Origin of the sequence: Dyadobacter koreensis (assembly GCF_900108855.1) — a bacterium.
Classification (GTDB): Bacteria; Bacteroidota; Bacteroidia; order Cytophagales; family Spirosomataceae; genus Dyadobacter; species Dyadobacter koreensis.
The window spans coordinates 461,373-519,043 of the sequence record NZ_FNXY01000001.1 but is presented as its reverse complement, the minus strand read 5'-3'; the positions used below and the strand labels follow the sequence as shown (position 1 = coordinate 519,043).

Genomic DNA, 57,671 nt, shown 5'->3' with positions numbered 1-57,671 from the left:
TTGTTGATGAAGCCTATGCAGGGGCGCCAAAGAGTGCGTTGAAAGCAATGATTTTTGCGATAGCGCTATTTCTAGGCTTAGCTTTTCCGGCAGGCCTGATCTATGCAAGAGGCGTTATCAGTCCGAAGGTAAACGATCTATCAGAATTAAAGGAATCAGGTGAAATTCCCATCATTGGCGAATTGCCTTTCGAACCTACAAAGAATACCATAGCGATCAATGGAAAAAGTACCACAGCGATAAGCGAACAGTTCAGAGCGCTTAGAATTAAAATGTATTACCTTTTCGGCCAGAAGGAAACTGGACGCGTTACGCTTGTAACCTCCAGCGTAGCAGGAGAGGGTAAAACCTATGTAAGCAGTAATCTGGGCGTCGCTATGGCCTTTTCGGGCCGAAAAACTGTGCTGGTCGAACTGGATTTGAGAAAGCCCAAGCTTGCTGAGGTCTTCGAGATCAACACAGATCACCCAGGAATAAGTGATTTTTTGAACGGAAAAGCCTCGGTGGATGAAATTATTCAGAATTCAAAATTAGAGCCGACGCTTGATGTTATCGGGAGTGGTGCGCTTGTCCATAATCCTTCCGAGCTTTTGGAAAGACAACAGCTTGCAGATCTGATATTGAGCCTACGGGATCTTTATGATGATGTAATCATTGACAGCCCGCCCGTACATCTTGTTCCTGACGCGATGATCCTATCCAGGGTAGCCGATATGACCTTATACATGATCAGACAAGGGTTTACCAAGGTTGATGAGCTGGAGTTTCTTCGGGAACTAAATAAGCAAAACCAGCTGGTAAACATTAACGTCATCTTTAACAGCATCCAGCGTATCCGTTATGGCTACGGTTACAATTATGACAATAACTACTACAATAGTAAAAAGCCAAGCTTATTGAGATCGATTTTTGGAGATTTTACCAGCAGATTCTAGTATGATCACAAGCCAAAATCCGACTCGAAGCATTGTGAAATCTTTCGAGCATGTAAACCTGTACTTGACCTAAATTGTAATGAAAAAGAAAATCATTGTTGTTCCTCAAGCCGGTCTCGGCAATAGAATGCGTGTATTGGCTTCGGCCGTACAGCTTGCGAAAAGAGATAACCGCGAGCTTTGGATTGCCTGGCCGGTTAATGCAGCGCTAGGCTGTGAGATGACCGATATTTTTCAAAGCATCGGCATGGAGTATTCTGTTCCGCCCAAATGGATTAATTTCCTTTTGACAAACATTTACAGACCTGGCTCCAATTCCCGGTTTTTCGGATTATTAAAATTTGTTTCGAAGCTTTTTGCCGGGCAAACGCTGTTTGATGACGACATTCGTGACGATCGTACCAACCGGGTCAAGCAGCTTAAGATAAGTAGTGAAGAGTCCACAGTGCTTATTGCAACCTGCTTTCCTTTTGGCGATCAACAGGTCGAAGAAACCTACAACGACTACATGAAAAACGAGGAGTTGGCCGAACAGTTTGCCAACTTTAAATTTAGCGAAATTTTAAAGGAAAGGGTTAAGCAGGAGTACCAAAAAATAGGTGAACCTTATATCGGCATCCATATCAGAAGGACTGATCACGTGCATACGATAAAAGACAGTCCCGATGAGAACTACATTATTCAGATTGACCGGTATCTGGCTGAAAATCCTGCACAGAGGTTTTTACTCGCAACTGATGATGAGCCGACCAAAATCTTATTTAAAAAGAAATATGGTAATCAAATGCACATATTCAACCATAAAATAGGCCGGGACGATCTGGAAGGAATTTATGGAGGTGTCGTTGAGCTTTTGATGCTTGCAAATTCGAGCAAAATCATCTGTTCCTGTAAAAGTTCATACAGCAACACAGCGATTGTTCTGGGTGCTATTAAAGATATTGTTTATATCGATACCCATGTTTTTGATATAGCAAAACCGATGCAGGCTTAATAAAGGCATTGCCGTTTTCATTATTCTCTCAGGCAGATAAACCCAGCTTTAATGACGAATGTTCTGCACTTTATATGCAATAATTTTACCAAAGGCCATGAGCGAAGCATTAAGGCTAAGAAAAATATTGGATTGTCCTTTATCATCAAGGGTGCCAGCATAGCCATCAGCCTTATCCTGGTTCCATTGACGATCAACTATATCAATCCGTATAGATATGGGATCTGGCTGACGCTGAGCTCTGTGGTTAGCTGGTTTAGTTTTTTTGATATTGGGTTGACTAACGGGTTAAGAAACAAACTCGTACAGGCAAAATCGGAAGGTGATCTCAAACTTGCTAAAATCTATATCAGTACAACATACAGTATCCTGGCCTTAATTTTTGCCGGCGTCTGGCTTATTCTGATGATTACCAACCATTTTTTAAATTGGTCGCAGATCCTAAAGATTTCTCCGGCGATGGAGTCGGAAATTTCATTTTTGGCGGTCATCATTTTTTCCTACTTCTGTCTGCAGTTTGTGCTCAGAGTTATTACCACGCTGCTTATTGCGGATCAGCAACCGGCAAAAACTTCTCTTTTGGACCTATTAGGGCAAATTCTGTCGCTGGTTCTGATTTTTATTCTGGTAAAAACCTCAGAGGGCTCTTTGATCAAATTGGGTATCGCGCTCTGTGTATCTCCGTTACTGGTTCTGATTGGCGCCAATATTTACTATTTCAACGGAATTTTTAAAAAATACCGTCCCAGTTTTTCGGATGTCAAATTTGCGTATTCAAATGATCTGCTAAAATTGGGGCTAAGTTTTTTTGTCATTCAAATAGCGTCCATTATTCAATATGAATCGGCCAATATTATCATCTCACGAAATTTTGGAGCCGCAGAGGTCACCTCTTATAATGTTGTTTATAAGTATTTTGGCGTGTTGCATATGGTCTTTATGATTTTTATCACACCGTTTTGGTCAGCATCCACGGAGGCTTTCTATAAAAATGATATTGCCTGGATCAGAAACGGTATCCGTAAATACAATATGCTCAATGTAGCGATGTTTCTTGGCGGTATTCTGATGCTGCTGCTTTCTGACAGGGTGTACAGTATCTGGCTGGGCAAGGGAAAGGTTGATATTGATTTTTCACTGTCATTTTTCGGATTTGTTTTTTTTAGCGTCGGGATGTTTGGCAGCAAGTATGTGAATTTTCTTAACGGAATAAATGCGCTCAGACTCCAGTTCTGGTCAAGTATTGTAAGTCCGTTTCTTTACGTGGGCACGGTGCTTGTGCTGATCAAATATTTCCATATCGGTGTTTATGCTGTGTTTGTCGGAGCCATTATAGCCAATATCAACGCTTATTTGATAGCGCCCTTGCAGTATTACATGATTATTATTAAAGGTAAGAAAGGGATCTGGATCAGATAGGTTATTTATATGAGCTGGTTTAATTGAGTGTAACTATCAAAGCAACGTCATGAACAAAGTTTTACTTTACGGAGGCCTTGGAAATCAGATGTTTCAATATGCGTTGAATCTGGCTTTGAATGAGAAAGGGATAAAATCTCGTGTTTCGATTTCAGAGTACTTCGGGCATGTGCATCACAACGGATTTGCGATGTCTCATGCGTTCAATTTACAGTTACCTTTTCCTGTTAATGTTCAAAATTTTCTGCTCAAAAACGGTGGTTTGGTTTTCGAAAACAGGCTATCCTACTTTTTCCTTCGGCAGTTGCTGAAAGTCCGGCGGAAAAGTGCTGCTCTTTACCGGGAAAAAAAAGAGTTTATAAGAGATGAAAATGTTTTCTCGCAGCGCCAGGCGACGCTGATGGGGACGTGGCAGGCAGAATCCTACTTCGACGATATCGAAAATGTGGTTAGAGATAACTTTGTCTTTAAAAAGCCAGCAGACAGAAAGAATATCGCTTTGAGCGTTGAAATTTCTGAGCGTAATGCCGTGAGTATCCATATCCGGCGTGGTGACTATTTAAACCCGATCTGGGCCGGGAGCCACATGGTCATCAAGGACAAGGTCTATTTTGAAAACGCGATCGAGCTGATCGAAAACAGTACCGATTCGCCTCATTTTTATATTTTTTCGGATGACATGATCTGGGTTAAAGATAATATAAGAATCACAAACTGTACCTATGTAGATCATAACAGCGGCAGGAACTCGTATTTGGATATGTATCTGATGAGTCTTTGCAAGCACAATATTATTTCCAACAGCACTTTTAGCTGGTGGGGAGCGTGGCTTAACCGGAATCCGTCAAAAATTGTTGTTATGCCCGACCGGTGGCTCCAAAATGACGCTGCGCAGGGAATATTTCCTTCCGAATGGGTAAGGCTTGAGGTTTAACAGCACACTTGCTACTGTATATATGTTTGATTTAAAAAAGTTGACGCCTTTTGACTGGGTAATGGTAGGTTTCATCCTGCATGCGCTGGGAGGAATGTTCTTTGATAGCTCCAAAGCACTCTGCTATCTGTTATGCGGTGTGGGGCTGATTATTATATTTTATAATGCCGTGTTTCAGATTCAGTTTCAAAAGCCGTTTGGCGGCATGATGCTGGTGATTTTTATTTTATTCCTTCTTTGGACTGCGATCATTTTGATTCGCCCGTTTGTGAGCAGGGAAACGTTTTCCTCGGATGGTTACTCGTTGATCAACCGGTATACCTGGCTGTCATTTATTACCCCGTTAATCGTGTTTTTGGGCTTTGGGCAGGTAACTCTTAGCAGTGTTTTTAAATTCACCTTCGTTCAGGGTATTATCGGGATTGTGCTTTTGGTGCTCAATTACAAACAGATTTTCCAGGCCAATGAAGATATCGATGTCGAGGACTATCAGACATACATCGGCATTATTTATATTCCGCTTCAGTATCTTTTTGCGTCATCGTTTATGATCCTTTGCTCTGAGTTTATTTCCGTGAAATACCGGGTCATGGCTTATTTTACGATGTTTACCTGCGTTTTTCTTGCGCTTTATTCGGCACGGCGAGGTAATCTGTTTATGTATTTGCTGATCGTTCTGTTTGCTTTTATACTCAATATTGCCGCGTCCAAAGGAGCGTCAAAACTGCTCAAATTAGGCATTGTGACCGTAGTCATAACGTTTGCTGTGCTGTTGTTTAATGTGTATGCCGGCTCGACTTTCGCCCTTTTTCTGGCCCGGCTTGAAGAAGATACAAGAACCGGTGTTGAGGAATATTTCTATTACAGTTTCCAGGGCGAATCGCTTGACTGGATCATAGGGCGTGGACTGAACGGAACTTATTATTGCCCGATTTTTGATATGTCAAATGTAAACAGGGGAATGATTGAAACTGGGTATCTGCATTTGATACTCAAGGGCGGGATTCTTTACCTGGGACTTTTTTGCTTTTTGGTTTTGCAGTCGGCTTATCTTGGCTTTTTCCGCTCGAATAACATTTTGACAAAAGGCATGGCTTTCTATCTTGTTGCCCACATTATTTTTTTGCTGCCTTTTGGTTTGCCCGCTTTTAATTTTGAATACATCGTGCTTTGGATTTGTGTTTTTTACTGTCAGTCCAAAGAGTTTCGCATGTGCTCTGACACGGAAATAAAATTGCACTTAGCCTATAACTAATCATCCAACGTGAGAATACTTTGGTTTGCCATCACACCCTGCGGAGCTGCAGAGAAGTTGACACCCGGTTCGTTTACAGCGGGTTGGTTAGCTGCTCTGGAGCAACAGGTCAAGCATGATCCCTTTATTGATCTGTCTGTCAGTTTTTATTACAACGGTAAAATGGACCCTTTTGAGTATAAATCGGTTCAGTATTATCCGGTTTCCCGCGGCCGGGGCCAGACTAAGCTAGCTAAACTGCTCGACCGGCTAGAAGCCTATCAGTCAAACAGGGATGAGCGCTATATTGAGAAACTTGTAAAGGTGATAGAAACTGTGCGTCCGGATGTGATCCATATTCATGGTACTGAGGATAATTTTGGTCTGATTCAAAAGTACGTACAGCTTCCGGTTGTCTTTTCCATACAGAGCCTTCTGACGCCTTACAGGGAGAAATTTTTCTCCGGTATTCCTTACAATGTGGCATCTTCAAAGGAGAATTTAAGCTCGAAATTGTTGGTAGACTCTGTCCGGAATAACTTCTTTTTGTTTTCAAAATGGGCAAAAAGAGAAGTTGAAATGCTTAAACCAGCCCGCTTTGTGATCGGACGTACCAGCTGGGATAAAAGAGCAACACGAATACTGGCGCCAAAGAGCCTGTATTTTGTTGGAAACGAAATTATGCGAAACAGCTTTTACCGCCATGAGTGGAAAAAGCAGGCGTTCAGTCCGACGATAAAAATCGTTACTACAATGAGCGGCGGGCTATACAAAGGCCTGGAATCAGTTCTTAAAACGGCTGCGATACTTACTTGCCATAACTTTGATTTTCAGTGGCTGGTGGTTGGCCAGACCGAATCGGGCAAATATCCCCAGATGGTGCAGCGCTGGTTAAAAAAGGATTATTCAGCAAACGGTATCACTTTTCTAGGGAGTAAAACAGAATCAGAACTGGTTGACATATTATGTGATGCGGATCTGTATTGCCAGGTAAGTCATATCGAAAACAGTCCTAACAGCCTTTGTGAAGCGATGCTTCTGGGAATGCCGGTGGTTGCAACTTTTGCCGGCGGAACCGATTCAATGCTGGAAAATGGCCTGCAGGGAATGCTGGTGCAGGATGGTGATTCCTATTCTCTTGCCGGAGCGATCAAAGAGCTTGCAGAAGATTTTGAAAAGAGTCGTTGGTACGGGCAAAATGCCAGGCAAACAGCGCTTGAAAGGCATGATCCCAAGAAGGTTGCAAACGAAATTATTGATGTATATAAGGAGATTTATTCATTGGTAAATAAAATAGAAATATGAATAACTTAAAAGTATCCATTGTAACGCCCTCTTACAATCAGGGTCAATTTATCGAGGAGACCATCCAGTCTGTCCTTGATCAGGAATATGACAATCTTGAATATGTTATCATCGACGGAGGTTCGACTGACAACACGGTTGAGGTGATCAAAAGGTATGAAGACAGACTGAAATACTGGGTAAGTGAGAAGGACAACGGACAAACGCATGCGATCAACAAGGGGTTTGCAATGGCTAGCGGTGACATTATAGCCTGGATCAATAGCGATGATGTCTACTGCAAGGGAGCAATCCAGGCCGTGACAGAATTCTTTGAAAAAAATCCGCAGGCGAACGTAGTGGTAGGTAACGGCCTGTTTATGGATTATAAAGGGGAGGTATATGAGAGGAAATATCCTAACATCTCCAGGTTTCAGGAAAAACATTGTATGATGTCCATTTTTCAACCCAGTACTTTTTTAAGAAGAAGTATCTTGACTGATATCGGTTTTTTGAACGAAGAGTACCAGATGATTATGGATGCTGAGTGGTTTTACCGGATCGCTGCGCAGTACCCGTTCTATGTCATTGAGAAGGACCTTTCAATTTTCAGATGGCACAAAGACAGCAAGTCCTCGGGAGATCACAATTCCAAGCTTTTCAAGCGCTATATGCACGAGCATTTAACGGTTGTTAAAAGGGCTCATCCGGCAATGTCAGGGTTTATCAGCAGGTTTCCGAAGGCTTCGTTTAAAGCGCACATTTATGCTGGTTTTGCAGTAAGGTTTCTAAGGCGGCTCTATAAAAGAGAGTTATATAAAATGAAAGATACCAATGTCTGAACCAGCCACCTTTGCATCGAGATTTCCAATTGATACGGATCGGGACCCGCAGCACCATGACAAGCATATTTATTTTGTAGATCTCTCAGATAATGGCAGCAAAATGAAGCTCTGCTATCATCTTTTGATTTTAGCGATTCGCTTTATTACCGTTATTCCGCACCTTATCGTATTTGCGTTTCATTCCAATAAAAAACTGATTCTATCAGATACAGCAACGGTTAAGAATTTGATTTTATCCCTGGTTTTTGCAAGGCAGTATAGAAACCTTTTTTATCACAGGATCGGTAATATCAAATACTTTTTTAAATGGATTTTACCGGAGGACCGGACGCTTGACATTCCGGGCAGTATGCCGCTTGGCAAGACAGCACTTTTTATTCATAACACATCCAGCTTTCTGAATGCAGAAAGCATTGGTGATTATTTTGTCTGCTATCATCACGTTACCCTGGGCACGAACAGGCTGGGAGGAGAGCAGCGGCCGGTCATAGGGAACAATGTCATGGTGTGCACAGGCGCTGTGGTGGTAGGCGGAATAACCATTGGTGATAATGTTATTATTGGAGCAAACGCAGTGGTAGTCAAGGATGTGCCTTCGAATTGTACAGTGATTGGTTCGCCTGCCCGCATAGTGAAACAAAATGGAGTACGCGTTGATATTCCGCTTTGATTATATAAAGCCACTGATGATCACATATTAACCAGATTTTGAGCATTGATTTTCCCTGAACCGATATGAGCAAGCTTAAAGTTTTAATGTTCCATCCTGCACTGGCTCCCTACCGGATTGATCAGTTTAATGAGATGGGGGAGCTTTTTGACCTGGAAGTTGTCTTTATTTTTGACAATGTGCGAGACCATAAATTTGACCAGCAAAAACTTCGTTCACAGCTGCATTTCAAACATTCCTATTTGTTAAACGGGCCCGCAGGATCAAAGGACAGAGCTATTCGGTACGGAATGCTGAAAACAATCCGGCGGGCGAATCCGGATATCATTTTTGGATACGAATACTCTTTTACCACGCAGTATTTACTGCTTTTGAAGGGGCTGGGTGTAATCAAGCAAAAGATAGGCTCCACAATCGATGACAGCATTGATATTTGCCTTCACGTGCAGACCAAACTGCGTTATTATGCACGCAAATACAGTGTCAAACGCCTGGATTATTTGGTTGTATTGTCAAAAGAAGTTGCCCGGTTTTATCAGACTTCCTTCAGCTTAAAGGATGACCAGGTGATTGTTTCTCCAATACTCCAGGCGCCCGAAAGGCTCAGGGCAGATAGTTCCAGACTTGAAGCGATCGCCGCTGATTATGTCAGACAATATGATCTGACCGGGAAAAAAGTCTTGTTATTTGTTGGCCGCTTTATTGCCGAAAAAGGACTGGCCGGATTTATAGAACACACGTATCCTGTTCTTTTGGCTCATCCGGATCTGGTGCTTGTGCTGGTGGGCGAGGGGCAGCAAAAGGAAAATATCAGACAACATATTCAAAACCATGGTTTGCAAAATAAAGTTATTTTGCCCGGAAGATTCGAAGGGGAAGCGCTGAATGCCTGGTATCTGTGCGCATCAGGGTTTGTGCTGCCCAGCACGTTTGAACCTTTCGGTGCGGTGGTCAACGAAGCGCTTATTTTCGGACTGAACGTTTTCTGCTCTAAATATGCAGGAGCATCTTATCTGATTAGCGAGCAAAGCGGACAACTTTTTGATCCGCTGTCAGAAGAAAGCACCCTTAAAGGGTTACGCAGCTTTATAGATCTGCTTCCCAGGGTCAAAGATACTGATCTGCAGGAAAAACCATCATTAATGACCAGCTTCAAAGAAGATCTGGTTAGCGAATGGAGCAAACTCTCATACAGCTGATGTTGTGAAGATTAAATGATCATACCGCAATATTGTTCAATGGCAGAAAATTCAGCACTTTAATTTTTGTGTATGAAAAGTAGATATTTATGAAAAAGAAGTTGGAGTTACTGCAAATTTTCAGAGGATTTGCGGCAATGCTGGTAGTACTTTGTCATATAAGCGGCTCGACCCGTCCTTATTTTCATACTTCTTTTTTGGGTGATATTTTTTTTCAGGGTTATATCGGTGTGGATTTCTTTTTTGTATTGAGTGGATTTATCATCACGTATGTTCATTTCAAAGATCTTATACATTGTTCCAATCAAACTACATTTCTTAAAAAGCGTTTTATAAGAATCTACCCGTTCTACTGGATTATTGCCACAGTTTATCTTTTATTAATTTTTCTATTAGACGGCAAGACCAACCATCTGGACCACAACATGGATTTTAGATCCGCTCAGGAATGGTGTTTTATAGTGTATTCTTATCTGCTGCTGCCGGTTCAGCCTAACTTTTTCCTACCCGTAGCTTGGTCATTAGCCTATGAAGTGATCTTTTACATAACGTTTTTCATCTGTATCATGACTGGCCTGAAAACGGCCAAGTATATCTTTTTCGTATGGCTTGCAGCGGTTCTGCTCAAGATGTTTTTGTCAGAGCTTATTTGTATACCCAATATTATACTGCTAAATGAAAGAATTGTCGCATTCCTGTGCGGCTGTTTTGTAGCGTATTTAATTCTAAAATCGTATCACCTTAATGTATGGATATGGGCAGTAGCATTGGTCTTGTCCCTGTTATGCTTGGTTCCGGACTATCCGCATATTCTACTCAGGCCGCATGGTATTATGGTGCTGGCGATTGTGATGTCACTGATCATTTACAGAGTGGTTATTATAGACATTACCCGGCAATTCCGTTACCCGGCGATACTTCTTTTGGTCGGAGAGGCATCGTACTCTATTTATCTATCGCATTTGATATTTCTTAGTACTTTGTTTAGACTTTTCAGGATTATAGTCGAGAAATTGCATATTTACAATTCGTTGATACTTCAGTCTCTGATTTTCATTCTATTTTTGTTTACTATTGCCGGAGGGGTGCTCATTTTTCGATTCGTGGAGTCTCCGGTACTGCGTTTTTTTAACAGAAAGTTGCTGTAGGACAGTCTGTTAAGTAACCGGTTGTTACCCTTTGATCACCAGCTGATCTTTCAAGTTCAGTATTTGTTTTTTCATTTATTTGTCCCTGCTGCCAGGTAGTATTGAAAGTTTTGAGGGAGGATTCGAGGGGTAGCAAAGTAAAAAATAATAAGAACACAAATATCAACGTACATCGTTATGAAAAACCTGAAAATGAAATCAGTTTTGCTTTTTTTTGCTGTCCTGTGCTTTCATGCTGCGCAGTCGGCTACCTATTATGTCAAGGCTTCGGGGGGCAACGGTTCAGGGTTGAGCGATCAGGATGCTTGGAGCTTTGAGAAACTCAAGGCTTCCTTTACGACCGGAAGTACGGTTCTTTTCAAAAGAGGAGATGTGTTTTACGGAACGCTTTCCGCAGAAAATTCGAATTTTACTTTTGACGCCTATGGAGAGGGCGCAAATCCGGTTATTAGTGGGTTTAAGCAGCTAGGAGTTTGGTCAAAAGCCACTGGCAATATCTATTATACCACGCTGGATGTTGAATCGCTGAATATGGTGACCGTTGATGGCGTGGTCCGGTCAATGGGTAGATATCCAGATGCAGGTTATCTTAAATATACTTCGCATGAGGGGAATTCTGCTCTCTCCGGTGAGACTGTAAGCGGTATACCCTTTGATCCGGCCGGCGCTGAGATCGTAATTCGAAAGGATCGATGGATCATTGATCGTCATGTGATTTCCTCCCGCTCGTCCAATCAACTCAGCTACAGTGCTAACAATCATTACGGCAACAATATGACTTATAGTCCCGTTGACGGCAATGGTTTTTTTATACAAGCTCACCTTGGTACGCTCAGTAAAGAGGGGGAATGGTTTTACGATAAAAACGCCAAACGTCTTTACCTTTATTCAGCATCAGGATCGCCTGAGGGAAAAACGGTTCAGGTGAGCACGCTGGCGAGAAATTTTGTGATTAATTCTCAAAATAATATTACGATCAACAATATAGATTTTGAAGGCAGCAATACCGATGGCGTCTATTTGGTAGGGGCCCGCAATGTTACCTTTAATAATTGTAACTTTAAAAATCACGGCGGTAACGGTGTGTATGGGATCGATGTTTCTGCCATTACCATCAATGGAGGATCTGTAAGCGAAGTACTCAATAACGGGATATGGATTGAGAACAACGGTTCAGCGGTCACAATCGATGGGGTCCGGACCACCAACATTGGGATAATTGCCGGCGCGGGACGCTCAGGCGATACAGCTCAGGAAGCTATCTCCGTCTATGGAACAGGAACAACAATCCGAAACTGTTCTGTAATCAGCACAGGATTTAACGGTATTAATTTCTCTGGCTCGGGCGACGATGTGCTGGTCGAAAACAATTTTGTCGACCATTTTTGCAAAATCAAAGATGATGGTGGAGGTATTTATACATTCAATTCAAGGGGAACAAACAGAAAGATCAAAAATAACATTGTATTAAACGCAGTTGGAGCTTATCAGGGAGCAGAGTCAAGTTACTGGGAGGCATATGGTAAGGCCGCAGGTATCTACCTTGACGGGGGCAGTAAGGATACTCAAATTGACAATAACGTGATCGCTCATGGCCCCTGGGCGGGAATTTTCGTCAATGGCACAAGTGATCACCATATCACTAACAACCTGGTGTATGATTTTGCAAGAGTACTGCTTATTCATAGTTTCAAAGATCTTTTTGTAAGAAATCTGACCGTTAAAAATAATGTGTTTCTAGCCAAATTGGCCTCGCAGTCGGCTATGTACGTGCATATGTATTTCAATGATGATCCCTCACAATATGGCTCTTTTGACAAGAATACCTATGCCCGGCCTATCAATGATGCAAATACTATTACAATTCAGCGCGAGTATGCTGGCGGCGGCCAGGCCAATATCTCGCTGTCTGACTGGATTCAGCAATACCGTCAGGATGCGGGCTCATCCAAGTCGTTGGTTACGACCGATCAGGAAAGTAATTTCCGGTTTGATTACAACAACTCCATCAACGAATCTTCCGTAGCGCTGGATGGGAATTATGCCGATGTGACCAACAAGAAATATTCATCAAGGTTTCAGCTAGCTCCGTATGCAGGGCTGGTACTGATCAAGAATCCTGTAACCGGGCTTATTGAAAGCATTGCATCGGGTCATTGGAGTGATCCGAGTATTTGGTCTGGCGGCCAGACGCCCAAGTCAAATGAAACCGTACTGATCAACAAAGGGCATGTTGTCACATCAGATACCTATCCCACTGAATTCAGACTTAGTACCGAAGGAGAACTTAAAATCAATAAATAAACCCCCTTGATGTCTATCCCGGCCAGGGACACAGCTTATGAAACCTCGTATTTTGTTTATTATGCACGTGCCCCCGCCAGTTCATGGCGCTGCCATGGTGGGAAAATTTATCAAAGAGAGCGCCAAGATCAATGCTGCATTCGAAGCGGATTATATAAATCTTTCTACATCGACAAGCCTAAATGAAATTGGCGGGGCAGGAGCGGGCAAAATAATAAAGTTGTTAAAGATACAAGCAGATGTTGTAAACGCTCTTTCCAGGAAAAACTATGACCTTTGTTATGTTACGCTGACTGCAAGCGGTCCTGGTTTCTACAAAGACCTGATGGTTGTTGGCATCCTGAAAATGTTCGAGAAAAAAATCATTTATCATTTTCATAATAAGGGCGTGGGTTTGAGTGGTAAATCGGTTTTGACAGATGCTCTTTACCGTTTTGTTTTCAACAAATCCTACAGTATACTTTTATCAAAGAGTCTTTACTACGATGTGAAGAACTATGCGCCGGCTGAAAATGTATTTTTCTGCGCCAATGGAATACCTAAAAATCAATTGACATCCACAGCGGAAAGGTCTGATAAAGACATCTGCCGTCTGCTTTTTTTAGGAAATCTGATGCAGTCCAAAGGGATGCTGGTGTTGCTGGAAGCATGCCGGATTGTTAAACAGCAGGGGTATTTGTTCGAGTGTAATTTTGTGGGAGGCTGGACTGATATTACGCCAGAACAATTTTCCCAAAAAGTTTCCGATTTCGATCTGGATGGCACGGCGTTCGCTCATGGACCGAAATATGACCAGGATAAAAGGGATTTTCTATCAAACTCGGATGTACTGGTCTTCCCTACCTTTTATCATTTCGAAGCATTTCCGCTGGTTATTCTGGAAGCGATGCAAAGTGGTTTGGCAGTAATATCATGTCCAGAAGGCGGAATACCAGATATTGTTGTGAATGGAGAAACAGGTTATTTGGTGCCGCAGAAGGATGCCGCTGCGTTAGCTGAGAAAATAGGCTATTTAATTCAGAATCCGCATGTTCGCCAAAATATGGGAAAAGCTGGGCAGGAAAGATTTTCGCAGCTCTTTACAATCGATTCGTTCGAAGATAATATTTGCGATATTTTAAGGACGGCCGCCGCAGGGAAACCTGTATAATTTTTTTTGAAGTACGATACCAGCTAAGCTCGATGCTTTGCCAGGCATATGCTGGATCGTGAAGTAGAAAGCAGCGTTCTAACGCTTATGTGTAAACGTAAAAGAGTCATTATTTTTTGCTTTGATATCTTTCAAACACTTAAAAGTGCGGGCATAACTCGTCATTCTAAACTTTCATAAAGTCTACATAAAAAATAATTACTTTAATATTTAAGCAAGTCAGCCAAGGCTGACCTGCTTAAATATTTTCGAACATTAAACACACCAGGCAATTCTGCTACGAAAGATTTGGAAAGGTAGGCTGCCTTTTTAGCCTTAAGAGAATTAGCGTGAGGTCTCGGAAAAATACAATTGTGTTTCCCATGTTCCGCTTAAAAATCTCTGGTCTGTAAATCATTCTGAGCAGCCAGCCGAGTCTAAGTTTAAACCAGATGGGATTGATCTCCTTTTCAGTTCCTGCATACCAGTCAAACACTGCCCCAATACTAACGATGAGATTAGTATTTAGTAAGTCACGATGTTTTACAGACCATTTTTCCTGCTTTGGCGCGGTCATACCAACGAATAAGACGTTAGGCTGGAAAGCGTTAATGGCGTCGATCATGTCTTGGTTATCCTGATCGGAAAACTCCTTTTTGAATGGAGGAGAATACGTTCCTACGGTGATATTAGGATATTCTCGGTTCATACGGTCTTTGATTAATCTAAGTACCTTTTCAGAGGATCCCAGAAAGAAAACCCGTCCTGAGGTTTCATTCATGCGCTGCACGAAATGTTTGTAGACATCAGGACCCTGATTTCGCTTGATGTTTTTGCCGAGTAAAAAAATAGAGGCCAGCGCAAAGTAAACCCCGTCTAACACGAGAAAATCTGTATTCTGGAGCGTACTTTTGAATTCAGCATCTTTAACCGTTAAACCATAATTGTTAGGGCTTATGCTGCAGTTGATTACTCTACTCTTTTCGCCCTGTACCGGAATATTTTTTAGGTCATCATTGAAAACCTTAAATCCTAAAACTGTAACAGTGTTGAATGCATTATCCATATGTATATAGTTTATTAAGCTGCTGTGCTGGCCATCAATAAATTAGGCTTCAACAAGCTGATGTTGAGAGATAACTTCACTAATCCATTCATAGGTTTTTGTCATTCCTTCAATGAGAGGGGCTGACACTTCCCAACCAAGTTCTTTTTTAAACAAGGCATTATCGGAGTTTCTTCCACGTACGCCTAGAGGGCACTTGAAGCCATATTTGTCAATGAACTCCTGGCCATAGATATTTTTGATTGTAATATCTTTGCCGGAAATGTCAATTGCCATTTGTGCCAACTGATTGATAGTCACCTTCTCTTCTGACCCGATGTTTACAGGCCCTTCGAATTCTGACTCCATCAGGCTTAACACAGCAGTCACGCATTCCTCAACATAAAGGAAAGATCTTGTCTGCTGCCCGTCTCCCCAAACTTCAAAAGAACCTCCGTCCGGTGTTTCTGCTGCTTTACGAAGCATGGCCGCCGGTGCTTTTTCTTTCCCGCCTTTCCAGGTTCCCTGTGGGCCGAAGATGTTATGAAAACGTGCAATTCTTACATTCAAATTGTAGTTTCTTTTGTAGGCTTTGAAGAGTCTTTCGCTGAAAAGTTTTTCCCATCCATACTCAGAATCTGGATTTGCAGGATATGCTGAGCTTTCTTCGCAGTTAGGATTATTCGGATCTAACTGGTTGTTTTCCGGATAGATACATGCAGATGAAGAGTAGAATAGCTTCTTGATATTTTTAACAGTCGCTTCTTTCGCTACGTTCAGGTTGATCAGCGCCGAGTTTTGCATAACATTTGCATCATTCTGGCCTGTGAAGATATAACCTGCTCCGCCCATGTCTGCTGCAAGCTGATACACTTCGTCCCAGCCTTCTGCGATCACAAGCTCAACTGTCTTTGGATCTGTGAGATCACCCAGAATAAACTCGTTACAAATTTCCCGATGGTCGAAATATTCATGATTTTTAATGTCGCAGATTCTGACATAATTTCCGTTCTCTTTCAACCTTTTAGCGAGATGTCCGCCAATAAAACCACCGCCTCCTAGTACAATTACTTTTTTCATTTTTGCTTGGTTTGAGTGTTAAAAATAGTTACTAATATGAGTTGGGTAAATAATGATAATACGGTTTGGGCACAGCGATTTCGTACCGATTTTCAGCCATTTTGCTGGCCGTCGGTTTTTCGTAAATTGTATAGGCAATACTTTTCAATCCAGGCAAAATTCAGCCTGCTACTTAATTATCGTTGAGTGCGGTGTTATACACCTTGAAGTATGATTAATTCCTGACTTTTCATCGCGATGCAGAGGATATAACAAAACTGACATCTACCACATCGAAGTGAGGAATTATAGAAAATATTTTATGAATCTTTCGGAACTGCGTTTCTATTACAAAACTAAGGTAGAGACAAAAAGAATTAAAAAAAAATCAAAATGATTTAACGGCAAAATATATTATCGAAAAGTAGCTATTTTTCATTTGAAAATACTGTAAAAATTACAATTATATATGTTTTATACTGTGAATTACTTACTTAAAGTTCGTAGAATGTATTCGTAAACATCCATGTAAACGGTTGTCGTTTGGTATTTTTCTTTTAAAAATCAAAATTATATATAGAACTTTCTCTATATGAAAATAAATTTTTCTAAATAGAATTACTTCACATGCCAGATTAGCCAGATTTTGGAGAAATAGGAGTCTCGGTTATTAACGTTTGGCAAACAATTTTTGAAAAGATAAGCACGTTTACAATTCAGGGTTGTAAAAGAAATAATACTATTATAAGGAGCATTTGGGCATGTTTTAGCTAAACTACAAATGCCTAATTTATCATTTTTGAGTGATGGCTTCTTAGATAGCAATAAACTTAAAATTGAAAGACGGAAATTATAAGCTCTGCAAAACAGAAAATTTTATGTCTTTCCCCTGCGTGAGATAGTTCTACGTGAAAAAAATGCAGTTTGGCAAGTTTGGATGTTATTAATTCTGGATTAAATCAGGATTAATATAAAACGACCGGGCCATTTTTAAATCAAATAGGAGGTAGTTTTCCGTTAACAGGGAAGGTGAAAAGGATTTTGAGGCCCAGTTTTTCGTTAATTATCTTGATAATGTTACCTCACGATTAAAATATTCGATGGTCATTTGCAGTGAGCTGACTATTATGACAGTGTCTTTGTGATTTTTTTGAGATTAAATATGGCATGTAACTGATAATTCGATTAAGTTAACAATTAAATAAAACTTCGGTTATTACTTTCCGTTTTTCATCTCTAACTTTATAATAATCAAACATTTACTCAACGGAAAAATAAGCTGACATGTTTCGATTTATTATTCTTTTCTCTGGAATACTTTTGACTTCTGCTCAGTCATATTCTCAGCCAGGAAAGCGTGCAAACATATGGTATTTTGGGTATAATGCCGGGTTAGATTTTAATTCAGGTAAACCGGTTGGGCTAAGGGACGGAGCGTTATATCAAAGAGAAGGTTGTTCCTCAATAGCTGATGAAAAGGGAAACCTGATTTTATATACTGACGGAATTAGAATTTGGAATAAAAAACATAAGCTTATTTCAGCAGATACACAGCTGGGCGGAGATGATACCTCAACACAAAGTGCACTGATTGTTCCGATGCCTGGTAATCCAAACATTTATTACGTGTTTTCTACCTTTACCAAATTAGTATGTGTTACCATCGATATTAGTCTTTACAAAGGGAACGGTGGTGTGGTTTCCAGAAGTGTTCTTTTGGAAAACTCAACAGAAAAGTTGGCTGCTGTTCAACATTGTAATCAAAGGGATTTCTGGATTCTTGCCCATGAGAATGGGAACAGGGTTTTTAGAAGTTTTTTGCTGACTGAGCAAGGAATTGCCAAATCTTCGGTTGTGAGCAAAATTGGAACTCCGCTCGATTTTTATAAATCTGTTGGCAATATGAAGTTTTCTCAGCAGGGCGATAAACTTGCCATGGCCGTATTTGGAAAAAGTCAATATCAACTATTTAATTTCGACAACAGCCTCGGAACACTTTCTGATGAAGTATCTTTAAAGCATATGGATTTTTTATCAGCTTACGGATTAGAGTTTTCACCAAGCGGAAAATTTTTATATGTAAGTGAAACGGTAAATGTGGGAAGTTCTATTTTTCAGCTGGATATATCAGATATGGATGCAAAAAAAATCATCGCGTCCAAAACCGAGATCGGAAAACCGCCTGAATCCTATTTCGGGTCTATGCAACTGGGGCCGGATGGTAAGATCTATGTTGCGCGGTCTGGTCTTAAATATTTGGGAGTGATCCATACTCCGGATCTTAAAGGATCAAAATGTGCTTACGTTAATAATGGGTTTGAACTGCCGGCGGGCGTCAACAGTATGGGTCTTCCTAATTATTTCGTAACTCCGCCAATCCTTGATCCCACGGTCACGATACAAATTGACGATAAATGTAATGATGTCACACTAACAGCTGAAACGAACCACCGTTTTTCAAAATATGTTTTTCAGTGGTACAATGGAAAGCAAGAAATTCGAGGAGCTAATATGAGAACGTATACTCCAAAGAGTTCGGGTGATTATTCCGTAATATTGATCGGAGAGTGTCTGGATAAGAAGGTTATATCGACGTCAATAAATGTTAAAATCCTTGAAATCTCTGCTGACTATTCAACCCTTGAATGCGGTCTTTTGGAATTATCAGTTCGGGCAAATGCTTCGATTGTCTGGACCGGCAAAGGGGTATCCGTCGAAAACGAACATCTTCGTAAAATTCAGGTTTCCGGGTCAGGCAAAGATGTCTACTACGTTAGAGTATTGGATGAACATGATCCATCTTGTTATATAGAGAAAAAATTGGACGTGAATTTTGGAGTTTGCGATGCATCTGTCTTTATTCCCGATATTTTCACGCCTAATGGAGATCATATAAACGATGCTTTCGACATAGTGATCAGTAATGGGGAAGGTGTAGATCTTAGGATTTATGACCGATGGGGCAACATTGTACATCATGGTAAAAAATCCGAGATACCGTGGGATGGAAAGGTCAACGGCACAGATGCCCTGATAGGGACTTATACATATGTTCTTCAATACAAAAATAACCGTGGACATGAATTTACTCGGCGAGGAACTGTTTTTTTGCAGCGGTAATGCAAAAAAATGCCGCAGAAGCAGAATTTCTACGGCATCCAGATTAAGGTATCTTAAGAAAGTCTTGAAATACATTCCTTCAAGCTATCAGTCCAGTAAGGAATTCTTATTCCAAAAGTATTTTTTATTTTTGTTTTGTCCATTACCGAATAAGCTGGACGGACGGCTTTGGTTACATACTCTACCGTTTTAACTGGTTTTACATGAACCTCTACTTGGCTGATATCAAAGATGGTTTTGGCGAAATCAAACCAGGAAGTTACCCCTTCATTGCTGTAATGATAGATTCCATATGCTGAACTTTCCGAATGAATTATATCAAAAATAGCACCGGCCAGATCAATTGCATACGTCGGAGAGCCCGCCTGATCAATAATGACGCCAAGTTCATCTCTCTCTTTCCCAAGACGAAGCATTGTCTTTACAAAGTTATTTCCAAACTCCGAATAAAGCCAGCTCGTGCGCAGAGTAAAGTGTTTTGTCAAAGTTTTAGAAATTGCAATCTCTCCCTCTAGTTTTGTCAGACCGTAGATATTTTCAGGCTCAGCGGGGTCCGTTTCGACGAGCAGTTGCGGAACATTTCCTTTAAAAACAAAGTCTGTTGATACATGAATCAGCGTGGAATTATATTTAGAGCAAACTTTGGCAATGTTTTCGGCTCCGTCATTGTTCACTTTTCGGCAAATATCAATTTCGTCTTCCGCTTTGTCAACAGCTGTATATGCCGCACAATTAATTACAAATTCGGGTTTCTCTTTCTCGAATAAAATGTCTAGCAGAGTCGGTTCAAGAATATTTCCATCTTGCTCGGAAGGGAAGGAAATGTCTGTGATACTTCTTTCATCTGCAACTTTTTTTAGACAATGACCGAGTTGTCCTGATGCTCCAAGAACTATTATTTTCATATATTTTCATCGATTTGGGCCGCAAATATAAGCGAATACACCCGTATGAAAAGAAAAAATCTCAAATTACATTGTAGCCCATAATCAATTCCAGATAAGGAAGAGGTCTATCTCTGACTATTTAGATAATTGACATGATATTGTCTGAGTTTTTGATCCAGTTGGTACCCCGTTCTGTAACGCTCTCCAATCTGGAATCCACGCGTATAAGAATATTCCCAGCGGAACTCGTCCGTGGTTCTGAACCTGGCTTTGGCTCCCTGAATGATTTTTCCTGGGGGAATAGGAATTGCAAAATTGAATCCAGCGGTAGATCCATTTTTTGTCTTCATTGCATACAGACCAATTTCCACGTTTGTAAATTGTCTTATGAACTCAAATCTTACTCCACGATCTTTCCACAAATACTGCCCTCCAGAAAGCTTTAAAGTTACGTCGGGACGGTTTAGTCGATAGGAAATATCTGCAATGGCCAAGAGTTGATCTATTGGCCCCGCGTATATCCCACCCCTCGGGTAATTATACTTTCCAGTTAAACTTCCTTCGAAACCAAATGACAGTGGGAGACTTAAATCAGCATTTCTATACTGAAAATTGAAACCGTATTGATCGTTGTAAAAATATCCAAGCGAAGCACTGAAGAAGTGCTTACCAGATGCATAAAATTGATTTAGAAAGAAAGGCGCGGGACGGATTATTTTTGGCCTGTTATCTAGGTCATTTGTAATCGGAAACAAAATACCTGCATTCAACACGAGTCCTTGCCAAAGATGAAATTGCGTTTGGAGAAGAATACTGGTATTACTTTGAATTGGTTTCATTCGATTTCCAAAATTTGCTGCGAAAATTGGTTGAAGCCAGAAGTCGAACTTGTAACGCTTGGGTTCCTGGAAAAATCTTTGTCTTTGTAGTTTACGATCTTCATCAGGAAGAGAACGAAATCTAATTGTGTTACCTAACTTGTATTGGCCGAGAATCACACCCTGAAACATTGGCAAATACTCAATCACAGAACTATCACGAAGCGCTTTACGCATTTCTAAAAGGCCATAAAGTGGATTTCTATCTAGGCGTTGTTCGTAAATAGCTCTCCCCTTAATTGAATCAAGAGTAACATTTTCGAAATTTCTCCAAAGTGAAGCTCTCTTGTTTTCCGAGAGTTCTGATTGTCCTTTAACCTGAAGAAAGAGGATCGAAAGTAAAGCAGTTAAAGCCAGTTTAGTAATTTTCGTCAGCATTCTTCAACCGCTTGGGTAATGTTTTAAGATTTAATGAATATGAGGTTCCGAAAGTAATCTGATCGAAATTAAGCAAACCAGCTTGGATTGTCCATTTTTTAAAAAGCGTTCCGTAAGCTCCAATATTGAAATTTTGAGAATCCCATTCAAACATAATTCCCGCATTCTTTTTATATCTCAGGCTCACGCCACCCAGCGGACCAGAGAGATAACGGTAGGGGAGATCTTTCTTTTCTTTTAATTTCATATTGGCAAAAATATTTGAATTGCTTTTTTCGGATTCGTCACGGAGAATATAGTAGGGACTACCATAACCCAAGCTCACATCAGCAACAAGTTGTTCAGATATTTTCAGCGATTTGGTAGCCATCAAAGCATTAGTAGTAAAAGAATTATTTATACTGAAAGGTGCGGAAAGAATAATCGCTATAGAGGGCATGATAGTCTTTTCTTTAAAAAGCTGATATTTAATATCCAGCTGGCGATCTCCAACACCGCTTATCTTTCCAACACCATTCGATCTTGTCAAATTTAAACCAATTTCAAACCTTTTTAATAGCGTGAGATTGATGAAGTAGGTGTTTTCCGAATTTCGATTATTTCTTCTGAAACTATATTTTTTTGGGTTGTAATTTCCGCCAAAAATAAATGTCCCATCGGGGTTAAAAGAAGCGCTAGGAACGTATATTAATCCAGGTTTACCTGTGATATTTAATTGCGCAGTTGCTGTCTTTCCTGTGAAAAACAAAATCAGGAAGGACAGTAAAAAACCGCCCTTCCTGAATATTGGATGTAATATCATTCGAATATTAATTTCCACCACCTTGGTTATGGCAGCTAGCAACTGCCGCAGCTTTTACCGTATTCGCCTCAGTAAGAGCCGCTGTATAAGCAACTTCAACCTTTGCAAGGTTAGCTGTTTGTGCAGCTTGAGCATTTGTTGTAGCAGCCGCAGCTTTTGCAACACATGCCTGAGCATCAGCAGCCTGAAGTGTGTTGATTGAACTCAACGCGCCAAGAAGTTGAATATTTACTAAAGCTTTGAGAACAGGATACAGGTCACCTAATGCTCCTTGCGCAGCCTCGATGTCAGCCAGAGCGGCTGATGCCTGTGCCTGGGTAGACGTTCTGTATTCGGCATATTTTGCTGTTAGTCCATCAGTACAAGCAGTTTGTTGGCCTGCAATTGGCTGAATTGCTGCATTATATGCCGCAGTTACTTTTTGAGTTTCCGTAGCCTTAGAAGCATCCAGTCTTGCTTTAACAACATCAAACTTTGCCTGAGCATCAGCAAGACACGCGTCTGTTACTAAAACTTTTTCTACTTTCTCGACCGCGTCAGTAGCTCCGACCCTGGTACCTCTCAATGTAACGCCCTCAACAACTGGGAATGTGAATTTCGGAAGATAGGCAGCAACAGCAGGGTTGGCCATAGCTTTATCCAAAATTGCTTTAAGTTCCGGAGACAATGCGCCACCTGCGGCAACTGCTGCAACAGTTGCAGAATTTACACTATTTAATGTATTTATCTCAGAATCTGAGATTGCAGATTTAACTTCTGCACCTGCTGTTGATACGCTTGCCGGGACTGTCCCAGAACCTGCGATACTACCCAGTGCACCATTAACCTCCGTTGCTTTTGCTGATGCTTCAATAGATGCTTCAGTAACTTTCACCTCCGCTGGCTGATCCAGTGTCGGGGAAGCAATAGCGATGTTGTCGAACTGTTTACCGATTTCTGGATCGATGGTCGTCGGCTCGGTCTCGTCTTTGTCTTTACAGTTCACTAGCATTGCTGCCATCATAAGGCTCAATACTGTAAGTCTTAGCATTGGTTTTTTCATTGTGAGTAAAATTGATTTGTGGAATTAATAGTTTAAATTATTTATTTACATAAATACAAAAATCCAAAAACACGCTAGAGGTGGGCACAGATTTCTCATAACATCGCTGTGTACCTAAGTAAATAGCTTAATAGATTGTTAAAGAAAATTAGAATACGTTCTGATGAGTTTTCTTTGAGAAGACTGTCATGAAGATGATTTTCAAATCCAGGGCAAAAGTCCAGTTGTCCAAATACCAGAGATCATGCTTAGTCCTTTGAAGTTTTTGTTCCTTCGTATCAGTTGGACCACGCCATCCATTAACCTGCGCCCAACCAGTGATACCAGGTTTGAGATAATGACGAACCATATAGTTGTCAACCTCTTTTTGCATTACCTGGTTCAAGAACATTCTGTGAGGACGAGGGCCTACTACGCTCATATCACCCCGTAAGACGTTGAGAAATTGTGGAAGTTCATCCAGACTATATTTCCTGATAAACGCGCCAACTTTTGTAATCCTAGGATCATTAGCTGATGTAGACAACGTCCCGTTACCTCCATCACCTTCATACATACTTCGGAATTTGAAAACCTCGAATCCACGACCTCCCTGTCCCATACGAGTTGGACAATAAAAAATCTTACCCTTCGATTCTAACCGGATAGCTATTGCAACGAGTGCAAAAATAGGAGCTAATCCAATCAAAGCAAGCAAAGAAAAAATGACATCAAACAGCCTTTTCTGCGCTGCCCAGTATAAGTTATCGAGAGAACTTTCCCTAACATTAACTATTGGAATGTTTCCTAATTGAGATATAGAGAAATTTTTACCGAGTAATGTTGAAAAGTTAGGCACAATCCGGGTTCTGATACCATGATAGTCGGAAATCATTATCACTTCTTTAATCACGTCATCCTTATAATTTGCAATTATGATCTCGTCAATTCTTTGACCAGCGACCATTTCTTCTAAAGCAGTGATCCGATTTGTTTTGGAGTTCGGCCCAGCAGGATATGAGTCAAGGATGCCAACCACGTTATAACCAAGATCCAAATTATTTTTGAAATACGAGTTGATTTTTTCCCCAATCTCTTTTTCGCCCACGATTAATGCCCTTCTGACATTTTTACCTTTTAATCGCATTTGTCCAATTAACTGTACAATCACATAGTGAGAGAACAATTCAATAACCATAAAGGTCATAGCAAAGTTAATTAGCTGATAGCGATTAATCGGGATTAGTGCCTCGTTAAGTAAGAACAGAAAAGATAGAATTCCAATAAATACGAGATGTGCACGTAAGTACATCATCAATCGATATTGGTAACTGTTGTGAAGATGAATATAATAGATCCTGGTAAAATACCCAACTATCATCCATAACGCACAGTAATTAAGCAGAAATAACAAATGCCGCTCCGTGAATTCCGGCTTGCCTAAGAAGAAGAATAAATAACTACCTGACAGCAGAAGTATGTCAGTTAACATGTAGTTAAATGCAAGTTTTTGATCAGACCTTATCATAACGTTGAGTAATTTGGTAATGTTGAGGCAACTATTTTTAATGCCGAAACAACGATTTCTTGTATTCTATATCGCTGTTTATATGTAATGTCTAAGAATATTTAAATTATCAAATAAATTTATTATTACCCTATTTCCTGATTTCCTGCGAATTGTAAATATTCAACTGGAGAAGATATTCAAAAGATCGTTCAAACGCATATCTTCTTCGACGATTTAAAGTATGCTTACATTTTATTTCTCAAAAGGTGACAACGGATACATGAATTTGCCTAGTTCTTATCCTATATGTCAAAAATAGGCAACCTACTAATACCAACCAACAACATCATTTGAATTATTCGAAAAATTATATAGAAACATAGTAATGTAGAATAGTTTACATTCGGTGTAGAAATTATTTGATAATATACAACTTATATTTGATATCATAATTGGAATATTAGGGATAATGACTTGATTTTAAAAACAACCAAAAAATATATTTAAATAAGTTATAAGTGCAACTAAAATAATTCCCACGCTATTCTAGTATAATTTGGATACAAAGATATAATTTTTTCAATTTCAATATTTTGATATTTCGAAGCAACCGCACTATTTAATTTTACCAATCCATAATAATTGTTAATTCGATTTAATTGCTTGTTATCCCACTTTTTAGATTTAAGCAAATATTGCGAAAACCATTCAAATGAATTTTCTAATCCGGAGCCATTTGGTTGTTCATAGTGCCATAAATCATTAGCGCCGATGTTCTCAGATACTTGAGCTAGTTTGCATAAACCAGCAAGATTTGACATGGTATAATTCAATGAATTCTCTCGCACAAGTTCAAATGGTTGACTGCCATCGGCCTTTATTTGATAATCTATACGTTTCGGAGTCCGAGATTCTAATATTTGTTTGGCCTTTGCTGTATCACCAACAAAAATACAAAATGTAACTTCCTGAAGATCGTAGTATGTACCATGGTTATTCCTCATTGCTTTCTCTTTCTTACCCAAAGGGCTTGTCTGGAGCCATCTTAAGTAAGAACTAAACCAAATTCTTATTATATCAATAAAATCCGGAGACATATGATTGCTTCCCGAAGTCAGGGAAATAATGTCAGGTATTGCAGCTAATTCTCTGGTTTCGATTATTCCTGTTGGCGATCCCTGATTTCTTCCTGGTATAAACTGCCCGAAATTCAAATTTGGGTTCATTTTAGTTGACGGATCTACAAACCAAGTATCAAGGAGATTTTTGACTTTAAAAGCAAATCGTTCGTCCTTTGTAAAATAGTAACATAAACTTAGTTTTTTTAAGTCTAAAATCAAGTTATTAAGTTGATCCTGGTCCTTTAATTTTTTTGCCTCAGGATTTACCTTACCATCTTTTCTGATATATGGAATTCCATCTCTCTTGTTACTGTCAGGCCACCAGTAAATTGACTGGCTTTGGTAAGAATGTATGTTGCGATCGGGTGGCAAATTTTCCTTCAAAAAAGTTACAGAATAGCTTTTATCTGTTTTGAGAATGCCTTCACCAGATTTAATAAGCGATTTTACAATATTTACCTCTATGACGCTCTGCTCATGAAATTTTTTTTCAAATAGTCTAAGTTTAGTCTTGTCAATTAACAAAAATTTCTGATCACTATAATTCTGCAATATAGATCCGTAACTTTCCATATGGAATGCTAGAACAATGGCAAATAGAAAAGATTTCTTAATCGTTTTAGTGAGTCTACCAGTCATTATATTTAATTCTAGATTCATATTAACTAATCCGAATAGCAATCGAAAAACTATACTTAAGCTTCACAGGGATAAGAAATTATTTGTGATATTTTCTTATGCTATAAATAGCCATATTTGTTCTCACCAAATAAGAATTTCGCGATCCAATAATAGTATTATTATGAAAGATGCCTAATGATTCGAGCTGGATTTCCGGCAATAACTGTATTTGCTGGAACATTTTTTACTACAACTGAACCAGCGCCAATTACAACGTTGTCGCCAATTGATATCTGACCGATAATGCAAGTATTAGCTCCGATTTCTACGTTATCACCTATTATAACACCAGTTGTTTTGGAGTTATTAGCTGAAATCTTATTTCCTATTGTTATTGATTGTCTTATTGTGCAATTTTTCCCTATAACTGTTGACTTATGTATTACTAATGCCTGACCATGAAACATCTTCAAACCAGGACCAATTTTAGCTCTATGCTGTATTTCCACACCAAGTATCCACATTATAAATACTTTGTAAAGAACCAAATACGGCGTAAGCAATATTTTTACAATGGGCCCACTTGTTGCTAAGTGGGCCATTCTGTACGAAAACATAACTATTCTTCCCTTTATATTTCCCCGGTTCGCTTTCCAGTCTTGAAAGATACTATATGAAGTCATGAAAATATTATGTTGTAATTTGTTTACCAGCACAGGCCAGTATAGTTTTTGGGTACGTCGTCGAGGTGTACTCGAACCAAATCAATTATAATTTTATCAGCTAATTCAGCTGAATAAGTATTAACATTGAAGTTTCGATGGTTTATTAACACAACATCTGATTCTTGAATTGAAGAAACTATGTCATCGGTAATCAAGTCTGACAAATGGGGTAAATGTTCATTGATAAATGCTTTGTTTGCTCCGATTAATTTTGATATGTGCACATTCTCATCATAAATTTTGAGCTCGTAACCCTTCCCGATAAGCTTTTCTGCAAGGTCAACAGAAGGACTATATCGAAGATCGTCTGTCCCTTCCTTAAAACTTAGGCCTACAAAGCAGATTTTTTTACACCCTGTTCGAGCTATTAGTTCATAGGCAACTCGCTTTTGATTTTCGTTAGACGAGTCTATACTGTTAAGCAACGGAGCATTGATGTAATTGTCATGCCCGAGAGTAACTAAGCCGCGAAGATCTTTTGGAAGGCAAGAACCACCATAAGCAAACCCTGGTTTAAAGTAAGCTTTTGAGATATTCAGGTGGGTATCAGTACAAAAAAGGTCCATCACTTTGTGGGAATCTATTTCCAGCCCTTTGCATATATTTCCAACTTCGTTGGCAAAAGTTATTTTTAGGGCGTGAAATGAATTATTGACATATTTTATCAACTCTGCGACCTTAATTTCTGTAATTTCAATTGGCGAATTTAGATCTTTATAAAGTGATGATACCTTTTCAATAGCTTCCAAATTATCTCCTCCTAAGACAGTTACAGATGGGTTATAGTAGTCTTTGACTGCAGTACCCTCTCGAAGAAATTCTGGATTGGAAACAACAGAAAAGCCAATCCCACGAACCTTTCCGGAAACCTGTTCAATTATTTCCCCAACCTTCTCATTTGTGCCAGGGAGAACTGTGCTCCTGATAACTACGACGTGAAAGCTGCTTTTTGATTTGAGTGCCTCGCCGATTTGCTCTGCAGTTTTGTAAATATAAGAAAGATTCAAATGGCCAGTTGGTGATGATGGCGTCCCAACACAAATTATACTAAGTTCAGATTCGTTAACTGCGTCGAAATAGTCAGTAGTTGCCCTAATCTTTCCTTTATTAAACTCTTCTTTGATAATAATATCAATGTCCTTTTCAACAATAGTAGCTAATCCTTGGTTGATTAGGTCTACTTTTAGCGAAGAGACATCGACACCAATGACATTATGCCCATTTCTTGACAGGCAACCTAAGCTTACGCATCCAACATATCCGAGTCCAAATATTGAAATTATCATATTTGCTAATTTATTTTTTATAAATATTTATTTGAGTGTTCATAAAATCAAGCATATTGTCCCATTTCGATTCCAAGTGTTTTCGAAAATTTGTTTGATGAGATTCATCAAATTCTGCATCAGCATATTTATTAATACTATCGAGACCCGATTTTAATGGTAAATGAGTCAGAGCTCCTTCTCTTATAAGAACTTCGTTTGCTTTCATCTGTCTTATTCCACAATAAATGCTTGGGACGCCAAGCATAGCACCTTCGCGCGCCATACTGTCTCCAGAAGATAGCACCAGCTTTGCGAAATAAATGAGAGAATGGATGTCATCAACCGGCTCCTGCAGTATTATCCAATTTTTTGGATATTTTCCAGCATATGACTTATCTTCAAGTGAAAGGATGACATTAGTATTTGAATCGATCTCACTTGCAAAAGTTGATATAATTGCGTCTTGTTGATCATAGTAATTGAAAGATTTATTACTTACTTCTCTAACAAAAATGTAATTATACTTCTCCAAATTGTATTCTGTTAAGACATTAGAATTCGCGGTGAATTTAGAAGGGCTTAAATAGCTCCATTCTTTAAGGCAATTGAATATTGCAATCTTTCCTTCTGCTTTAACTATAGGGGGAAAAAACAGTTTATTTGAGAAGAAAGCGTTAATTGAGTTAATCCTTTTTCTTTCCGGATCATCGTAAAACTGAATAATCGGAGTTTTCGAAAAATAACATGCGAAGGCCAATGGTGCACTACTGGCTGCAACGCAAATGTTATATTTATTTTTACGAATTAAACTAAAAAATCTAATTGTTCTTAACACGTTACCTTGCCAGAAAATTGACCATTTACTTCCATGGCTTTCGCCGACTTGAATAGAATCAAAGTCGTAATACTCTCGTTCGATAATTTTGGGTAACTTACCTCGTCCAAGGTAACATACGGTTACATTCCAGCCGCTCTGTTTAAGTTCGTAGGCTAAGCCCTTAAATAAATTTAGTTGAGCAGGATGCTTAATATCGATTAAAATTTTCATATTCTGCATGAAAGCGTTTGTTATTTTACAAAGTAATTTGGGAGACTCTAGAAATAAGTTTTAGATCCATTTCATGTCCTTAAGTTTGCTCAAACTGTTATCTTGTATATTATATTTTTTAAAAACCACCAAAGAGTTTTTGGCAAAGGTTTGTCTTAGGGAAAAATCAGATTTAAGAGCATAGATAGCTTCTTGCAGTGCAACGACATCTTTTTCTTCAATTAATTTTCCATTGAATTCGTTGATACAAATTTCAGGAATTCCAGATACATTGGTAGAAATTAATGGAAGGCCATAGGAAGTTGCTTCCATCAAAACAACTGGTATTCCATCTTTGTCATTACGCAACGAGATTGCCGGAAGTAAAAAGGCATCTATTGTCCTGAAAAAATCGGGTTTCTCAGTGCTATTAACTCTACCTATATACGATACACAGGCTGAAAGGTTGTGTTCATCAATATACTTTAGATATTCTCCCTTTAATGGTCCGTCACCCGCCAAAACTAATTTAATATCTTTATCTTGTTGATATACGTTTTTAACCGCTTCTAATAGATAGATAATACCTTTTTTTTCTGTAAACCAGCTAAGCAATCCAATTGTGAAAACTGTACCAATTTTTTGTATGGATGTATTGGCCACTTCAAAGGCTCCCAACCGAGCTAGTTTTACTTTTTCTAGGTCACTGTCAGGATAAGAACTGGTTATATATTGGATGTTATAATCAGATATGCTAAAAGCGTAAATTGAGTTGTTCACTAGTAGAGACATCCATTTATTTTTGAAATAAATGTCATAAGCATGAAAGGTAAAACAGTAATCTAAGCCTCGTTTGAAATACATTTTCAGCATAAGAGATATTATTGCAGGTTGTGTAGCAAATTGTGCGTGTAATTTAGTTTCTTCACTAAAATGCGTCATATCTAGTTTAGCGAACCAGATAATACTTTTCCATCCGATTATTGCGCTGTATCCCCAAAGAAGTTTTTTAAAATTGAGAAATACAAATTTCATGATAAACCACAGTTTTTTAACGTCAATTATTTTGCTGTATGGTTCTATTAAAATTTCAATTCCCTTCGCTTCTAAATCATTTAGCGCATTATCGTAGAAGCTATTTTGCTTTCGTAAAAGCAAAAGTACAAATTGGGTGTGGGTTGCAAATACTGATAACTCGTCTATCATCCATGGGGCCAGATTTTTAACTATGTAAACGGGTTTCATTTTGTTGAGCAGTTTGATTTCTTATAATTGAATTTTGAATAAGATTTTCTTGATGTGATCGCTTCTGAATAGCAAGGATTAAGCCAATAGTACCAAAGACCATGGCATTGTAACTGATCACGTGAAAACCCCCAGTGTAAGAAAGAATAACCTTACAACCAATAAGCATTATAATCGTGCTGAAGTGTAAGGCATATTCATCACCATTAATTTTATATCTTCTTTGTCTGAAAGAAATGATAACTAATGTGTAAATGAATAATATATAAAGCAAGAAACCGATAATGCCGGTCCCATGCAATAATTTTCCATAGTCGGTGTGTAAATGCCTTTCACTATAAAAAGTTTTGAGTACACCTCGTTCGGCGTAAATGTCCTTTCCAAATAATGAATGAAGAGGATCTTTAAAACTAAAAATAAGGTCAGAAACGACGAAATATTCCAGTGTTCTACCTTCGGCTTCAAACGAATTCACTTCGAGTCTATCTGCGCGCGCTTCAAATCGTTTAACTATCGTATCACTAAAATTAAGTACGAATAAGGACGCAGCAAATGAAAACAACAATGAATAAAGTATCGCAGTTGATTTATTTTTATAGAAAAATAGAAAAATGATGTATCCAGCTACAATAATTAATACAGATGTCCTTCTTGTTGATACCAAAAGAAGTGGAATGGTGATACAGGAACAGAGAATGTAGAAAATTCTATATTTTTTGTCATTGTTGTAAAAAAATATTAGAGGGATAAGGAGTACTGAAAATGAAAACTGCAGCAAGAAATCTCCAATTATATTACCCGTTTGAAAACTGTCATCCGAATCTTGTTTTGACGAATACATTGTTCCAAGTTTAAAGACGTTGGCAGCAACTGTATAAACTATGTAAGTGACCAGCACCAATGAAAAACTTTTAAAATATTTATTTGGATCGTGTTTTTTGTCCAAATAGTAACTATAAATCAGATCAAAGTAAATAAAATAAGAGGATACTCTTAGGTAAGTTCTTATCGACTCATTAAAATCATTTGAGAAGAAGCAGAGAAAAAATGTATATAGAAGAAAAATAAAAATTAGAATGTTTACAGGTCTTAATTTAAATCCTTTCTTTTTATAGAAGAAAAAAGCTGTGGTGTAAAGTAGAGCTGCCCTACCAATCGCAATTATACCCGAAGTGGAGTCAAATGTATAGTTGAATACGTCGAAAACGACGTTGTAGACAATTATATACGGAATTATATTTTCCCTCTGTCTCATCAAGTTGACGAAGGTGATAATTATGAGTACGAGAGAAAGTACTAAATCCATAAAATTTTTATGTTTGTTTTACGCTGATTAAACATTATTCGTTATAAGCGTCATTGAAATTTAATTGTCATAATATTTTGTTGATATTTCATCTCCATTGGTAAATATGTCTAATCGCATTTGCAATTATTCCATAGTACGATGGATTTCCTATAAGCTTAATCATGTCAACATTCCTATTTGTTTCTCTTAAATACATTATCGCCTTTCCTAAAAGCAATTCTTTGGCAAGGGAAGCATTCATATTTGTTTTCTTAATTTTCAAACAGTAGCTATTGATTACAGAACGAATGTGATCAATAGAAACATTTTCATCATATCTTGCTCTGGATTTACTAGTGATCACAGAAATTATATATTTCTCGTCCTGTGTTAAATCGCATTCGATTTTATCAATGTACAAAGCAAGTAATCGATTGAAAACATGAAAGTTTTTAGAAATATCTTCTTTATAAGACTTGGTAATGTTGTTTGCATGTCTTCTGTATCGGATTAGAACATCTGAAATATTTTTGAATTCACATGTACCTATTAGATCAATCCACAAACCGTAATCCTCATATTTAGGGAAATCAGTACTATAACGTTTGCCACTTTTAAGAAGTATTTCAGTTCTTATCAGCATAGTTGGGTGAGAAAAAGAATTCATCGCAATAAAGCTGGTGATAATATCGCGGTTTTCTATTGGACGTGAACTAATTCTAGTTTTTACATTGTCGCCGAATACTATTGATGAACCGCCTAATAATCCAACTTCTGAATTCGCGTTAAGAATATTCACTTGCTTTTGCAGACGGTCCGGTAACGCTATGTCATCTCCATCTAAACGAGCTATATATTTTGAGTCTTGGCAAAGCTCAATACCACGGTTCAGAGAATAGATTAACCCCTTGTTTCCTTCATTAGAATAAACTTTGATACGTTTGTCACCATAACTATTTATAATGTCAAGTGAGCTATCCGTTGAACCATCATTTATCACTACAATTTCTAAGTCGGTCATGGTTTGAGAAAGAAGACTTTCTAAGCTCTCACGAATATAATTTTCTTGATTATATATTGGCATTAAAACGCTAACAAGAGACATTTCTCAGATATTTAATTCTTTATAACTATAATAATTCGACATTTTCGAAGTCATACATCCAAGTCTTGTAGAAATTACTATTTTTTCCATAAGAATTGTCTATTATGTAAACCTTTTTATTGAGCAGGACTGATAAAATAAAGACATGGAGCCTTGTTGAGTAAATCTCATCAAACTCATTAATGAAATCCACTCCAATTCTTATATAATTATCCATGGAGTTTTTGTTTTTTATTCCATGCTTGGGATCAATAAGGCTTCCTAAAAGGGGCACTTTAATCAAGTGCTTTGCAATTTTTTTATCAAAAACTTTCATGAACTTTTCCGTCAATGGGACGCGGTCCGAAAATGTTGGCCAGTCAGCGGTTTGATAACTTCTACCATTGAGGTTATGTCTAATAATTTCTTCTATCTCTGGATTTGCTTCTTTATCCTTTCTGAGGAGAAGCAATGTTTTATTTGTTTTTTGAAGGGAAACTGCATCATTAAAATCAAGGCAAAAGGCCATATCTGGTATTAAAAAGATCTTACTGTTAAAGTTTTTTTTAAGTAAATCATAAGATCTTATGTCTCTAACGCAGATTGAAATGTCCCTATGAGAATTAAAAATTTCTGCGTCTTTTTTTAAATTGTTAATGTCCTCATAATGTACGGATACTGGGAAGATTACAATCTTGTTGTTAGGGAAGTTTTGAATTACCTTATTTCTGAAATTCTGGACAACCCTCCAAAGGTCTCCAAAATTACCACCTCCATTTAACAGTATTGTACAATTATTAGGTATTTTGCTAAAATCCGTGAGATATAAATTTGAAGAATATAACATTCTATATTTTAGCCTTGAAAGATATTTAAGCTCGCCAGCCCAAATCAAATTATCGCCTATGTTCTTGTGATCTGGAATATCTAGTAAAACATAATCTTGAGTTATTAAAGGGTCTAGAGCATCATAAACTTTATTTTTCAGTACGCTGAGTTTTTGAAAATTTCCCATTATGTAAGATTTTATTTGAGGACTAATTTGGTAATTTTGTTAAACAATTTTTCAAACAAATCTTTGTTGAAAAAAAACGTTAGTAAAAGCGATATTGCTATCAACGAATAATCAACAAGTCCAACATTAATGAATACCAGATACATTGATATAAAGATAAATACCAGTAATACTGCAAGCAAAGTTTTATCAATCTCGATGTTGAATAATGAATTTGTGTGATTAATTCTTATTATCCAGAGGACAGCAAAGCCAATTAAAGTGCCAAGTGCAGGAGCGAACAATCCTATTTTTTGGATTAACAAAATAGTCGTGACGATGTTAACTATTCCGCCGACGATAGTGGTTACAAATAATCCTTTGGTATCCTTAAGTTTTATATATCCGCTACCTAAAAATGCTGAAAATGACGAAAACGCAACGCCCAGCATTAAAAAAGGCATATATTGCCACGAGTCAAAAAACTTAGGATCTACAAGATACTTAACCAAATATTTTGAGATTGCAACCAGAAATAAAACTATTGATAATTGCAAGGTCATGAATGTTTTAAAATATCTGGTGTAGTCCTGTTTATTTTGTGTGTCGTTTAAAATATGATCTTGCCAGGCAAGCATAAAAACACTATTTATAATTAATATTATTGACGGAAACTTATTAGAAATGGCAAACACGCCATTAAAGTCCGCTCCAAGATAGCTTAAAATAATGTACCTATTCGCTGCATTTATCATCCACCAACTTATTGCGTTTGGAATTAAGGGTAACGAATATGATAATAATTCTTTAGCGGTTGCGATGTTAAAAGATCTTAATTCATAAAATTTATAAACTCGAGATTTGAGCAAGATTACTAGAATAACAAGAGAATTGGATGCTACCAATGCAACGAGCAGGCCAAATAGTTTGTCTTTGGAAAAATAAAGGAATAGTGAACTGAAAACCAGTAAAAGAATAGGGGCCAAAATTCCAACTATGGCATACAGTTGAGTATGCCCTAAACCCCGTATAATTCGCTGTAGATAAGGTAATGTGGACGATACAATTAATATTATAAAAAATAAAAGCTTATACTCCGTTTCAATTAGCAATGAAATTATTGCAAATAAAATTGAAAATATAAAGTAGCTAAATAATAGAATAATTGAGCCTGTTGTAATGATTTCCGTCTGCTTAATTCTATTTCCTTCAGGATCTTCAAGTAACCATCGATAAGCTGCATCCGCTATCTGAACTGTTATAAAAGGGACTGCTAGACTTATTGTTGTTAATACTAAATCATAGTAGCCTAGTTGTGCTTTGGTTAGGTAAAACGAATAAAGCGGCACAATCAAAAATGAAATCAGTTTAGAACCAAATGTGCCAACAGAGTATATTAGGGTATTCTTGTATAAACTTACTCCTGAATTCATTTTAAATCATTTTAAGTTATCGCTAACTAAATTATCCAAGCGGTTACACTGACATTAGCTCCACTCTGAACAAGTTTGGTAAATAATAGATATTTATTAATTAACTAAATCAGGGTTCTCCTTCTCCAAACGATGAAATATTTTTTTAACATCTTGGGAATTGCTCTTCTCTAGAATCAAGATAGCATCGCTACTCTCAATGAGCATCAGATTACTGACGCCCAAGAATTCAACATGCTTCGTCGAACCAACTACGCAGTTGTTTTGCTTGAAGCGGTGTGCTTCACCCTGCTGTTCCCAGTGCTCCCAGATCGATTCGAACGAGCCCAGATCTGACCAGCCAAAGGTTGACTGAACCACTTTGATCCTGGAAGATCTTTCCATCACCGCATAATCTACGCTGACCGAAGGAATCTGCATTGTCTCGGTTTCAGGAAGAAACGCGCCATTACGAGCTTCCCAGGTTTTTAAGGAAGTCTCATAAATTTCCGGTTCAAATCCTTTTAGCTCTTCCAGATATACACCTGCCTGAAAACAGAACATACCGCTGTTCCAAAGAAAATTTCCCTGCTCGATAAAGAGTTCTGCTGTCGAAAGATTAGGCTTTTCCCGGAAAGATATCACTTCATTTCCTTTATATTCTATGTAACCATAGCCAGTTTCAGGCTTGTATGGCGTGATGCCGAACGTTACGACATAACCTTTATATGCCAGCGAAACAGCTTCCTTGACCGCTTTGGCATAAGCCTCCTCATTGGTGATAATATGGTCGGACGGAGTAACAAGAATTACATCGTCGAGATTCAAGTCAAAAGCTGCAAAAGCAATGGCTGCCGCAGTGTTCCTTGGCGCCGCCTCAATAATTTCGGAATACATGTGCACGCCGGACCTGATCATATCTGCCTGGGAAAGAAGATAATTGTCTTTATTTCCTACCACAACTGCCGCGTTTACAAGACTCTTGTTGCGTTCAGCCGTCAACTGAAACAAGGATTTATCGCTAAACATGGGAATGTACTGCTTAGGCATCGATTTTCTGGATACTGGCCAGAGGCGGCTGCCAACGCCACCCGATAATATCACGTTTATAGTTGCCATTGCAGTTTAAATTTACTTACGCAAATTCGGTGAAATGTACTGAATCTCGACCAATGCTGAAGTAGTTGAAACCCTGCTCACGCATTAGATTGAGTTCGTAAAGGTTTCTACCATCAAAAATCACTTTTTCTTTCAGAAGACGGCTCATTTTTTCAAAATCGGGAGTTCGGAATTGCGGCCATTCCGTAAATATCATTAAAGCATCGGCTTCATCAAGTGCAGCATAAGCGGTGTGGCAGTACGTGATTTGCGGAAAGATGCGCTTGACATTTTCCATAGCTTCAGGATCATACACAGTTACGTTCGCGCCTGCTGAAATAAGTTTGCGAATATTTTCCAAGGCTGGTGCGTCTCTTATGTCGTCAGTATAAGGCTTGAACGCTAATCCCCATACCGCAATGGTTTTGCCTTCAAGTTCACCATTAAAATAATCTTCAAGAATAGGAATTAATTTTGTTTTCTGTACACCATTCACTGCCATTATAGATTTTAATGTTTTAAAATCATAGCCATAATCATCCGCTGTTTTTGCCAGAGCCTGTACGTCCTTTGGAAAGCAACTCCCACCGTAACCTATACCCGCGAATAAAAACCTTTTTCCAATGCGACTATCCGTTCCAATACCTTTCCTAATATCATCGACATTAGCTCCCACTTTTTCACACAAATTTGCAATTTCATTCATGAATGTGATCTTCATGGCAAGAAACGAATTAGCAGCATACTTTGTCATTTCAGCAGATCTTTCATCCATGAAGATTACCGGATTTCCCTGACGGACCAAAGGTGCATATAAATTCTCAATTACTCTTTTAGCTCTTTCAGATGTTGTTCCAACAACAACCCGTTCAGGCTTCATAAAATCGTCAACTGCGACTCCTTCTCTCAAAAATTCTGGGTTTGAAACGACATCAAATTGAACCGTTGTATTTTTCTGAATTGCGAGTCGCACTTTCTCAGCGGTTCCTACCGGCACTGTGCTTTTGTCTACAATAACAACATAGTTTTCTAAAATGGGGCCTAAATCCTGAGCTACACCGAGAATATATTTTAGATCGGCAGAGCCGTCTTCTCCAGGAGGAGTAGGCAAGGCGAGAAAGATTATTTCTGCATCCTTAATACCTTCTTTCAAACTTGTGGTGAACTTGAGTCTTCCCTCTTCTATATTTCTGTCGAACAGAACTTTCAAACCTGGTTCGTAAATAGGAATTTCTCCATTTTGCATTCGGCTGACTTTTGCAGAATCGATATCAACACAAATCACTTCGTTGCCAGTTTCAGCAAAGCACGTCCCAGTTACAAGTCCCACATATCCTGTTCCGATAATCGCTATTTTCATAAGTCTAGATTAAATATTTAGAGAGCTCGATAAAAAATAAAAATTGATGATCCTATACCAGATAAAGAGAGTAAAGGTTAGAGTTTAAAATTTTTATAAACGTTGAGTAAACGATAATACTTTGTTATAAACCCAAAGTGTATTTTTGTATTTTGAAAATAATACCATTAAATGAATCTTTAGAAGATTGTAGCTATTAAATCCAATGTCTGAATAACAATGTGTTAGCATTGTTTGGATACAAGCAAGCCCGCTAATGAACATGTTTCTATCTTGTTTAAAGTCAAATTAGGCTTTATATCCTTTTATTTTTTAAACTTTCCCAACCATCTTTTTTAACCGATAACCTAGCGTATGGATTTTTGTTTCTTTTTCATCTCCGTAATATCCATATCCATATCCTCCGTATCCATATCCATATCCATATCCTGCTCCGTAGCCAACGCCGTTGAAAATAATCGATAAATTTGCGAATCTCCGAGCGCGATGTAATTCACCAATCCTCTTAAGATGATCCATTAAGGTATAATCGTAACGCACCAAATAAAGTGTTGCATCAACATATTCGGAAATTAATGAAGAGTCGGTTACTAGTCCATATGGAGGCGAGTCAATAAGAATATAGTCATACTCTTGCCTTAAGTCAGCTAAGAGGCTTTGTAGTCTTCCATTACTAAGAAGCTCTGAAGGATTGGGAGGAATGGGACCGCTAGTCAAAACATCAAATTTCGGATGGACAATTGTAGTTTGAATGTAATCCTTAGATCTCCCTTGTCCAATCAAGCAGTTGGAAACTCCATATTGATTTGGAACTTGAAGTCTTTCGTGTAATGTGGGTTTCCGAAGATCCAGTCCTATCAATAATACTTTTTTATCTGAATACGCTAGACTTGCTGCGAGATTAATACTTACGAAACTTTTGCCTTCCCCACCGATCGACGAAGTAAACATTAATACTCTACATGTACCATCACCCAAATACTGAAGATTTGTCCTAAGTGCTCGAAATTGTTCAGCAACAGCACTTCTACTAGTCATCTTGATTATTGCATCTTCGCCGGGAGCACCTTTTATAGTTTTCATTTGTCCAATTTCACCTATAATCGATACGTGCGAAGTTCTCTCAATATCCTCCTTGTTTTGAACTGTATTATTCAACAGGAATAAAAGGTTAATCAGTAGTAATGGAATAATCACTCCCGCAGCACCTGAGCCAAGCCAAATCAAAGCTTTTTTAGGCTTCACTGGATCAAAAGAAGAAATTGGTGCGTCAATTAATCTGCTGTCAGTCACCGTAGATGCATACATTAATGCAGTTTCTTCTCTTTTTTGAAGCAAATAAAGATATAAGCCCTCTTTGATGCTTTGCTGTCTTTTAATTCCAACAAATTCTCGTTCCTTCTGGGGAATACTGCGAAGACCGGCAGAGAATCTGGTATTGATACCTTGAAGATTTTGCTTTGTGACATCCATTCCTCGGCGAAGATTTTGGACATTTTCACGGATTGCTTGCCTAGTGCCCTCCAACTGAGTGTTGATAGTCTCTAGCAATGGGTTATTGGCTGTGGTTGTTCGTGCATACCGTTCTCTCTGGAGTTCAAGTTCGTTAAACTTTGTCAAAAGTGACACAAGGACCGGATCATTAATCATGTAAGTCGCAGGAGCGACGGCTCCATCGCCAGCATTTTTTATGTAAGTGTCTACGCTTTCAAGAATACTGATTTGAGTATTGACTTCATTAAGCTTCGAATCGTTTTCCTTTATGTTTTCTAAAAACAATTGAGATTCGGCGCTAATGTCCGTTATACCCTTGGAAGTTTTGTACGATTCCACATCTTTTTCGACGTCACCTAGTTCTCCTGTTATTAATCCTAGACGCGTTTCTATAAACTTCAAAGTATTGCTTGCTTCGCTGTTCTTGTCATTTAAAGATGACTGTACATACACATCTAACAGCTTGTTTAGTACATCTTTACCTCTTTGGATAGATACATCTTCGTAAGTTAGCTCAATGACTGTACTTTTTATGTTAGGTTGTTCAACTGTTAATCGCCCAAGCATCATCTCAGCGAGTTTTTTTACGTCAGTGAACGTGATGGTTATATCTTCGTATGGAGAGTCCTTACCTTTCGATACGACAAATGCTCCCCAGGCGTTATTAAATCTCTTACCAAAAGTATGGACTTTATCCTCGTCATTAAACCTAAAGTGCGTACTGTCTTCCAGATGTATTACAAGCGGTTCTTCAAGCCCCCTTTCAGTAATGATCTCGGGTTTAACAATTATTGGACATATTGAATAGAGGTTTATTGTTTTGAGGCCATCCTTAGTAGTGTACGCTACATCCAAATTTAAATCTTTTACAATCTGCTCCATTATTGTCTGGGATTTCAAGATCTCCAATTCGTTTTCAACCAATTTATTTCCTCCAAATTGGTTACTAAGTTCGGAGAGCATGTCACCCTGCGCTCCACCAAGACCTTTTTTCTCATCTTTAATTAAAATACTAGTCTTTGCGCTGTAGACAGGTTGAGAGATCTGAAGATAAAAAAATGCACTTGTTAAAGCAAGAATAATAAAGATTGGGAACAAATACCAATAACCAAGATAGCGGCTAATGACAGTCTTTAAATTAAATTCTGGCTCTTCATTAATCATATAATCCAATGAAGTATCAATTTGTTTGCTATTGTTCATATAAAATGAGTTGGATATATCCTAATAGTGAGTTGATATTTAAAGCCTATCGTAATACTCTGTAAAACACTAGCGTTACTGCGGTAACTATACTAACTATTAGAGGTGTTAATTGGAGCGTCCTATCGGTAGAAGACATCTTTGCTTTTATTGGCTCAATATAAACTACATCATTCTTATGAAGGTAGTAGTATGGAGAGTTGAAAATATCTCTTGAGGTTAAGTCAATGCGAGCATAGTTTCTGTTGCCGTTTTCTTCACGAATTATCATGATATTATTACGCTTACCATAAATAGTTAAATCACCCGCCAAACTAAGAACCTCGGGCAAAGAAATTTTTTCATCTGGGATAACGTAAATCGCAGGCCTTGCAACCTCGCCCAACACAGAAACTTTAAAATTTAAATTTCTAACAACAACAGTTGGTTCCTTGAGGTATAAAGCCAGACGTTTACGTATGGTATCCGCGGCCACTTGTGTTTGCAAACCTTCAATTTTAACTCTTCCAATTAATGGTAATTCAACGCTTCCCTGAGAATCCACCAAATATCCTAGAGGTTGTGCTCTTGCTTGCCCTGTACTACTATAATTACTTGTAAAAGTCGTAAATTCGTTGGCAACATTAAATATTTGGTTTGCCTCTGGATTTAAACTTCCCACGACGATAGACAAGAGGTCATTAGTTTGAATTTTCGGAATATAGCCTTGTGTGATGGGCGAAGAAGAATTCTTCAAAGTATCTCCTTGAAAATATACAATTGATTTTGGTGAGACACAAGAAGTTGTTCCACCCCATACGACTATGTAAAGTAGTACTAAGTAAATGCTGTATCGGGTTAACTTGGAATGCGTATTCTTCATAAGTTGAGATTAGAATGGTTGTTTGATAACTATTAAATGATTATATTTTAAATAATTACACAAGCAAAACGAATTTTGATAAAAGGGGTTTTTACAGGTGATTAAAATTGCACTATTAGTATAATCTAATAATCCCGACAAAGTTATATAAAGTTATTTTCATTTCTACAATTTAAAATCAAAAATTTCTAACACAAATGTAGAATAAATTCTAAAATGATAACTTATTGATTCAGAAGTTTTTCGTTTTGAAAGGGGTATTTTGTGAGCCATTGCGCCTTGTCACCTTTAGCAATTAAGTCCAGATGCTGCATGCGATGTGCGTCCGTGCCTAAAAATGTGATTAATCCATTTTTTAAAAGCCATTCCGCCATTTTATGAACATTATCACCGTAGTAGCCACCCAAGGATAATATGTTTACTTGAAGTTCGCACCCCTGGTCACTTAATTTCCTATAAACCGAAGGATCCGAGTAAAAATAAGTGTATCGCTCCGGGTGTGCCAAAACAGGTTGATATCCTTTCTCGATAATCTTGAAGAGCGTCTCTGACGTGTTCATTAGAGGAGTAGAGTAGGGAAGCTCTACCAGTAACCGGTTTCCCGGTAAAGTTAAAAATTGCTGACCGGTTGTTAGTATCTCAACAAAATGCTCGTCGATAAAATATTCAGCTGCCGCATTGACCTCAATTGTCAATCCTGCTTTTTTACAAGCAAGCCTAACGTCTTTAAGACCATCTAAAATGATTTCAGGAGAGTTTCTATAACAGTCCCACATGACGTGGGGAGTAGTGAAGATACGCGAGTATCCCAATTCCTGCATTTTTTGAATCATAAGTACTGACTCTTCGACTGTCTCTACACCATCATCGATGCCAGGAATTACATGAGAGTGGATATCCATCCCAATTCTTTCCAAACTTATGTCCTTTTTCTTCTTATCGAATAACCAGTTGAGCATATATTTTACTAAGTGCCCCAAAAAAAGCTTTACCATGGTTGGTCACGGTTCGGGTACTTATTTCAGGAATATTGTGTATTAAAGGGTAGAGCAAATTTAATGTAAAAAAGATGATAGTTCACAGAATATTGCTTGGAATTATTCAATAATAATACAAATTTCATAAATAATCATTTTCTATTGAAGTATTCCTTTTATTTTGTGCACTATACAATTTTTGTAGCAGAGTTGTCAATAAAGTTTTCCAGGTACGTAGCTTGAATTTTACAAATCGAATTGAATTTTTTTTGTTAAGCTGATAAATCCATTTAAAAATTCGGAATTTCCTAGCAGAAAGCCAAAAATTGTTCCATAAGCCGATCTAGTGCCACGGAAAGCAAGTATATACCATATATTCACGATATATCTGGTTTCCCTACTTTGTATTTCTGTGAAAAATTCTATTTCTGGTGTGGGTTCTTTTTTTGCTTTCTGTATCATTGTTCGGACAAACTGTGGATTGTAGCAACATAGGTTTCGAGCAGGTGAACAATCTCGGGTTGCGTGTTACCAACCGGTACAGTTGAGAATGTAGTGGCTTCGATTGTGTACACAAATACAACTCCGGGGATATACGCAAATGGTCATTTGGTAACAAAACTCACTAACGGATATTTTCCTAGGATTACAATGGCACAGTTTCCTATTGTCGCCCCAAGAAGTTATTATTCCCTTCATCTCGGGCAGACAACTCAGGGCGGACATTTTGATGGAGCCAAGACCAGTTTTATTGAAGGGACGCATAACACGTTGTTCCAGTATAAGTTTGCGATCATTCTGGAAGTCCTAGCAATGATCACGCTCCCTACCATAGGCCAAGTTTAATATAAATATTTAAGATGCGCGGGGTAATGCGATTGCTTGTAGCATTAGATATTCAACTGGAAGCTACCAACACCGTGGGTGGCTTCCAAAGCCAGGATGAATTTTAGTTTAGAAACTGCGCTACAGGAGCGATGGCATTTCGGGGCCACGTCGGATAAGCTATAACAGTAGAAGTTATAGCCCATGTTTGTAAGAAAGGAAGGCATATCGGATATTCTATTTTGATGCCCATTGTCGGAAATTCGAAGTAAAACTGACATTTAAATGTCCTGAAGAAGTGGTTTCATGACATTGATCGCGCCTTCTGGTTTTGGCAAATATCTCCGGAGCACGGGAGTAACCACCCAACAGATTAAAGTAATGACCATGCTGCGGTAATAAATACTATGTGAAATTGAGCCCTTTGGCAAGTCTTAGCGAGTCTCGTGTACTGCGAATGGATTATAAAAATCGCCTTTCACCAAACCAACACGACACTAGTAACCTCTTTCTGTAAAGGAGAGGGTATTTTTGTGAGTGATACCTCGTTAAAACGTCTCGGATCTTCACCGCAAAATAGCAGAGGTTAAATATGGGGCAGCAAGGTTTACCTTAAACGTACCGTCAATCCACGACTAAAATTCAGTCAGAGTTTAACAATCTATGATGGAGATAGTTTTGCAGTTGGGGAAACCTTATATAAAATTCTGGAACATATGTCAGATCCAGACCTTTGGTAGCGGGCTGTGATAGTCTGGTAACAATCGAATGGAAAGTCGATTAAATGTATCTGGCTCTAATGGAGGATTTATTTATGACGCATGGAGATAGCATTTCTTTAATTAGCGAAGTTGAGTTGAAGGGAAATTACGAGTATATAATGTCGCCGCCTGGCAACCTAATGTGTTCAACTTGTCCGCGGACAAGGGGAAGTCAATCCGAAACTATGCAACATACTCTTCAGGTGAAGGCAATAGATCAGGTTTGAAGGTGGACAGGCAAGTTGTTGGTTACTGCCAAACCTTGTCCAATTTATACAACGGAGGTTTTTTCACTTATCTACGATCATGATAATGACGTATATTTTATCTTCGGCACTACCTGTGTGAACCTGGTGCGTGAAAGATTATATATGACCGATGCGCGAAGGGGTTCTTAGAAAATTGGATTTTAATGCTTCTGATGCCAGGAGCGACTGTGATTGGCTTTTATCATGGTCAGTTTTTAAATACAGGCACTTATCGGTACAAGATTAAAAACATATTTAAAATTCGGGAGCTTTTCGATTATAAAGAAGCGTAACTTTAATTCGTTAAAAGGGAATGATTAATACCCTGCCGTTTTTACCTCCAATGTTTACGACTTCCTTCTAGTAAACATTCTTATGCTTAATAAATAGTTACATCTGAATTGTTGACATAAATGCGCTTCTACATATTTATTTTACACCGTAGTTTTTTGTTTTTTATTTAGCTTCCTTGTCATCATAATCACAAGACCTAGAAATTTTTTAATTGAATTATTTTAATATTTATTTCTTCAATTTCGAGATTTCTTTTCTGTTGACTCAATAAGCAAAGTGAAACAAATTAATGAATATTCGAGTCTCGCCGAGTCTTCCAATACCAGCCCGTTAAGTTTTCGTGATTTGCTAATTCTACTTCGGGATATCGAAAATAACGTTTTATTAGGATCTAAGACCATGTTTTTTATCGAAACATCGGTAATACAGGTATTTGTTTTTTGTTACAATGAACTGATAGATTCCGGCTTTTAATGGATAGAGATAGTTTAAGTTTTATTAAAATTTTAAGTTTACCGAATAATAAAATTGTCATTACTTATTATGAAAACTGACAAAATATATTTAAACTTCTGACAGTTAAGGCAGTATATTAAAATAGTCACGAGTTAAATAACCCCATATTATTGTAGAATTAATTTTATCTTTAAAAATGTTAGGAGCGGTAGTGATTAAGCGATAATTGGCTAAATATGAATTATAGTAAAAATTGCTTTAAAAAAATTCTTTCGTTTTCGTGAGTGACGAGTGAGTTTGGGGCGTTTAGTTAATCCTTTTGATGGACCAATATATGAGTGGTAATAAGATTAAGCGTAACTATAACAACAGATCAATTTAACCCAACCATAACAAGTAAGTATGGCAATTCTACATGTGATTTTATCAGGAGGAGTGGGCAGTCGGCTGTGGCCGGTATCCAGAAAATCGATGCCAAAACAGTACATTCCGATGTTTGGCGACAAATCGTTGTTTCAGCTGACAGCCGAACGCAACAAGGATTTTGTTGATAGTGCTGTCGTTGTCGGTAACAAGGATAATTACCTGTTATCTCAGGCAGATCTCATTCGCGCAGGTGTGCACAGGTATTCAGAAATTATCGAAGCCGCGCCGAGAAATACGGCTGCCGCCATCGCTTTTGCAGCGTTTGACCTAAATCCGGACGATGTAATTCTGGTTACTCCATCGGACCATATTATTACTAATGAGGAGGCTTATGCCAATGCAATCAACGAAGCTGTTTCGCTAGCGCAGAGAGGCTATGTCGTAACGTTCGGCATCATCCCATCCAAGCCTGAAACAGGCTATGGTTACATAGAATATAAAGGAAATGAAGTGATATCTTTCCGGGAAAAGCCTAATCTTTCGACAGCAGAACTTTTTATCGAGCAGGGGAATTTTCTTTGGAATAGCGGTATGTTCTGTTTTCAGGCAGGCGTTTATCTGGAGGAACTAAAAGGATTTGAACCGGAAATCTATGAGACATCTCTGAATACCTGGGAAGCTCGTAATGGCGCTTTTCTTCCTGAAACCGAGACAATGCAGATTCCTTCGGTCAGCGTAGATTATGCGGTAATGGAAAGGTCTTCCAGGATCAAAGTGGTTCAGGCAACCTTTGGCTGGTCAGATCTGGGCTCGTTCGAATCGATCTGGGAGCACTGGGAACAGCAGGGAGAGGTACACCGCTTCAAGCAAAACAATTGCGTAGTTGGTTCAACCAAACACGTAGAGTTTTTAGGTGTAAGCAATCTGATGCTGGTCGAAACACCGGATGCGATCCTTGTTCTTGATAAAAGTAACTCCCAGGATGTCAAGAAAATCTACGAGCGGCTGGAAAAGGAGATTCCTGCATTGGTGAGGTAGACATCCGCTGCCGGCGCGGTCCGTCGTACGATCGGCAGTCAGACATTAAATCGTTCAACTTATCACCTAAAATTTTACTACGGGCAAAAAGCCGAAGTTTAAATGGAAAAGAATTCAAAGATATACATTGCCGGGCACCGCGGCATGGTGGGCTCAGCAATTGCCAGAGGGCTGGCGAGAAGGGGCTTTGAAAATATTGTTACCCGCACTTCTTCCGAATTGGATCTTCGCAACCAACAGGCTGTAGCTGATTTTTTTGTTGAAGAGAAGCCGGAGTATGTGTTTCTGGCCGCTGCCAAAGTGGGCGGAATTCTGGCGAACAACACTTACCGTGGCGAGTTTTTGTATGACAACTTGATGATGGAAGCCAATGTGGTCCACTCTGCGCATTTGAACAGTGTGAAAAAGCTGATGTTCCTGGGCTCTTCGTGTATCTATCCGAAGATGGCCCCGCAGCCGCTGCGAGAGGATTATCTTCTGACAGGACTTCTTGAAGAGACCAATGAACCTTATGCGATTGCAAAAATTGCCGGTATCAAACTTTGTGAAGCCTATCACGACCAGTACGGAAGTAATTTCATCAGCGTTATGCCCACGAATTTGTATGGTTATGGCGATAACTATGACCTGAACAAATCACACGTGCTTCCTGCGCTGATCCGTAAGTTTCATGAAGCCAAAGAAGAGAACAAACCTTTTGTGCAGGCCTGGGGCACAGGTTCGCCGATGCGTGAGTTTCTTTTCGCTGACGATCTGGCCGAAGCCTGTCTGTTTTTGATGGAAACTTACAATGGACGCGAGCTGGTTAATATCGGAACGGGCGAAGATCTGTCCATTAAAGAACTTACAGAGCTGGTTGGCAAAACAACGGGTTTTGAAGGGGAAATTAAATGGGATACCACTAAGCCTGACGGAACACCAAGAAAACTCATGGACGTTTCCAAACTGCACGGTTTGGGTTGGAAACATACCGTCGAGCTGCCGGAAGGCATCGCGCTGGCTTACCAGGACTTTCTCAAAAATCAGGAAATTTACACAGTTTAGTTAAACCTCATATCTACCACGCTTTCCGTCAAATGCTAATCCAAGCGACGGCCAAGCTAAAAACTCAAACACATGTCAAAAGTAGCACTTATTACCGGCGTAACAGGACAGGATGGCGCTTATCTCAGCGAACTTCTTTTAAGCAAAGGATACACCGTTCACGGTATCAAGCGCAGAAGTTCTTTGTTTAATACCGACCGTATCGATCATTTGTATGAAGATCCGCATGTGGACAATGCCAAGTTCATTCTTCATTACGGAGATCTGACTGATTCAATGAACCTCACCCGTATCATCCAAGAAGTACAGCCGGATGAAATCTATAATCTGGCGGCGATGAGCCACGTGCAGGTTAGTTTTGAAATGCCTGAATATACAGCCAATGCCGATGGAATCGGAACCCTGCGTATACTGGAAGCGGTAAGACTGTTAGGACTGACAAAAAAAACAAAGATCTACCAGGCATCGACCTCTGAACTTTACGGTCTGGTGCAGGCAGTACCGCAATCAGAAACTACGCCTTTTTACCCACGCTCTCCTTATGCAGTAGCAAAGCTTTACGCTTACTGGATCACGGTCAATTATCGTGAAGCGTACGGAATGTTTGCTTCTAATGGAATCCTTTTCAACCACGAATCGCCGCTTCGCGGCGAGACGTTTGTAACCCGAAAGATTACAAGGGCTGCTGCCAAGATTGTTTTAGGCCTTCAGGACTGTCTGTACATGGGAAACATCGATGCGCAGCGCGACTGGGGACATGCGAAAGATTACGTGGAAGCAATGTATCTGATTCTGCAGCAGGAAACGTCAGAGGACTTTGTGATCGCAACGGGTGTGACCACACGGGTACGTGAATTTATCCGAAAAACCTTTGCATTCTTGGGGGTGGAACTTACTTTCACAGGCAGCGAAGAAAATGAGGTAGGAACAATTACATCAGTTGATGCAGCTCGTCTTTTAGAACTGGGCATTGCATCGAGCGATCATTTGAAAATTGGCACACCAGTACTGAAAATAGATCCAAGATACTACCGTCCAACCGAAGTAGAACTTTTGATTGGTAATCCAGCCAAGTGTGATGCCAAACTAGGCTGGAAACCAAAGCACACGCTGGATATGCTTATTGAGGATATGGTAAAATCAGACCTTCATTTATTTCAGAAAGATCAGCTGCTTCTTAAAGAAGGATTTGGGGTGATGAACTATTTTGAATAAGTAATAAAAAGTAGGCACTAGATTAAATGTCTTCTGGCCAATAAGTGTAGTAAAAGTAAATTTCTATCCTTCAGAAGTTTACTTTTACTATGCTTATTGGAAGATTTTATTAAAAATCACCTTTACAAGGAAATAGAGCGGCAATAAAGCCTACATTTGATGTCTTTCCACATCAACTTTGTAAAGATCTATTAAAGTTTTAAATATTTTGTTTAAAATTTCGGTATTGTTAAAGTGATTTATTCCTCCCATGGATTTGTAGGTCCAGCAGTAATTCAAGTCATTATCTACACCGAATAAATAAGCCATGAATGAGATCGATAAGGAAAATTTTCCTTTGCCTCTTGTTGCGAAATTTACCCGTCCGTTATATATCTCAATTTTCAGTTCTGAAAAATTTCTTCCCTCATAATGTTGAGGTACAACAGAAAGGTAGACCGACATGTCTCGAAAATTATAAATAATTATATCTTTCTGGCTCGTATCAATTAAGATTTCATCCATACGAGCATTATTTAATACATCGTTTAGCTTTTTTATATATTCTGATAGTTCGATCTTAAGATTAGCAAATAACTTGACTTCTTCGTTAAAAGATCTTGGCCCAAGCAAGTCTGTTTTTTTTTGAATCTTTTCGCTTAATGTAATAGTATCCTTCAAATTTTGAAGGATTTCATTTTTGGTTGGATTTGTAGTGTAAGACATAGTGTTGAATTTGCGTTGAGCTTGAAAACTGTAATCTTTTAAATAGCCAAAATAAATCATAATTATTTCAAAAATTTGTATACCGGGTAAATAAAAAAAATAGATAATAAAGCAGCTAATACATCACCACAAAAAAATTCAATAGACTGAATCTTCACATTAGCTTAACCCCGCCGCAGAACCCATCGGCTATCTTTGCCAATTAACAAACCGGCAAAATAGGAAACGAACTGATGAAACACTATTTACGAAAACTGAGGAATTTTGCATTTCTCTTATCAACTGTTACTGCGCTAAGTGTTAAACCGCTTCTTGCACAGACGAATCCACCTGCACAAATCCTGCCATTCTCATTTACGTCTTTGACAGGAGCTGGATTACCAGCGGGAGTGGCTGTGCATAAATTTGGTGCTATTCAAAGCAACAGAACGTTGTCAGTTGCAGCGGCAGATCTTGACCGTGCAACAAACATCAATGCAGGAGGCTGGCGAGATGAAGGTGACAATGGGATTAGTTTGATCGCATCAGGGGCGCAACCTGCGGGCGCTGTCGTTGTAGCCATTAGTACTTTGGGTAAAACGAACATAAAAGTGGCTTGGAAATCACAGACTATTTATGATCAGGTGAACATAAACGGTTTGGGACTACAATATCGTGTCGGTACGAACGGGGAGTTTATTGACCTGGGTGATGCTTCTCATGTGTACACTTCCGGTGCGACTGGTTCGGTTCAGTCTTTCAACCTGACACTACCTGCCACCTTGGAAAACCTTTCAGAAGCTGTGCAGCTGAGATGGGTATACTGGCAGACCAGTACAGGTGCAAGGGATCGTATCGCATTGGATGATATTGAAATTACATCCGGTGTTTCAGGACCCGATGTAACCCCGCCTGTTATCAGCTCGTACAATCCAGTAGATAATGCTTCAAATGTAGCTTTGAACGCTAATCTGATTATTACTTTCAATGAAAATGTTGTTAAGGGAGCAGGCAATATTGTCGTTACAGATGTTGCTGCTAATACCGTGCAGACAATCAGTGTGCAATCAGAAGACGTGTCTATTTCAGCGAACATCGCCACGATTACCAACCTGGTTCTACAAAACGGAACTTCCTATTATATAAATATCGATGCCGGAAGTTTTGCAGACAATAGTGCTAATGCCTTCGCTGGAATTTCCGGTACGACAACTTGGAATTTTAGTACAGTACCAGCACCTGGAGTTCCTGTAAAAATAAGCGCTATCCAGGGAAGCGGTGCTGCGGCAGCTATTACGGGAGTGCAAACGATTGAAGGAATTGTTACCAGAACGTTTCTAGGCGCAGCTGGTCTGAACGGTTTTTTTGTTCAGGAAGAGGATGCGGATTCTGACGGAGATGCAGCGACCTCGGAAGGTATCTTTGTGTATAATCTACCGACCGATGTGACAGGCGCGGTGAGCCCTGCGGAAGGAGATAAAGTAAATTTAACAGGGACGGTAAGAGATTTTGTCAGTACCACAAGTGGCGTTACTACCAGTTCCACTCAGATCTCATCACTCACAAATTTTACAAACCTGGGTGCATCAACTTTTCCTTCGGTGACACCTTTGAAACTACCTGTATCAAGTATTTCAGAACTTGAACGTTATGAGGGAATGCTTGTCGATGTAAGTGCTTCCTCAGGTAACCTTGCTGTAACCGAATATTTTCAGCTGGGCCGTTATGGTCAGATTCTGCTATCTGCCACGGGTGCATCGAACCAACCTGGAACAGACGCAAGGCTCGATCAATTTACTCAGTTTAACCTGCCGAGCACCGCAGGTTATGCGAATTATCTGACAGAAATAGCTAAACGGAAGATAATTCTGGACGATGGTAGCACCCGCCAAAATCCAGATCCGATTATTTTTGGCCGTTCAGGCAATCCACTGAGTGCTTCAAATACTTTAAGAGGAGGCGACCAGGTGACAAATATTGTGGGGATTCTCGATGAGCGTTTAGAAGGTTACAGAATTCAGCGCGCTACCGGAGTAAATTTCTTGCCAACCAATGAACGGCAGCTCACACCCCCTTCCGTTGAAAGCGGCACAGGGCTCCGCACCGCTGCAACAGCAACGTTGAAAGTGGCAAGTGCTAACGTTCTAAATTATTTCACATCTCTGGATACGGGGTCAGAAGATTTTCGGGGTGCCAATAATATTCAGGAATTTACAAGACAAAAGGCTAAAATTATCAGAGCATTGATCGGAACAGAAGCCGATGTAATCGGACTTATGGAAATTCAAAACAACGGATCTACTCCCGTAACTGCCATACAAGATCTGGTCAATGGTCTTAATGCAGATCCTGCCGGCAGTGGAACGTATGCATTTGTAAATACAGATCCTTCCGTAACTGGTTTCACTTTATCCACTGACGCGATCACGGTGGGGATTATTTATAAAACGGACAAGGTAAGTCTTGTTGGCCCTGCTGCGACGCTTACTACGAGCGCTTCTTTTGATGCAGTCGGACGTAGACCGCTAGCACAGACTTTCTCCCAAAACTCTAATAGCGAAGTTTTTACCGTAGTGGTCAACCATTTCAAATCCAAAGGCTCCAGTGCCGCAGGCGCTGGAGATGCTGACGCAGGAGATGGACAAAGTCTTTCCAATGGAATCCGTTCGCGGCAGGCAACAGATCTAGCCGCGTGGCTTGCCACTGCGCCTACCAAGACAAGTGACACTGATTATTTAATTCTGGGAGATTTGAACGCTTATGCCATGGAAGATCCAATCCGGATATTGGCAGCAGCAGGTTACGCCAATCAATTACCTGTCTCGTCGTATTCCTATGTTTTTGATGGACAGACCGGATCGCTGGATCATGCGCTAGCCAGTGCTACACTTGCATCTCAAATTACAGGAACAGCCAAATGGCATATCAATTCCGATGAACCAGGCGTCCTTGATTACAATACCGAGTTCAAATCGACAGGCCAGATTGCCAGTCTTTATGCTGCCGATCAGTTCCGTGCTTCGGATCATGATCCGGTACTGATCGGTCTGGATTTGACAAAACCATTGCCTGTTAGCTTGGTATCCTTTACGGGTAAAGCCATTTATGGTGTTGAATCCCTGCCAAAAGTTCTTTTGAGCTGGACGACAGCCAGTGAGGAGAATAACGAAAAATTCGAGATTGAAAAAAGCCGAAACGGGAGGGATTTTGAAAAGATCGGAACCGTTTTGGGTAAATTAACGACTTCGGTACAAACCAGCTATAGTTTTGAAGATAAGGATGCTTCAAGCGGACAACTTTATTATTACCGACTCAAACAGATTGATTTGGACGGTACATTTGAGCGTTCGAGCATCATTGCGGTGCGTACCGGACTAACAGAAGAACAAGTTCATGCGTATCCAAACCCAAGTACCGGTAGCTTTTTGATATCAGGAGCTGGTGTAAATATGCCTTCATTTACGTTGTTTAATGCTATGGGAAGAAAAATACAGATAAGCGCTCAGCCTGCGGGGTAGCCGGGAGTTTATTACATTAAACCAGAAGAACCGCTTCGTTCAGGAATGTATCATCTTCTTTTAGAGCATTCTGATCATAGTCGAAAAACGGTAAATATTCTCGTCCAGTAAACAGCATTACAGATTAGCATAAAACGGGTTATTTGAACAAAAGTGTTCAAATAACCCGTTTCTGTCTTTGATCTATTGCAGACGTTCAACTGAAAAATCTGATTCTCAAGTTTTTGCGTTTTTTAAAAAGTCATCCATTTTGAATTAGGAACGACAATGGCGGAACATTTTTCAAAACTATTCAGTAACTCTTCCACACGTTATTGGATCTATCCATATCCGGGAAGACTTCACTACTATCGATCAGCACTTGGCTGACAGGACCATCTATGGCAGGGCTAAACGTGTAGATCGCACCTTGCTGCCAGATTTCGACCGGAAATTTGTAGATTTCTTTAATACGGTTTTCAAAGGTTACCTCAATATGGAGTGGCATAGCAGCTTTTTCCATATTCTCGATGATGATCACTGCTTTTTTCTCTTTGCCTTTTCCGGGGTTAATGACTTGTGTTATTTTTTGATCCATTTTATAATTTTCTGCAAACATGGATTTCCAAAACCAGGTAAGATCTTCACCCGTTGAGCTGTTTATACTGGCGAAAAAGTCCGAAGGGGCAGGGTGTTTGTAAGCCCAGTCGTGTATGTATTTTCGGAATGCAAAATCAAACCTTTCCTCTCCGAGGATGTGTTCCCGAAGCAGTGTCAGCAGATAGGCGACTTTTTGATATTGAATTGTGTATACCTGGTTTGGAGGAATTACGTCTGGCCTTGTCATGATTGCAGCCAACGAATCCGCAAACAGGCCGGTCACAGCAATATCGATTTCAGGATATCCTATAAACTCACCTCCATTGAATTTTTTTGTAGCCAGATTGTCCATAAAGGCGTTAAATCCTTCATCCATCCAGGCATGTTTTCTTTCATTGCTTCCCACAAGCATAGGAAACCAGGTATGGCCAAGCTCATGGTTGACGACTGCCCAAAACATATTTCCCTTGTCTTTTGCAGAGCAAAATACCAGGCCAGGATATTCCATGCCGTCCAGATTGGAAGCAACATTCACAGCTTTATTGTATGGGTACTCGGCCCACTTTTCGGAAAAATATTGCAAGGTAAATGCAATGTATTCTCCTGATCGCTCCCAACTGTCAGCAAGCTTGGATTCGGGCGGATATAGCGAGCTTCCGAGCACTTTTTTTCCGCTAGGTAAAACAATATTAACTGCTTCCCACACAAAGGATTTCGAAGCTGTCCATGCGAAATCTCGCGCAGAAGTTAATCTGAATTTCCAGGTACAAAACGGTTTCGAAGGTCTGGAAGATGGATCGGCTACTTCGTTGATCGCTCGGATGTAAACCTTTTGTTTGGAGGATTTAGCTTTGTTCCACCGTTGCAGCTGAATTGGTGTTAATACTTCTGTTGGGTTTAAAAGATCCCCGGATGCTTCAACAATATAGGCTGACGGAAGGGTAATGTTAACATCGAAATTCCCATATTCAAGATAAAATTCGCCATTACCCAAATAAGGAAGTGTATTCCAGCCGCTCAAATCGTCCAGAACGCAAAGACGTGGATACCACTGTGCAACTGAATAAATTTTTCCGTTTTGGGTTGGCAGAATGTCTGTCCTGTTTACATGGAAGTCTGCATTTAGAAAGTTTCGGGGAAAGTTGTAGCTGTATTTGATCTGCAAATCGATTTTTTGTCCGGGTAAAAGCGGACTGGTCAAATCCACACGCATCTTTGTGTCTTCAACATAAATGTTTGCCAATTTTTTTTGCCCTTTTAAATGCGATACAAGGACATGTTCGATGCCAAAACCTTCTGTAAACCCAGAAGTATCTGAACCGCTTTTTAAAAATAACTTAGCATCTATTCCTTTCGAATGCTTGCGGTAGACATTCTGATCCATCTGTAGCCACAGAAACGAAAGCGCTTGAGGGCTGTTGTTGGAATAAGTAATTGTTTCAACGCCTTTGATGATATCGGCCTGATCGTCCAGACTAACATCAATTCGATAATCGGCTCGGTTTTGCCAGTATGAAGGACCTGGTTCACCTGTTGCGGTGCGGTATAAATTGCCTGAGGGCAAAAAAGAGTTGCTGGGAAATAAGTCAGATGCGTTGTATTTTGAGGCTTGAAATTTTAGAGATTGTGCGGAAATAGAATGCAGAATAAAGAAATGAAATAGGAGTGCTAAAAGACGCTTCATAAAATATTGCAGGGACAAGATTACAACAGAAGGCAATATAAGCATTTAAAGTTTTTTAGCTCCTGCGAATCATGGGTCAGATCCCGTGCGACTATCCAACAGGTAAAACTTTTACCACATCAAGATTAAAAAGTTTCATTCATCAGTTTACCCTGAATGGGCCTGAGCACTCCTTTCCCATTTAATGAGTAGCTCCGCAGTCCCTGGTGTTTGCCTGCTATATTCCATATCAGATCGCTCCCAAATCTTGGCTCATACCCTCAGTTACTCGCTGGTTGCGTTAATTCAGTTAAGTCCGGCAGCTTATTGATAATTTTTAAAGCATTGACTATTCTAAATTTTTACCACGTCAAAACTTTCGCCAACTGTAGTGCCATTACTATACGTGACATTTAATGTGATCGTCAGCGTATTATAGGTCAGTACACCAATTCCTTCGTAGCGTCCTGATACACCGTTCACGGTAATGTCCTGGCTAAATTCGATGCTTTTTGAATCCACAAACCGGACATTTTTAAATTCGAGAAGTCTGGTCTTTCCATCAATGGCTGTGTCCAGTTGTGTAATGGTGACCACGTTATCGTTCGCCTTATAGATTTGCCAGACAACAGAACCTATGATCTGATCTCTGGCATCAAGTATTTTTCCCCGGTAGCTACCAAAGTATAAATTTTCAAGCTCCGACTGAGGTTCCGGATCTTTTTTGCAGGAGAGAAGGGTTATACAAGCTAACAGGAAAGATAACCTGCAGAAATTTTTAAAGTTAATTTTCATAGCACGTTTCAGTTATAATCTGGGTTAATGGCAAATAATTCAATTAACTATATAAACAGAGAAACAGTATCAATACATGTGTAGATCACCGCCTGTTGAAAACTATTTTACTAATTAGTTTTCATAATTGCAACAATTAGTTTATGCCCTTTTTTAAATAGGTAAAAATAATTTGTAGCGTATGCGAAGAAATACCTATTCGCTAACTTTTGTGTTACCATTAAATCAATAAATGTGCTCAACGATAAATAGCAACCCGTTAGTCTGATCGCTAGGTGGATTGAAGCGCACAATATGTACCGGAGTGGCTGGTGGCCCTCACAAGGTTTGTTTCGCAGTCCTTGTAAGAGAGCTTTCTGATTAACGGACAATAGTTTTGAAGATTATTTAATGCAGCAAAAACAAATGTTACCGTAACTGCTGCGCACATGGCCGAGGCCTGGTATGAGCAACCTATGATAGATTTCTTACATTTTTTTGATGTGGCCGCTATCCAATAAATATCACAGAACCCTTTCAAATAAGTGATGGTCAAAAATTGGGGGCTAAATCAGAACATAAAGGCACTGTAATCCAGGTAATAGTTTTATGAAAAGCAGGTTTAATTTGAGCTGGGAGTTCCGCAAAAAAACCTGCGAGAATATGTTTTCGCAGGTTTTTTCTTGGCAATGAAACCGGGATCGCCACCCAAGTGGTTTCATAGCATTGGTAAGCGCCCGGATTAGTAACCCGGATTCTGTTTTATTTTATCTTTATTTATATCGATCTGGCTTTGTGGGACCGGAAAAATCAGATTATTGGTTGTCAGATCCGCAACGAGCCTGATCTGCTCTTTTTTGCTGTTTAAAACGGTTACTGCACGGTCTGTGCGCACAAGATCAAACCAACGGTGCCCTTCAAAGGCAAGCTCCACTCTTCTTTCCTGCTCGATGGCCAGCCGAAATGCCTGCTGGGTGGGTAGGTCTGCTGCGGTTTTTTTTGCAAGCCCCGCCCGGCTGCGCACAAGATTCAAATTAGCAAGTGCTTCGCCGTCTGCCTGATAACTGGTTTCATTAAGTGCTTCTGCATACATCAATAGCACGTCCGCGTAACGGATCAGCGGAATGTTATTTCCATTATCGTTTTTGGCAACCGGAACATCATAGTATTTTTTAATGTAACGGTCCGGAATTACCTGCCCGGCCGCGTTTGTATACGAGGAGGCTACGGAAACATCTTTGCGAAGATCACCGGTTTCATAAGCATTGATAATATCCAGGGTGGGCTGGTTATTTCCATCGCCACCAAAGGCGATCACGGCGTTTCCTGAGTTTTGAGGAGCAAAGGTATTAGGCCAGGAATTCCCCTCGTTCGCACCGCCCGATTTGTACTGCACATCGAAAATGGATTCCTTGTGGTTTTTATTGGCCACGCGGAAGACATCAGCATAGGAAGGCAGAAGCATGTAAATGCCCAGATCAATCACTTCTTTAAGTTTGGCGGCCGCCGGTCCGTATTTCTTCTGGGTCAGATATACTTTTCCAAGGTAAGATTTGGCAGCGCCTTTGGTGGCCCTGCCAAGATCAGCCGCAGGGTAGGAGACCGGAAGCACACTTTCAGCCTCGGAAAGAT

General features: G+C 39.3%; 43 protein-coding genes (2 of these 43 cut by a window edge). 18 read left to right on the top strand and 25 right to left on the bottom strand.

The features are described from left to right. The 12 genes from BMY70_RS02145 to BMY70_RS02090 form a co-directional block, all read left to right on the top strand. Positions 1–935, top strand: partial view of a GumC family protein gene (locus BMY70_RS02145; RefSeq protein WP_090331481.1) — the end only. The gene continues 1,429 nt to the left of window position 1, outside the view; 935 of the gene's 2,364 nt are visible here — the last part of the coding sequence; its start codon lies off the left edge, out of view; the stop codon is at positions 933–935. Between the two features lie 79 nt (positions 936–1,014). Continuing rightward, positions 1,015–1,929, top strand: a complete 915-nt coding sequence (locus tag BMY70_RS02140; RefSeq protein ID WP_090331479.1) for an O-fucosyltransferase family protein — start codon at positions 1,015–1,017, stop codon at positions 1,927–1,929. Between the two features lie 51 nt (positions 1,930–1,980). After that, positions 1,981–3,348: a lipopolysaccharide biosynthesis protein gene (locus BMY70_RS02135; protein WP_090331477.1), complete on the top strand. Its 1,368-nt coding sequence runs from the start codon at positions 1,981–1,983 to the stop codon at positions 3,346–3,348. Between the two features lie 49 nt (positions 3,349–3,397). Next, the gene (locus tag BMY70_RS02130; RefSeq protein ID WP_090331475.1) at positions 3,398–4,282 is read left to right on the top strand and encodes an alpha-1,2-fucosyltransferase; all 885 of its coding nucleotides are present in this window, start codon (positions 3,398–3,400) and stop codon (positions 4,280–4,282) included. A gap of 22 nt (positions 4,283–4,304) precedes the next feature. Continuing rightward, on the top strand, positions 4,305–5,537 hold the full coding sequence (locus BMY70_RS02125) for a hypothetical protein (protein WP_090331473.1): 1,233 nt from the start codon (positions 4,305–4,307) through the stop codon (positions 5,535–5,537). 9 nt (positions 5,538–5,546) lie between these two features. Then, on the top strand, positions 5,547–6,821 hold the full coding sequence (locus tag BMY70_RS02120; protein ID WP_090331471.1) for a glycosyltransferase family 4 protein: 1,275 nt from the start codon (positions 5,547–5,549) through the stop codon (positions 6,819–6,821). Beyond that, positions 6,818–7,642: a glycosyltransferase family 2 protein gene (locus BMY70_RS02115; RefSeq protein ID WP_090331469.1), complete on the top strand. Its 825-nt coding sequence runs from the start codon at positions 6,818–6,820 to the stop codon at positions 7,640–7,642. The genes BMY70_RS02120 and BMY70_RS02115 overlap by 4 nt, the downstream gene beginning before the upstream one ends. Next, positions 7,635–8,315, top strand: a complete 681-nt coding sequence (locus BMY70_RS31185; protein WP_229209442.1) for a serine O-acetyltransferase — start codon at positions 7,635–7,637, stop codon at positions 8,313–8,315. Before BMY70_RS02115 ends, BMY70_RS31185 begins: the two co-directional genes overlap by 8 nt. A gap of 65 nt (positions 8,316–8,380) precedes the next feature. After that, positions 8,381–9,514, top strand: a complete 1,134-nt coding sequence (locus BMY70_RS02105; protein WP_090331467.1) for a glycosyltransferase — start codon at positions 8,381–8,383, stop codon at positions 9,512–9,514. 89 nt (positions 9,515–9,603) lie between these two features. After that, positions 9,604–10,662: an acyltransferase family protein gene (locus BMY70_RS02100; RefSeq protein ID WP_090331465.1), complete on the top strand. Its 1,059-nt coding sequence runs from the start codon at positions 9,604–9,606 to the stop codon at positions 10,660–10,662. A gap of 177 nt (positions 10,663–10,839) precedes the next feature. After that, the gene (locus tag BMY70_RS02095) at positions 10,840–12,966 is read left to right on the top strand and encodes a right-handed parallel beta-helix repeat-containing protein (RefSeq protein WP_090331463.1); all 2,127 of its coding nucleotides are present in this window, start codon (positions 10,840–10,842) and stop codon (positions 12,964–12,966) included. A gap of 37 nt (positions 12,967–13,003) precedes the next feature. Then, entirely contained in the window at positions 13,004–14,116 is a 1,113-nt protein-coding gene (locus tag BMY70_RS02090) for a glycosyltransferase family 4 protein (RefSeq protein WP_090331461.1), read from the top strand. Positions 14,117–14,393: 277 nt separating this feature from the next. Here BMY70_RS02090 and BMY70_RS02085 read toward each other — a convergent pair whose 3' ends face one another. Beyond that, complete coding sequence (locus tag BMY70_RS02085; RefSeq protein ID WP_090331459.1) at positions 14,394–15,161, bottom strand: WecB/TagA/CpsF family glycosyltransferase; 768 nt, start codon at positions 15,159–15,161, stop codon at positions 14,394–14,396. Between the two features lie 42 nt (positions 15,162–15,203). Further along, positions 15,204–16,220, bottom strand: a complete 1,017-nt coding sequence (locus BMY70_RS02080) for an NAD-dependent epimerase/dehydratase family protein (protein WP_090331457.1) — start codon at positions 16,218–16,220, stop codon at positions 15,204–15,206. A 1,263-nt stretch (positions 16,221–17,483) separates the two neighbouring features. Here BMY70_RS02080 and BMY70_RS02075 point away from each other — a divergent pair. Further along, on the top strand, positions 17,484–19,319 hold the full coding sequence (locus BMY70_RS02075; protein ID WP_090331455.1) for a T9SS type B sorting domain-containing protein: 1,836 nt from the start codon (positions 17,484–17,486) through the stop codon (positions 19,317–19,319). 53 nt (positions 19,320–19,372) lie between these two features. On the opposite strand, the gene rfbD is transcribed toward BMY70_RS02075, so the two are convergent. The 19 genes from rfbD to BMY70_RS01980 all read right to left on the bottom strand — a co-directional run bounded on the left by rfbD (position 19,373) and on the right by BMY70_RS01980 (position 42,556). Continuing rightward, positions 19,373–20,224 carry a dTDP-4-dehydrorhamnose reductase gene (rfbD, locus tag BMY70_RS02070; RefSeq protein WP_090331454.1) on the bottom strand — a complete coding sequence of 284 codons (852 nt, stop codon included), beginning with the start codon at positions 20,222–20,224 and terminating at the stop codon, positions 19,373–19,375. 107 nt (positions 20,225–20,331) lie between these two features. Next, positions 20,332–21,462, bottom strand: coding sequence for a YjbH domain-containing protein (locus tag BMY70_RS02065; protein ID WP_090331452.1), 1,131 nt, complete (start codon positions 21,460–21,462; stop codon positions 20,332–20,334). Beyond that, entirely contained in the window at positions 21,443–22,264 is an 822-nt protein-coding gene (locus BMY70_RS02060; protein ID WP_090331450.1) for a YjbH domain-containing protein, read from the bottom strand. Before BMY70_RS02060 ends, BMY70_RS02065 begins: the two co-directional genes overlap by 20 nt. Positions 22,265–22,271: 7 nt before the next feature. Next, positions 22,272–23,306 (bottom strand): hypothetical protein, encoded by a 1,035-nt coding sequence (locus tag BMY70_RS02055; protein WP_090331448.1) that lies wholly within the window; start codon positions 23,304–23,306, stop codon positions 22,272–22,274. A 148-nt stretch (positions 23,307–23,454) separates the two neighbouring features. Next, complete coding sequence (locus tag BMY70_RS02050; RefSeq protein ID WP_177196937.1) at positions 23,455–24,777, bottom strand: exopolysaccharide biosynthesis polyprenyl glycosylphosphotransferase; 1,323 nt, start codon at positions 24,775–24,777, stop codon at positions 23,455–23,457. Positions 24,778–25,319: 542 nt separating this feature from the next. After that, positions 25,320–26,555 carry an alginate lyase family protein gene (locus BMY70_RS02045; protein ID WP_177196936.1) on the bottom strand — a complete coding sequence of 412 codons (1,236 nt, stop codon included), beginning with the start codon at positions 26,553–26,555 and terminating at the stop codon, positions 25,320–25,322. A gap of 161 nt (positions 26,556–26,716) precedes the next feature. After that, a complete protein-coding gene (locus BMY70_RS02040; RefSeq protein ID WP_090331442.1) occupies positions 26,717–27,220 on the bottom strand; it encodes a serine acetyltransferase in 504 nt (167 codons plus the stop codon). Positions 27,221–27,243: 23 nt separating this feature from the next. Then, positions 27,244–28,548: a UDP-glucose dehydrogenase family protein gene (locus tag BMY70_RS02035; RefSeq protein ID WP_090331439.1), complete on the bottom strand. Its 1,305-nt coding sequence runs from the start codon at positions 28,546–28,548 to the stop codon at positions 27,244–27,246. A 10-nt stretch (positions 28,549–28,558) separates the two neighbouring features. Then, positions 28,559–29,578, bottom strand: coding sequence for a DUF354 domain-containing protein (locus tag BMY70_RS02030; protein WP_090332580.1), 1,020 nt, complete (start codon positions 29,576–29,578; stop codon positions 28,559–28,561). A 60-nt stretch (positions 29,579–29,638) separates the two neighbouring features. Further along, positions 29,639–30,802, bottom strand: a complete 1,164-nt coding sequence (locus BMY70_RS02025) for a glycosyltransferase (RefSeq protein ID WP_090331437.1) — start codon at positions 30,800–30,802, stop codon at positions 29,639–29,641. Further along, positions 30,780–31,748, bottom strand: a complete 969-nt coding sequence (locus BMY70_RS02020) for an O-antigen ligase family protein (RefSeq protein WP_143072035.1) — start codon at positions 31,746–31,748, stop codon at positions 30,780–30,782. Before BMY70_RS02020 ends, BMY70_RS02025 begins: the two co-directional genes overlap by 23 nt. 448 nt (positions 31,749–32,196) lie before the next feature. After that, the gene (locus BMY70_RS02015) at positions 32,197–33,195 is read right to left on the bottom strand and encodes a glycosyltransferase (RefSeq protein ID WP_090331433.1); all 999 of its coding nucleotides are present in this window, start codon (positions 33,193–33,195) and stop codon (positions 32,197–32,199) included. A gap of 25 nt (positions 33,196–33,220) precedes the next feature. Then, positions 33,221–34,189: a polysaccharide pyruvyl transferase family protein gene (locus BMY70_RS02010; RefSeq protein ID WP_090331431.1), complete on the bottom strand. Its 969-nt coding sequence runs from the start codon at positions 34,187–34,189 to the stop codon at positions 33,221–33,223. Between the two features lie 11 nt (positions 34,190–34,200). After that, positions 34,201–35,601, bottom strand: a complete 1,401-nt coding sequence (locus BMY70_RS02005; RefSeq protein ID WP_090331429.1) for a lipopolysaccharide biosynthesis protein — start codon at positions 35,599–35,601, stop codon at positions 34,201–34,203. Positions 35,602–35,697: 96 nt separating this feature from the next. Continuing rightward, positions 35,698–36,699 carry a mannose-1-phosphate guanylyltransferase gene (locus BMY70_RS02000; RefSeq protein ID WP_090331427.1) on the bottom strand — a complete coding sequence of 334 codons (1,002 nt, stop codon included), beginning with the start codon at positions 36,697–36,699 and terminating at the stop codon, positions 35,698–35,700. Positions 36,700–36,715: 16 nt separating this feature from the next. Continuing rightward, a complete protein-coding gene (locus BMY70_RS01995; protein WP_090331425.1) occupies positions 36,716–38,038 on the bottom strand; it encodes a UDP-glucose dehydrogenase family protein in 1,323 nt (440 codons plus the stop codon). A gap of 312 nt (positions 38,039–38,350) precedes the next feature. Next, positions 38,351–40,735 carry a GumC family protein gene (locus BMY70_RS31520; protein ID WP_090331423.1) on the bottom strand — a complete coding sequence of 795 codons (2,385 nt, stop codon included), beginning with the start codon at positions 40,733–40,735 and terminating at the stop codon, positions 38,351–38,353. A 46-nt stretch (positions 40,736–40,781) separates the two neighbouring features. Then, positions 40,782–41,597, bottom strand: coding sequence for a polysaccharide biosynthesis/export family protein (locus tag BMY70_RS01985; protein ID WP_090331420.1), 816 nt, complete (start codon positions 41,595–41,597; stop codon positions 40,782–40,784). A 224-nt stretch (positions 41,598–41,821) separates the two neighbouring features. Then, positions 41,822–42,556, bottom strand: coding sequence for a tyrosine-protein phosphatase (locus tag BMY70_RS01980; protein ID WP_090332577.1), 735 nt, complete (start codon positions 42,554–42,556; stop codon positions 41,822–41,824). A gap of 669 nt (positions 42,557–43,225) precedes the next feature. On the opposite strand from BMY70_RS01980, the gene BMY70_RS01970 reads away from it, so the two are divergent. The 4 genes from BMY70_RS01970 to gmd all read left to right on the top strand — a co-directional run bounded on the left by BMY70_RS01970 (position 43,226) and on the right by gmd (position 48,821). Continuing rightward, positions 43,226–43,420, top strand: coding sequence for a hypothetical protein (locus tag BMY70_RS01970; RefSeq protein ID WP_090331416.1), 195 nt, complete (start codon positions 43,226–43,228; stop codon positions 43,418–43,420). Positions 43,421–45,560: 2,140 nt separating this feature from the next. After that, on the top strand, positions 45,561–46,562 hold the full coding sequence (locus BMY70_RS01960) for a mannose-1-phosphate guanylyltransferase (RefSeq protein ID WP_090331412.1): 1,002 nt from the start codon (positions 45,561–45,563) through the stop codon (positions 46,560–46,562). A 102-nt stretch (positions 46,563–46,664) separates the two neighbouring features. After that, entirely contained in the window at positions 46,665–47,606 is a 942-nt protein-coding gene (locus BMY70_RS01955; protein ID WP_090331410.1) for a GDP-L-fucose synthase family protein, read from the top strand. A gap of 72 nt (positions 47,607–47,678) precedes the next feature. Continuing rightward, positions 47,679–48,821 (top strand): GDP-mannose 4,6-dehydratase, encoded by a 1,143-nt coding sequence (gene gmd, locus BMY70_RS01950; protein ID WP_090331408.1) that lies wholly within the window; start codon positions 47,679–47,681, stop codon positions 48,819–48,821. Between the two features lie 150 nt (positions 48,822–48,971). Here the strand turns inward: gmd and BMY70_RS01945 are convergent, their stop codons facing one another. Beyond that, the gene (locus BMY70_RS01945) at positions 48,972–49,526 is read right to left on the bottom strand and encodes a hypothetical protein (protein WP_143072034.1); all 555 of its coding nucleotides are present in this window, start codon (positions 49,524–49,526) and stop codon (positions 48,972–48,974) included. A gap of 233 nt (positions 49,527–49,759) precedes the next feature. Here BMY70_RS01945 and BMY70_RS01940 point away from each other — a divergent pair, with 233 nt between their 5' ends. Beyond that, positions 49,760–53,023 carry an ExeM/NucH family extracellular endonuclease gene (locus BMY70_RS01940; RefSeq protein WP_090331404.1) on the top strand — a complete coding sequence of 1,088 codons (3,264 nt, stop codon included), beginning with the start codon at positions 49,760–49,762 and terminating at the stop codon, positions 53,021–53,023. 292 nt (positions 53,024–53,315) lie between these two features. Here BMY70_RS01940 and BMY70_RS01935 read toward each other — a convergent pair whose 3' ends face one another. From BMY70_RS01935 to BMY70_RS01925, 3 genes are all read right to left on the bottom strand, one after another. After that, positions 53,316–55,286: a M1 family metallopeptidase gene (locus tag BMY70_RS01935; protein WP_177196935.1), complete on the bottom strand. Its 1,971-nt coding sequence runs from the start codon at positions 55,284–55,286 to the stop codon at positions 53,316–53,318. Positions 55,287–55,619: 333 nt separating this feature from the next. Further along, positions 55,620–56,060: a hypothetical protein gene (locus BMY70_RS01930; RefSeq protein WP_090331400.1), complete on the bottom strand. Its 441-nt coding sequence runs from the start codon at positions 56,058–56,060 to the stop codon at positions 55,620–55,622. 721 nt (positions 56,061–56,781) lie between these two features. Beyond that, positions 56,782–57,671, bottom strand: the 3' portion of a protein-coding gene (locus BMY70_RS01925) for a RagB/SusD family nutrient uptake outer membrane protein (protein ID WP_177196934.1). It continues 562 nt past the right edge of the window; the window shows 890 of its 1,452 coding nt (coding positions 563–1,452); the start codon falls outside the window, past its right edge; it ends in the stop codon at positions 56,782–56,784.

Excerpts from the sequence above, each read along its gene's own strand:
- BMY70_RS02140 (WP_090331479.1), top strand. The coding sequence starts at position 1,015 with ATGAAAAAGAAAATCATTGTTGTTCCTCAAGCCGGTCTCGGCAATAGA.
- BMY70_RS02135 (WP_090331477.1), top strand. The coding sequence starts at position 1,981 with ATGACGAATGTTCTGCACTTTATATGCAATAATTTTACCAAAGGCCAT.
- BMY70_RS02130 (WP_090331475.1), top strand. The coding sequence starts at position 3,398 with ATGAACAAAGTTTTACTTTACGGAGGCCTTGGAAATCAGATGTTTCAA.
- BMY70_RS02125 (WP_090331473.1), top strand. The coding sequence starts at position 4,305 with ATGTTTGATTTAAAAAAGTTGACGCCTTTTGACTGGGTAATGGTAGGT.
- BMY70_RS02115 (WP_090331469.1), top strand. The coding sequence starts at position 6,818 with ATGAATAACTTAAAAGTATCCATTGTAACGCCCTCTTACAATCAGGGT.
- BMY70_RS31185 (WP_229209442.1), top strand. The coding sequence starts at position 7,635 with ATGTCTGAACCAGCCACCTTTGCATCGAGATTTCCAATTGATACGGAT.
- BMY70_RS02105 (WP_090331467.1), top strand. The coding sequence starts at position 8,381 with ATGAGCAAGCTTAAAGTTTTAATGTTCCATCCTGCACTGGCTCCCTAC.
- BMY70_RS02100 (WP_090331465.1), top strand. The coding sequence starts at position 9,604 with ATGAAAAAGAAGTTGGAGTTACTGCAAATTTTCAGAGGATTTGCGGCA.
- BMY70_RS02095 (WP_090331463.1), top strand. The coding sequence starts at position 10,840 with ATGAAAAACCTGAAAATGAAATCAGTTTTGCTTTTTTTTGCTGTCCTG.
- BMY70_RS02090 (WP_090331461.1), top strand. The coding sequence starts at position 13,004 with ATGAAACCTCGTATTTTGTTTATTATGCACGTGCCCCCGCCAGTTCAT.
- BMY70_RS02085 (WP_090331459.1), bottom strand. The coding sequence starts at position 15,161 with ATGGATAATGCATTCAACACTGTTACAGTTTTAGGATTTAAGGTTTTC.
- BMY70_RS02080 (WP_090331457.1), bottom strand. The coding sequence starts at position 16,220 with ATGAAAAAAGTAATTGTACTAGGAGGCGGTGGTTTTATTGGCGGACAT.
- BMY70_RS02075 (WP_090331455.1), top strand. The coding sequence starts at position 17,484 with ATGTTTCGATTTATTATTCTTTTCTCTGGAATACTTTTGACTTCTGCT.
- rfbD (WP_090331454.1), bottom strand. The coding sequence starts at position 20,224 with ATGAAAATAATAGTTCTTGGAGCATCAGGACAACTCGGTCATTGTCTA.
- BMY70_RS02065 (WP_090331452.1), bottom strand. The coding sequence starts at position 21,462 with ATGCTGACGAAAATTACTAAACTGGCTTTAACTGCTTTACTTTCGATC.
- BMY70_RS02060 (WP_090331450.1), bottom strand. The coding sequence starts at position 22,264 with ATGATATTACATCCAATATTCAGGAAGGGCGGTTTTTTACTGTCCTTC.
- BMY70_RS02055 (WP_090331448.1), bottom strand. The coding sequence starts at position 23,306 with ATGAAAAAACCAATGCTAAGACTTACAGTATTGAGCCTTATGATGGCA.
- BMY70_RS02050 (WP_177196937.1), bottom strand. The coding sequence starts at position 24,777 with ATGTTAACTGACATACTTCTGCTGTCAGGTAGTTATTTATTCTTCTTC.
- BMY70_RS02045 (WP_177196936.1), bottom strand. The coding sequence starts at position 26,555 with ATGACTGGTAGACTCACTAAAACGATTAAGAAATCTTTTCTATTTGCC.
- BMY70_RS02040 (WP_090331442.1), bottom strand. The coding sequence starts at position 27,220 with ATGACTTCATATAGTATCTTTCAAGACTGGAAAGCGAACCGGGGAAAT.
- BMY70_RS02035 (WP_090331439.1), bottom strand. The coding sequence starts at position 28,548 with ATGATAATTTCAATATTTGGACTCGGATATGTTGGATGCGTAAGCTTA.
- BMY70_RS02030 (WP_090332580.1), bottom strand. The coding sequence starts at position 29,578 with ATGAAAATTTTAATCGATATTAAGCATCCTGCTCAACTAAATTTATTT.
- BMY70_RS02025 (WP_090331437.1), bottom strand. The coding sequence starts at position 30,802 with ATGAAACCCGTTTACATAGTTAAAAATCTGGCCCCATGGATGATAGAC.
- BMY70_RS02015 (WP_090331433.1), bottom strand. The coding sequence starts at position 33,195 with ATGTCTCTTGTTAGCGTTTTAATGCCAATATATAATCAAGAAAATTAT.
- BMY70_RS02010 (WP_090331431.1), bottom strand. The coding sequence starts at position 34,189 with ATGGGAAATTTTCAAAAACTCAGCGTACTGAAAAATAAAGTTTATGAT.
- BMY70_RS02005 (WP_090331429.1), bottom strand. The coding sequence starts at position 35,601 with ATGAATTCAGGAGTAAGTTTATACAAGAATACCCTAATATACTCTGTT.
- BMY70_RS02000 (WP_090331427.1), bottom strand. The coding sequence starts at position 36,699 with ATGGCAACTATAAACGTGATATTATCGGGTGGCGTTGGCAGCCGCCTC.
- BMY70_RS01995 (WP_090331425.1), bottom strand. The coding sequence starts at position 38,038 with ATGAAAATAGCGATTATCGGAACAGGATATGTGGGACTTGTAACTGGG.
- BMY70_RS31520 (WP_090331423.1), bottom strand. The coding sequence starts at position 40,735 with ATGAACAATAGCAAACAAATTGATACTTCATTGGATTATATGATTAAT.
- BMY70_RS01985 (WP_090331420.1), bottom strand. The coding sequence starts at position 41,597 with ATGAAGAATACGCATTCCAAGTTAACCCGATACAGCATTTACTTAGTA.
- BMY70_RS01980 (WP_090332577.1), bottom strand. The coding sequence starts at position 42,556 with ATGCTCAACTGGTTATTCGATAAGAAGAAAAAGGACATAAGTTTGGAA.
- BMY70_RS01970 (WP_090331416.1), top strand. The coding sequence starts at position 43,226 with ATGGCACAGTTTCCTATTGTCGCCCCAAGAAGTTATTATTCCCTTCAT.
- BMY70_RS01960 (WP_090331412.1), top strand. The coding sequence starts at position 45,561 with ATGGCAATTCTACATGTGATTTTATCAGGAGGAGTGGGCAGTCGGCTG.
- BMY70_RS01955 (WP_090331410.1), top strand. The coding sequence starts at position 46,665 with ATGGAAAAGAATTCAAAGATATACATTGCCGGGCACCGCGGCATGGTG.
- gmd (WP_090331408.1), top strand. The coding sequence starts at position 47,679 with ATGTCAAAAGTAGCACTTATTACCGGCGTAACAGGACAGGATGGCGCT.
- BMY70_RS01945 (WP_143072034.1), bottom strand. The coding sequence starts at position 49,526 with ATGTCTTACACTACAAATCCAACCAAAAATGAAATCCTTCAAAATTTG.
- BMY70_RS01940 (WP_090331404.1), top strand. The coding sequence starts at position 49,760 with ATGAAACACTATTTACGAAAACTGAGGAATTTTGCATTTCTCTTATCA.
- BMY70_RS01935 (WP_177196935.1), bottom strand. The coding sequence starts at position 55,286 with ATGAAGCGTCTTTTAGCACTCCTATTTCATTTCTTTATTCTGCATTCT.
- BMY70_RS01930 (WP_090331400.1), bottom strand. The coding sequence starts at position 56,060 with ATGAAAATTAACTTTAAAAATTTCTGCAGGTTATCTTTCCTGTTAGCT.